Below are 53,869 nucleotides of genomic sequence, written 5' to 3' on the forward strand. Positions count from 1 at the left end.
GCATCCTCGGCGAAGCCTTCGTGCAGCGGTTTGCCGGCCGGCTGGTCAACATCCATCCGTCGCTGCTGCCGCTCTACAAGGGCCTGCACACCCACGCCCGCGCGCTGGAGGCCGGCGATGCCGAAGCCGGCTCCAGCGTGCACTTCGTGGTGCCCGAACTGGACGCCGGCACCGTGCTGGCCCAGGCGCGGGTGCCGGTGCTGCCCGGCGATACCGCCGAACAGCTGGCCCAGCGCGTGCTGGCGGTGGAGCACCCGTTACTGATCGCCAGCCTCCAGTGGCTGGTGGCCGGCCGCGTAACTGAACGCGACGGTCAGCTGGAGGTTGACGGCCACCCCCTGTTCAGTCCCCTGCGCCTAGATTGCGCCGGACAGCTGTCCCCCTGACTGCGGCGCACACGCGCCGCTGACCCGGCCGCTGGCATCCTCCCCTATCCCCCGCATCCGCGCGCGCATGAAAACCACTCTGTCCAAACCGCTGGTGCTGCTCGCCTCCCTGCTGTGCACGGTGGCGATCGCGCAGGCGCAGGAACCCACCCCGCCGGAACTGCCGGTGCTGCCGCCACCCAGTAGCTGGGAGGCACCCGCGCTGGAGCCGTTTACCGCCACCTACCAGGCCCTGTACAAGGGCAAGGAAGCCGGCGATGCGACCATGCGTGTCACCCACACCGGTGGCGACCAGTGGCGCGTGGACATGCAGGTGGTGGGCCGGCGCGGCTTTGCCAGCGTGCTGGGCCTGAACATTGAACAGAGCACCGTGTTCGAGAAGCACGGCGCCACCTATGTGCCGCTGAGCCAGGCGACCGTGCGCAAGGGCCTGTTCATGGGCAAGAAGGTCACCGGCACCTACGACTGGAAGGCCGGTACCGCACAGTGGGTGGGCGACCTGAAGAAGGAACGCACCCAGCCGGTTCCGCTGCAGCCGGGCGACCAGAGCGCGCTGCTGCTGAATCTTGCGATCATGCGCGATGCGCGCCCGGGTGGGCAGATGCATTACCGTTATGCGGACATGGGCAGGGTGCGCCAGCATGACTACCAGGCCGCACCGGACACCGAGAACGTCGAGGTCGGCGAGCTTTCCTACAACGCGCTGCGGGTGTATCGCACCAACGGCGGCAACGATGAAACCATCCTCTGGATCGCCAACGGGGTTCCCACCCCGGTGCGCATCCTGCAACGCGAAGACGGTCAGGATCGGATCGACCTGCGCCTGATCGAATACCAAGGAGTTTGAGCATGAGCATTCCGACCCGCCCGCTGACCTGGATCGCCGCTGGCGCACTGGCCGTCATCAGCCTGCCGGCGATGGCGATGGAGCCGTTCACCGCGCAGTACCAGGCCAACTACATGGGCGTGCAGGCCCCGGGCACCATGACGCTGGCGAAGGCCGACGGCAACACCTGGACGTACAGCCTGGACGTGCGCAGCCCGATGGCCACGCTCAGCCAGAACACCGTGTTCGAAGAAGCCAACGGCCGCCTGCGCCCGCTCAGCAGCAAGGACAGCTCGGTGCTGCTGGTGAAGAAGCGCAACGTGCAGGCCAACTACGACTGGACGAAGAACCAGGCCACCTGGACCGGCGACATCAAGCCCGACCGTGCCGGCCCGGTGGCGCTGAAGACCGGCGACATGGACGCACTGCTGATCAACCTGGCGATCGCCCGCGACCTGGCCGCCGGCAAGCCGCTGACCTACCGCATGGTCGACGAAGGCCGGGTCAAGCCGATGACCTACAAAGTGGTCGGCAAGGAACAGGTCAACGTGGGCGGCAAGGCCTACGACGCCACCAAGGTCTCGCGCGTGGACGGCAACAAGGAGCTGATTGCGTGGGTGGTCAAGGACTTCCCGGTTCCGGCGCGGCTGCTGCAGCGCGAAGGTGGCAAGGACGCGCTGGACCTGACCATCAAATCGTTCAAGTGATTCCACGGGTACCGACCAACGGTCGGTACCTACCGGTGGTACTGATACCTGCCGGTGGTCGATACAAAAAAACGCCCGCGACTGCGGGCGTTTTTTTATTTCGCGGGCGTTTCGGCCTGGAACACCGTCTTGCAGTCCACGCGGATCTGCTCGCCGGTCTTGCGCCAGTAGAACGAACGGCAATGGCGGTTGCCTTCCACGGTCGTGGCCACCCCGACCGCATAGAACGCCTGCAGCACCTCGGTGCGGCTGACCGTGCCATCGCCGTTCCAGTCCATGTCCTGCTGTTCCAGGCCCTGCGTGATAGCGATATCGGCATACCAGGCATAGCCCAGCCAGCCCAGCACCACCAGCACGAGGATCAGCAGCGCCTTGCGGCGGCGGGTGAACTGGCCGCGCAGGATCATGCGATGCGCCGGATGGTGGCGCCCAGCGACGACAGCTTCTCTTCGATGTTCTCGTAGCCGCGGTCCAGGTGGTAAATGCGGTCGATGGTGGTGTCACCGTCGGCCATCAGCCCGGCCAGGATCAGCGAGGCCGACGCGCGCAGGTCGGTGGCCATCACCGGCGCACCGCTGAGCTGTTCGGCACCGCGCACGATCGCGGTATGGCCTTCGACCTGGATGTCCGCGCCCAGGCGCAGCAGTTCGTTGACGTGCATGAAACGGTTTTCGAAGATCGTTTCGTTGATCACGCCCACGCCATCGGCCACGCAGTTGAGCGCCATGAACTGCGCCTGCATGTCGGTCGGGAACGCCGGGTACGGCGCGGTGGTCAGGTTGACCGCGCGCGGGCGCTTGCCCTGCATGTCCAGGGTGATGCTGTCGTCGGTGGTGTCGATCTTCGCACCGGCTTCGACCAGCTTGGCCAGCACCGCGTCCATCGTGTTCGGGCGGGCACGGTTGACCGTGACCTTGCCGCCGGTCATCGCCGCGGCCACCAGGAAGGTGCCGGTTTCGATGCGGTCGGGCAGCACTTCATGGCGGCCACCGGACAGGCGCTCGACGCCTTCGATCACCAGCCGGGCGGTGCCCAGGCCTTCGATCTTCGCGCCAAGCGCGATCAGGCAGTGCGCCAGGTCGGTGACTTCCGGCTCCATCGCCGCGTTGTCCAGCACCGTGGTGCCTTCGGCCAGCACGGCGGCCATCAGCACGTTCTCGGTGCCGGTCACGCTGACCATGTCGAAGGTGAAGTGCGCGCCCTTCAGGCGCTTGGCGTGCGCCTTGATGAAGCCGTTCTCGACCACGATCTCCGCACCCAGCGCCTGCAGGCCCTTGATGTGCTGGTCAACCGGGCGCGAGCCGATCGCGCAGCCGCCGGGCAGCGACACTTCGGCCGCGCCGAAGCGGGCCAGCAGCGGGCCCAGCACCAGGATCGAGGCGCGCATGGTGCGCACCAGCTCGTACGGGGCCACATGCTGGTTGACCGGGCGCGGGTCGACCACGATCGCGCTGCCGCGCGACAGCGTGCCCTGGTCGATGGTGACCTTGGCCCCCAGCTCACTGAGCAGCTTCACCGTGGTCACCACGTCGTGCAGGTGCGGCACGTTGGTGATTTCCACTGGCGCATCGGCCAGCAGGGTCGCGCACAGGATGGGGAGGACGGCGTTCTTGGCGCCGGAAATGTTTACTTCACCGTGCAGCGGCTTGCCGCCGGTCACTACGATCTTGGCCATGGAGTCTACTTGGGGTGTGGTAGCGCCGACCGTTGGTCGGCTGGATGGTCGAAGGCAACGGGTACTTCGGCGATCAACCGGCCACTTCGGCCGGGGTCACCGTCTTCAGCGCCAGGGCGTGGATCGCCCCGCCCATGAGATCGCCCAGGGTGGCATAGACCATCCGGTGGCGCGCCAGCGGCATTTTGCCGGCAAAGGCGTCGCACACCACGGTGGCCTCGAAATGCACGCCGTCATCGCCCTGCACGTCCGCGCGGGCGCCCGGCAGGCCGTCTTCGATCAATTTGCGGATGGTCTCGGCGTCCAACGGGCTTTCCTAATAAAATGTGCGCTCATTCTACTCTTCCGCGTGGCGCCCGCATGGCTGTATCGCCCCTGCCCCCCTCATCGGCCGACCCGGCCGCGCTGGTTGCCAGCGGCCGCCGCGTGTTCGAGATCGAGCGCGATGCCCTTGCCGCAGTAGCCGAACGCCTGGGCGAGGGGTTCAGCCAGGCCTGCCAGCTGGTGCTGCAAAGTCGCGGCCGGGTGGTCGCCACCGGCATGGGCAAGTCCGGCCATGTGGCACGCAAGATCGCCGCCACGCTGGCCTCCACCGGCACCCCGGCGTTCTACGTGCACCCCGGTGAGGCCGGCCACGGCGACCTGGGCATGATCACCGAGGCCGATGTGGTGCTGGCCCTGTCCTATTCGGGCGAATCGGACGAAGTGCTGATGCTGCTGCCGGTGCTCAAGCGCCAGGGCAACCGCCTGATCGCGATGACCGGCCGCCCCGGCTCCTCGCTGGCGCTGGCCGCCGACGTGCACCTGGACGTGAGCGTGCCGGCCGAAGCCTGCCCGCTGGCCTTGGCCCCGACCTCCAGCACCACCGCCTCGCTGGCGATGGGCGATGCGCTGGCGGTGGCCCTGCTGGACGCGCGCGGCTTCACCGCCGACGACTTCGCCCGCTCGCACCCGGCTGGCAGCCTGGGCCGGCGCCTGCTGCTGCACATCACGGATGTGATGCACAGCGGCGACGAGCTGCCCCAGGTGGGCGAGAACGCCAGCCTGAGCGAGGCGCTGGTGGAAATGAGCCGCAAGCGGCTGGGCATGACCGCCGTGGTCGATGCCGGCCAGCGCCTGGTGGGCCTGTTCACCGACGGCGACCTGCGCCGCGCCCTGGACAGCGACCTGGACGTGCGCAGCGCGCGCATCGTCGATGTGATGACCCGCACCCCGCGTACCATCGGCGCCGACCAGCTCGCCGTGGAAGCGGCCAGGATCATGGAAACCCAGCAGATCAACGGCCTGATCGTGGTCGATGGCGAGGGCCGCGCAGTTGGCGCCCTCAACATTCATGACCTGTTGCGGGCCCGGGTGGTTTAAACCACAGTGACACTCCTCCATTCAGCTGACCTGCGCTCCTGATGCCCTACTCCCCGCTGCCCGGTTTCCCGTCCCACCTGCATGCCGTTGCCGGCCGTATCCGGCTGGCCTGTTTCGACGTGGACGGCACACTCACCGACGGTCGGCTCTACTACGACCGTGACGGCAACGAGAGCAAGGCGTATTACGTGCAGGACGGACTTGGCCTGAAACTGCTGCAGCAGCACGGCATCCACCCCGTGTTGATCACCGCGCGCAACAGCCTGTCGGCGCAGAAGCGCGGCGCCGACCTGGGTATCGACACCCAGATCGCGGTCGGCGACAAGCTGGCCAGCGTGCGCGCCCTGTGCGACCAGCACGGCATCGGCCTGGACCAGGTGGCCTTCATGGGCGATGACCTGCCCGACCTGGCCCCGCTGTGCGCGGTCGGGCTGGCGGTGGCGCCGGCCAATGCCCATCCCTGGATTGCCGAACGCGTGCACTGGCAGACCCGTCTGGACGGGGGCCGCGGTGCCGCACGCGAGCTGTGCGACGTGCTGCTGGCCGCGCAGGGCCACGTGGATGCGGTCCTGGCGAGGTTCGGCGCATGAACTGGCGTACCGCACTGGGTGGCCTGCTGCTGGTGGCTGCGTTGTTCAGCGGCTGGTCCCTGCTGCGCAACCGCGACAAGGCCGAGATCGTCGCGGGTGACGACGCCAGCAAGGACTACGTGCTGCACGATTTCCAGATCATCGCGCTGGACGAGCAGGGCCGCGAATCGACCACGCTGCGCGCACCGCTGCTGGAACGCACCCGCAGCGACGAGACCATGACCATCCAGACCCCGCTGTTCCTGCTGCCCGACCGCGACGGCAACCACTGGGAACTGCGCAGCGACACCGGCTGGGTCAGCGCAACCGGCGACAAGCTGCGGCTGACCGGCAACGTCAGCGGCGACAGCCCGCGGGTGCCCAGCATTCCCCCGACCACGTTCCGCACCGAGCAGCTGGACGTGTTCCCGAAGGAAAACCGCGCCACCTCCGATGGACTGGTGACCTTGACCCGACCGGGCATGATCCAGTCCGGCGTCGGCTTCGCGCTGAACTCCAGCGACAAGACCTATCAGTTCCTGAGCCAGGTCAAGAGCCGTTACACGCCCCGTCAGTGATGCGCCACCACACTTCAACAACGGCCTTGGCCGTTTCCCCGAATCCGGCAGGAAAGCCCCACGTCATGAAAACCCTCCACGCTGTTGTCCTCGCCCTCAGCCTGATGGTGCCCGCCGTCGGCGTGCAGGCCAAGACCTCCGACCGCAACCAGGAAATGACCATCGACGCCGGGGCACAGTCCGGAACGCTGGTCGGCGATGGCGTCACCACCCTGTCGGGCGGCGTCACCATCACCCAGGGCACGCTCGACATCCGCTCCGCCCAGGCCGACATCCACATGAAGGACGGTGAGGCGGTGCGTGCGGTGTTCACCGGCAAGCAGGCCAAGATGAAACAGCAGCTCGATGACGGCACCTGGATGGAAGCCCAGGCCGACAAGATCGACTACGACATCAAGAAGGAAATCATCGTGCTCACCGGCAACTACACGGTCAAGAGCGCGCAGGGCACCAATTCGGGTGGCACGATGACCTACAACACCGCCACCGGCCAGATGAACAGCGGCGGCGATGGACAGCGCGTGCGCACGGTCATCCCGCCCAAGAACAAGGGTGCCGCCCCGGCCGCCAAGCCGGCGGCCGCCCCGGCCAAGGCCACCGTCCCCACCGCCGGGAGCAAGAAGTAATGCTCGTCGCCAAAGGTCTGCGCAAGCGCTACAAGCAGCGCGAAGTGGTGAAGGAATTCGGGCTGACCCTGGACGCCGGTGAAGTGGTCGGCCTGCTCGGCCCCAACGGTGCCGGCAAGACCACCTGCTTCTACATGATCGTGGGCCTGGTCGAGGCCGACGCCGGCAGCATCGTGCTGGACGGCAAGGACATCACCGCCGATCCCATGTACACCCGCGCCAAGCAGGGCGTGGGCTATCTGCCCCAGGAACCGTCGGTCTTCCGCAAGCTCACCGTGGCCGACAACCTGCGCCTGGTGCTGGAACTGCGCGAGGACCTGGACAAGGCCGGTCGCGAGAAGGAGCTGAATTCGCTGCTGGACGAGCTGCAGATCAACCACGTGGCCGACCAGCTGGGCGCCAGCCTGTCCGGCGGTGAGCGCCGCCGCTGCGAAATCGCCCGCGCGCTGGCCGCCAAGCCGCGCCTGATCCTGCTCGACGAGCCGTTCGCCGGCGTCGACCCGATCTCGGTCGGCGAGATCCAGCGCATCGTCCTGCACCTCAAACAGCGTGGCATCGGGGTACTGATCACCGACCACAATGTGCGCGAAACCTTGGGAATCTGCGACCGCGCGTATATCCTCAACGAAGGCAGCGTACTGGCGCAGGGGGCACCAGACGCGATCCTGGAAAACGCAGACGTCCGCCGCGTGTACCTTGGAGAGACCTTCAAGCTCTGACCGCCGGCCGCTGCAGCGCCTTCCCTCCGTTCGGCACAGGCATGAAAGCACGGCTGCAGACATCGCTGGGACAACAACTGGTCATGACGCCGCAGCTGCGTCAGGCCATCAAGCTGTTGCAGATGTCCAGCGCCGAACTGGAACTGGAAATCGCCGAGGCGGTGGAAACCAACCCGCTGCTGGACTGGGCCGAAAACGCCGAACCCACCCTGGATGCCGCGCCGGACAGCGATGAGCGACCGCCCGAAGTGGCCGAACGCGACAACGGCGGCGACGCCGATTCCGCCCCCTCCGGCGCCGATGACTGGGCCCCCGGCGAAGGCGACTGGAGCAGCGGCAGCAGCGGCGGCTCGTTCGACGATGACGACAACGGCAGCGCCGCCGAGCGCGTGGCCGAGACCGAAAGCCTGGCCGACCACCTGCTGTGGCAGCTGCACCTGTCGCACCTGTCCCGCCGCGACCGCAGCATCGGCGCCGCGCTGATCGACGCGTTCGAGGACGACGGTTACCTGCGCGAACCCCTGTCGGCCATCGCCGAAACCCTGCTCCCGGCCATTCATGCCGATGAAGCGGAAATCCTCACCGTGCTGCACCAGATCCAGCGCTTCGACCCGATCGGGGTCGGCGCGCGCAGCCTGGGCGAATGCCTGCAGCTGCAGCTGGACGTGCTGGACCCGCAGACCCCCGGCCTGGCCCTGGCCCGGCGCATTGCCGACGGCCCGCTGGAGCGCCTCCCGCGCAGCGGCGTGGCCGGGATTGCCCATGAACTGCGCGAACCGGTGGAGGCGGTGGACACCGCCGTGCAGCTGCTGCGCTCGCTGGACCCGCGCCCGGGCACCCAGATCGGCGAACTGGCCCACGACAGCTACGTGGTGCCCGACTGCGTGGTCTGGCGCCAGAACGGCAGCTGGCGGGCCGCCCTGGCCGGCCATGCCGGGCCCAAGGTGGTCATCCACCGGGGCTATGAACAGATGATCCGCCGCTGTGGCGAAAGCGACGCCGGCTACCTGCGCAGCCACCTGCAGGAGGCGCGCTGGCTGCTCAAGGGGCTGGAGGCCCGTGGCGAAACCCTGCTGCGGGTGATGCGCTGCCTGCTGCAGCAGCAGGCCGCCTTCCTCGAGTTCGGTGCCCAGGCCCTGCGCCCGCTGACCCTGCGCGAGGTGGCCGGCGAGCTCGGCCTGCACGAATCGACCATCTCCCGGGCCATTGCCCGCAAATACGTGCGCACCCCGCGCGGCACCCTGGCGCTGCGCGCCTTCTTCGCCTCCGGGATCGATACCGACAGCGGCGGCGAGGCCTCCAGCACCGCCATCCAGGCCATGATCCGGCGCCTCATCGACGACGAGAACCCGCGCAAGCCGCTTTCTGACGCCAAGCTGGCTGACCTGCTCAAGACCTCTGGAATACCGGTGGCGCGCCGCACCGTGGCGAAGTATCGTGAAGCCATGAACATTTCCGCCTCGCACGAACGAGTACGCATCGCCTGACGCTCACACGCCTGGCGGCAAGGTTCATTGGCTCATCCGAACAAAGGAGAAACCCGATGCGCATCGAAACGTTTGGCAAAGATGTCGAAGTCACCCCGGCCCTGCATTCCTACGTAGAGGAGAAGCTGGCACGGATCGGCAAGCACTTCGATCAGCATTGCGACGCGCGGGTCACACTGAAGCTTCAGAAGCCCGACCACCACGTCGACGCCAGCGTGAACATCCCCGGCCAGACCCTCCACGCCGAAGCCAACGGCCAGACCATGTATGCGGCCATCGATGTGCTCGCCGACAAGCTGGACCGGCTGGTGATCAAGCACAAGGAGAAAAAGCACCAGCACGCCCCGGTTCCGGCTCCCTTGGGCGACAATGACGCCTGACGCCCCCGCTCCCCCCTTTCCATGCCTTTGAATGATCTACTGGCGGCCGTGCGCACCCAGGTGCTGCCGGCCGCCGATCGTGACAGTGTGCTCAAGGCAGCCGCCCGGCTGCTGGCCTGCCGCGAAGCCAACGCCGAGCTGCTCTACACGAACCTGCGCGAGCGCGAGACGCTGGGCAGCACCGCCATCGGCCACGGCATCGCCATTCCCCACGGCCGCGCGCCGCTGCTGGAACGCCCCCGCGGGGCGCTGCTGCGGCTGGAGACCCCGGTGGACTTCGGCGGCGATGAACCGGTGGACCTGGTGTTCGCCATCGCTGTGCCCAGCCACTACACCCATCAACACCTGATGCTGCTGTCCGAGCTGGCCGAGCTGTTTTCCGAGCCGGCCATCCGCCAGGCGCTGCGCGAAGCGCGCGATGCGGCGGCACTGCGCCAGGTGATCGAATTTCCCTCGCCGGCGAGCGCCGCATGAATACCAGCATCACCGCGCGTGAACTGTTCGAACAGCAGCGTGACCGCCTGAGCCTGCGCTGGGTGGCCGGGCAGAAGGGCGAGCGGCGCGAGCTGGAGGCCGGCAACACCGTTTCGCGGCGCCCGTCGCTGGCCGGCTACCTCAACGCCATCTACCCCAACAAAGTGCAGATCCTGGGCACCGAAGAGCTGTCCTGGCTGGATTCGCTGGATTCGCGCCAGCGCTGGGAAACCATCGAGCGGATCATGCAGTCGCACCCGCTGGCGCTGGTGATCACCCGCAACCAGCCCTGCCCGGAAGACCTGCGCGCGGCGGCCGATGAATCGCAGACCCCGCTGTGGATCTCGCCCAAGCGCGGCCACGAGCTGCTCAACCACCTCTCCTACCACCTGGCCCGGACCCTGGCGCCGCGGGTGATCCTGCATGGCGTATTCATGGAGATCTACTCCATCGGCGTGCTGATCACCGGCGAAGCCGGTTCGGGCAAGAGCGAACTGGCGCTGGAACTGCTCAGCCGCGGCCACCGCCTGGTGGCCGACGATGCGCCCGAGTTCACCCAGATCGCCCCGGACGTGCTCGACGGCACCTGCCCCGAGCTGCTGCAGGACCTGCTGGAGGTGCGCGGGCTGGGCGTGCTCAACGTACGCGAGATGTTCGGTGACACGGCGGTAAAGAAGAACAAGTACCTTCGGCTCATCGTGCACCTGACCAAGCCCATGACCGAACCCACTCCCCATGGTTACGAGCGCCTGACCGGCGATTCCGGCACCCGCCACGTGCTGGACCTGGACGTGCCGCTGATCACCCTGCCGGTGATGCCCGGCCGCAACCTCTCGGTGCTGACCGAGGCGGCCACCCGACTGCACATCCTGCGCACCAAGGGCATCGACCCGGCCGCGATGTTCATCGCCCGCCACAGCAACCTGCTGGAACGCCGTACCCCATGACCGCCGCCGCCGAACCCACCGCCGCCACCCTGATCATCGTCAGCGGGCTGTCCGGCTCCGGCAAGACGGTGGCGCTGAAGACCTTCGAAGACCTCGACTACTACTGCTCGGACAACCTGCCGATCAACCTGCTGCCCGACTTCGTGCGCAGCCTGCTGGCCGGCCACGATGCCGACGCCCCGCGCCGCCTGGCCGTGGGCATCGACGTACGCGGCCAGAGCGACCTGAGCCAGCTGTCGCACTGGCGCGAAGACGCCCAGGCGGCCGGGCTGGACGCGCAGCTGCTGTTCTTCGATGCCACCGATGAAGCCCTGCTCAAGCGCTACGCCGACACCCGCCGCCGCCACCCGCTGAGCCAGCTGGGCCTGTCGCTGCCCGAAGCGATCGCGCGCGAGCGCGAACTGACCGCCCCGCTGCGCCGCGCCGCCGACGCAGTGATCGACACCACCACCCTCAACGTGCACCAGCTGCGCCGCAAGGTGGTGACCGAGTTCGCGCTCAGCCACGGCAACAAACTCTCGCTGCTGTTCGAATCGTTCGCCTACAAGCGCGGCGTCCCGGCCGAGGCCGACTTCGTGTTCGACGCCCGGGTACTGCCCAACCCGCACTGGAACCCGGAGCTGCGGCCGATGTCCGGGCGCGAAGCACCGGTGCGCGAGTACCTGGACACCCAGCCGGACGTGCAGAAGTACGTGGACCAGCTGATCGACTTCCTGGATACCTGGCTGCCCCGCCTGGGCAACGACACCCGCAGCTACGTCACCGTGGCCTTCGGCTGCACCGGCGGCAAGCACCGTTCGGTGTACCTGGCCGAACGCCTGGCCCGGCACGCGCGCGACCAGGGCTGGCCGGAAGTGGCTACGTTCCACCGCGAACTGGATTGATCAAAGCCAACGGACCAACGGTCCGTTGCTACCGTGGTGTATCCCCAATTCATGTTGGGATGTTAACGTTCGACAATGACCTGTGGCATTCTCCTTGTAACGCATCCCGGCGTCGGTACGTCCCTGCTGGACGTGGCGACCCGACTCCTGCGGCACCTGCCGCTGAAGACCGAAGCTTTCGAAGTACCGTTCGACGCAGACATGGATGCCCTGCTCCCGCTTGCCTCGGCCGCCCTGCGGCGCGTGGACAGCGGTGAGGGCGTTTTGATCCTGACCGATCTGTATGGCGCCAGCCCGAGCAATCTGGCAGCGCAGCTGGCCCGCCTGGGCACCCCGGCACGCCGGGTCTCGGCGCTGAGCCTGCCGATGTTGTTGCGAGTGATGAATTATCCGGAACAGGGACTGGATCAACTGCCCGCCACTGCGGCGGCGGGCACTCGCAATGGAGCGATTGTCGACGATGCTTGAACGTGAACTCACCGTATCCAACCGCCTGGGCCTGCATGCCCGCGCCACTGCAAAGCTGGTGCAGGTGCTGGCGCCCTTCCGCTGCAACGTGACCATGGCCGCCAAAGGCCGTGAGATCAACGCCAAGAGCATCATGGGCGTGATGCTGCTGGCCGCCGGCCAGGGCACCCCGGTCACCGTGCGCATCGACGGCGAAGACGAAGCGGCTGCCATGGACGAAGTGGTGGCCCTGTTCGAGCGACGCTTCGACGAGGACAGCTGAGCATGCCGGGGCCACCGTCGCGACCGGGTTCCAGCACACCGGCACGGACCGCGTCCGGTGCCCTGCTGCTGGCCGGGCACGGGGCCTCGCGTGGCAATGCCCTCGGCCGCGCCCGGGTGCGCCTGCCGCATGCCCTGGAAGTCGCCGAACAGCGCATCGCCCCGGCCCAGGTGGCGGCCGAACTGCAGCGCCTGCACCTGGCGGTGGACGCGGCCCGCGCCGAAATGCACGACCTGCGCCAGCGGCTGCAGGGTGCGCTGAACCAGGAAGTGGGCGAATTCCTTGACCTGCATGCGCTGCTGCTGGACGACCCCGAACTGCTGTTCGGCCTGGACGAGCTGATCCGCAGCGGCCCGTACAGCGCCGGGTATGCGCTGCGCGTCCAGCGCGACCGCCTGGCCAAGGTCTTCGATGGCATGGACGATGCCTACCTGAAGAGCCGCATGGACGACCTGGACCATGTGATCGGCCGCATCCATGCCTTCCTGCAGAAACGCCCGCCGGACGTGAAGGGGCTGGCCGGGGAAATCCTGGTCTGCGACAACATCGCGCCTTCCGAGCTGGCCCAGCTGCAGGCGCACGGCGTGGTCGGCATTGTCACCGCCGCCGGCAGCGCGCTCTCGCACAGCGCGATCCTGGCCCGCAGCCTGCACCTGCCGCTGATCGTCAACGTTCCCAACCTGCTGCAGAAGATTTCCGACGGCGACGTGCTGGGCATCGACGGCAGCACCGGCCAGATCACCGTCAACCCGCTGCCGCCGGACCTGCGCGATTACCGCGCCCGCCTGCGCGACCAGGCCCGCGAACAGCGCGAGCTGGGCCGCCTGCGCAGCAAGCCCAGCCGCACCCGCGACAAGGTGGAGATCGCGCTGCTGGCCAACGCCGAATCGCGCGAAGACGTCACCGAGGCGCATGCGCTGGGCGCGCACGGGCTGGGCCTGTACCGCACCGAATTCCTGTTCCTGCAGCGCGATGAGCTGCCCGACGAACAGGAGCAGTTCGAAACCTACCGCGATGCGGCGCTCGGCATGAGCGGGCGACCGGTGACCATCCGCACCCTGGACCTGGGCGCGGACAAGGCCGACCGCACCGGCCTGACCCTGAGCAACGAAGAAAACCCCGCACTGGGCCTGCGTGGCGTGCGCCTGTCGCTGGCCCGGCCGAAGGTGGCCGATACCCAGCTGCGCGCGATCCTGCGGGCGTCGGCCTACGGCAAGCTGCGCATCCTGCTGCCGATGGTCAGCACCCGCGAGGAGCTGCTGGCGGTGCGCCGGCGCTTGAACAAGCAGGCCGAGCTGCTGCGCGCCGAGGGCCACGAAGTGGCCGAGCACATCCCGTTCGGGGCGATGATCGAAGTACCGGCTGCGGCGATCGCGCTGGAAAGCTTCATCGACCTGGTCGACTTCCTGTCGATCGGCACCAACGACCTGGTGCAGTACCTGCTCGCCGCCGACCGCAACAATGAAGCGGTGGGCGAGCTGTACTCGCCGCTGCACCCGGCGGTGCTGCGCCTGCTGGCGCACATCCTGCGCACCGGCCGCGAACACGAGGTGCCGGTGGCGGTGTGCGGCGAGATCGCCGGCGACCCGCGCATGACCCGCATGCTGCTCGCGCTCGGCCTGACCGAGTTCAGCCTGCACCCCGGCACGCTGCTGGAGGTGCGGCGCGCGGTGCGCGACAGCGATCTGTCCGCACTGCAGGCCGCAGCACCGAAGCTGCTTGCCGCACGCGACCGGCGCAGCATCGAGCGCTGGATCGACACAAACCAATGAACAGCCCGGCAGGTCACGCCCGTTGGTCGTGACGCGCTGACCTACCGGTTTGTCATGCATCCAAGCGATAATGACGCGGTGACCACCCCCTCTGCCGCATCCTGTCCGGGATAGCGGCCTTTTTTCTTTTGCCGCGGGAGCTGTGCATGGCCGAAGCCGTACGCCACGACAAGACGGCGCGCCAGTTGCGACTGTTGTCCGATGCACTGGACAGCGGGCGGCTGGGTCCGGTGCGCCGGCTGGTCAATACGCTGGCGCCGGCCGAGATCGGCAACCTGCTGGAATCGCTGCCGCCGGGCAAGCGCGAAGTGGTGTGGGGGCTGGTCGACCCGGAAGACGATGGCGAGGTGCTGGTCCACGTCGGCGAGGAAGTGCGCGAAAGCCTGCTGGCCGACATGGACCCGGACGAAATCATCGCCGCGGTCGAAGACCTGGACATCGATGACCTGGCCGACCTGGTCGAAGACCTGCCCGACACGGTCATCGACGAAGTGCTCAAGTCGATGGACCGCGAGAACCGCGAGCGGCTCGAGCAGGTCCTGTCCTACCCCGAGGACAGCGCCGGCCGCCTGATGAACCCGGACGTGGTGACCGTGCGCGCCGACGTCAACGTGGACGTGGTGCTGCGCTACCTGCGCCTGCGCGGCGAACTGCCCGACCACACCGACCACCTGTTCGTGGTCAGCCGCCGCCACCAGTACCTGGGCCGGCTGTCGCTGGCCTCGCTGGTGACCCACGAGGACAGCACCCCGATCAACCGCCTGATCGACGACGAGCAGCCGGCCATCGACGTCGGCGAAAGCGCCGACGAAGTGGCCCGGCAGTTCTCCGACCATGACTGGGTGTCGGCGCCGGTGGTGGACGACAACAACATCCTGCTCGGCCGCATCACCATCGATGACGTGGTCGACATCATCCGTTCGCAGGCCGAGCACCAGGCCTTGGGCGCGGCCGGCCTGGACGAAGAAGAAGACCTGTTCTCCCCGATCAAGCGCGCCGTGCGCGGCCGCGTGGTGTGGCTGGGCATCAACCTCTGCACCGCCTTCCTGGCGGCGACGGTGATCGGCCAGTTCGAGCTGACCCTGCAGAAGGTAGTTGCGCTGGCGGTGCTGATGCCGATCGTGGCCGGCGTCGGCGGCAACGCGGCGGTGCAGGTGCTGACCCTGATGGTGCGCGGCATCGCGCTGGGCCAGGTGGGCCAGAGCAACGCGCGCATCCTGCTGTGGAAGGAATCGCGGGTGGCGCTGATCAACGGCACCCTGATCGGCACCGTGGTCGGCATCATTGCCTACCTGTGGTTCCACAGCTTCCTGCTGTCGCTGGTGATCACCCTGGCGCTGATCATCAACTTCTGTGCCGCGGCGCTGGCCGGGGTGCTGCTGCCGCTGCTGCTCAAGCGCATGAACGTGGACCCGGCCGTGGCCGGTACCGTGGTGGTCACCGCGGTCACTGACGTCATGGGCTTCTTCAGCTTCCTGGGCCTGGCCACCCTGATCCTGCTGCACTGACCGGTTCACCGACATGGCCCTGACCCTCGACAACTACTTCGCTGCCGGCTGGCGCGACCAGACCCACACCTGCCCCGCCTGCGAATGGCAGGGCACCTCGCGCGAGATGAGCATGGAACTGCACGAGGACGAGGCCGAGTTCGATTGCCCGCAGTGCGAGAACCCCATCCTGCTGGTGGTCCACCCCAGCCTGGCCCAGGTGCAGGCAGCTGCCGCCGAGGGCCACCCCGAGGCGATCGAACAGCTGGAGATCCTGGCTTCGGTGCCGCGCCCGGACTGATGCACTGCAAGATGCCTGCGCCGACGTCCGCGCCTAGACTGAAAACGATTTCAGCCGAGGAAAGACAATGGCACGACAGCGCGCGGCGTGGTGGATGTGGGTGGTGGCGGTGCTCGTCCTGAGCGGCTGTGCCACGACCCGCGTTGCGGACAAGGGGCACTTCGTGGAGCGCAGCGTCACCGTGGACGGGCGCGCGTCGCGCTACCAGGTATTCGTGCCGCGCGATGCCAAGGCGCAGCGCGGCGCATTGCCCGTGGTGTTGTTCCTGCATGGGTCGGGCGAGCGTGGCAGTGACGGCCATCGCCAGACCACCGCCGGGCTGGGCCCGCACCTGCGCGACCACGCGCGCGACTTCCCGGCACTGGTGGTGCTGCCACAGGCGCCGGAAGACCAGGAATGGTCGGGCATCAACAACCGCATCGCGCTGGCCGCGCTGGATGCCACCATCGTCGAGTTCGGCGCCGATCCTGCGCGGCAGTATCTCACCGGCATGTCGATGGGCGGCTACGGCAGCTGGAACATCGCGCTGGAACACCCCACCCGTTTCGCCGCGATCGTGCCGGTGTGCGGCGCGGTGCTGGCGCCGCGCGCGGTGCGGGCGTCATTGTTCGTGGAGTCCGTGGCGAACGAAGCCGATCCCTATGCCGCCATCGCCGAGCGCCTCAAGGCCACGCCGATCTGGATGTTCCATGGGGCACTGGACGATGTGGTGCTGCCCGCCGACGACAGAAAATTGAAGGCCGCGTTCGATGCCGCCGGCGCCGGCGACGTGCGCTACACCGAGTACCCGCAGGGCAACCACAACGCCTGGGATGCGACGTATGCGGATGCGGCGATGTGGGATTGGCTGTTCGCGCAGAAGCGGTAGCGCCGGCCGTTGGCCGGCTGCTTTTCGATCCGGGTCATGGACGTCTGGTGGGTGGCTTCGGATCGTGTAAACGCCGGATGGATGATCGGTGGCGGTGATGATGCCGCCTTCGGGTGCTTGGGCCGCGCTGCGCGCGGTTTCCGGCCAACGGCCGGGGCTACGAATTTTTACGGGCCCATTGGGATTGGGGTCAATCAAACGTGAGCTTCGGATCGTTTAAACGCCGGATGGATTATCGGTGGCGGTGATGATGCCGCCTTCGGATGCTTGGGCCGCGCTGCGCGCGGTCTCCGGCCAACGGCCGGGGCTACGAATTTTTACGGGCCCATTGGGATTGGGGTCAATCGACCGTGGGCTTCGGATCGTTTAAACGCCGGATGGATTATCGGTGGCGGTGATGATGCCGCCTTCGGATGCTTGGGCCGCGCTGCGCGCGGTGTCCGGCCAACGGCCGGGGCTACGAATTTTTACGGGCCCATCGGGATTGGGGTCAATCGACCAAAAGCCACAGTCCGGTAGCGCCGGCCGTTGGCCGGCCTTCGTATGGCTACCTACACTCCATGACGGTAACGGCCGATGTGTATGTCGGCATTTCCCTGAATCACCACTACGCCCCATCCGCCGAGGATGGGAGGATGAGCAGCCATCGTCTACGTCTTGGGCGCCGCAGCATTGTCGGGCAGGTTTACGTCATGACGACGCGTTGTGCCGGGCAGTCCCGTTGGTTTGATGATCCTGAAGCCGCAGAGATCGTGGTCAATCAGCTTCGACAGATGGACCGGAGCCGATGCGCCCACACCCTGGCATGGGTCGTCATGCCCGACCACATTCACTGGATGTTTGAACTGCGCTCGCATTCACTTGCGTACGTCGCGCGGCGCTTCAAATCTTCCAGCGCGCTGTCGCTTAACCGCCTGAAGGGTAGACAGGGCAAGGTGTGGCAACCCGGATTCTTCGATCATGCGGTGCGTGCCGACGAAGCCTTGTTACGCCACGCGCACTACATCGTTGGCAACCCGATACGCGCGGGAATCACCGCGAACATCGGCGACTACAAACATGCATGGTGTCGTTGGCCGCTATAGGCATCGTCCAGCATTGCGTTCCGGCCAACGGCCGGCGCTACCGACAAACGCGTCGATGGCGACGCCACATCCATCCGCAGCCCACGGTTGATTGATCCCAATCCCAATGGGTCCGTAAAAATTCGTAGCCCCGGCCGTTGGCCGGAAACCGCGCGCAGCGCGGCCCAAGCATCCGAAGCCGGAAACACACCGCCCCCGTATTCCGTCCAACGTTCACACGATCCGAAGCCCACGGTTGATTGATCCCAATCCCCATGGGCCCGTAAAAATTCGTAGCCCCGGCCGTTGGCCGGAAACCGCGCGCAGCGCGGCCCAAGCATCCGAAGCCGGAAATACCCCGCCCCCGTATTCCGTCCAACGTTCACACGATCCGACGCGGCCCCCATCACCCCAACAACGTTTCCAGCACCGCCATGCGCACCGCCACGCCGTTGGCCACCTGGCGCAGCACCCACGACTGCGGGCCGTCGGCCACTTCGTCGGTGACTTCCACGCCACGGTTGATCGGGCCCGGGTGCAGCACGGCCGCGTCCTGGCCGGCGCGCTTCAGGCGCGCGGCGTTCAACCCGTATTCGGCGTGGTACTGCTCGATCGACGGCACCAGGCCTTCTTCCATCCGCTCACGCTGCAGGCGCAGCATCATCAGCGCATCCACGCCTTCCAGCATCTGATCGAAATCCTGGCCGACGATGCAGCCCTTCAGCGTGTCATCGTCCGGCAGCAGCGACTGCGGGCCGCACACGCGGATCTCGCCCACGCCCAGCGTGCGCAGGGCATGCAGGTCGGTGCGGGCCACGCGCGAGTGCTTCACGTCGCCGACGATCACCACCTTCATCTTCGAGAAATCGCCGCCCTTGGCCTGGCGCAGGGTCAGCATGTCCAGCAGGCCCTGGGTCGGGTGCGCGCTGCGGCCGTCGCCGGCATTGATCAGCGCGGTGCCCTCGCCCGCCGCGGTGGCCAGCTCGGCCACGGCGCCGTCATCCGGGTGGCGCACCACGAAGCCACGCACGCCCATCGCTTCCAGGTTCTTCAATGTGTCGCAGGCGGTTTCGCCCTTGCGCGCGGACGAGGTGGAGGCGTCGAAATTCAGCACGTCCGCGCCCAGCCGCTGCGCGGCCAGCTGGAACGAGCTGCGGGTGCGGGTGGAGGGTTCAAAGAACAGCGTGCACACCGCCGAACCGCCCAGCACTTGGCGCTTGTTGCCGACCCGGCCGACCGCCGCATCGCGGATCTGGCCGGCGCGGTCGAGCAGCTGCAGCAGGGTTTCGCGGGGCAGACCTTCCAGGGTCAGCAGGTGGCGCAGGCGTCCGTCGGAATCGAGTTGCGAGGCGGTCATGGGCAGGGTCTGGGGGTCAGGAAACGGGGGTGGCATCGTCCGGCGAGGACAGCCAGCGTTCGATGATCACCGCGGCGGCCACCGCATCCAGCGTGGCCGCATCGCGGCGCCGCTTGCGGCCTTCGGCGCGCTCGACGGCGAACCGGCGGGCCGCTTCGACCGAGCTGGAGCGCTCGTCGATCAGCACCACCGGCAGCTTGAAACGTTCCCGCAGCTGGCGGGCAAAGCCCTGCGCACGCTTGCGGTTGGGTTGGTCCTGGCCATCCAGGGTGAGCGGGTCGCCCACCACCAGGCCATCGGGCCGCCATTCCTTGATCAGGCGTTCGACCGCGGTCCAGTCCGGGCCGTTGCCGTGCACGTCCACCACGGCGATGGCGCGGGCATGGGTGCCGAAGGAACTGCCGATCGCCACCCCGATCCGGCGCGAGCCGACATCGAAGCCGAGCACGGTGCCGTCGCGGCGGATGGTGGCCGGCTCAGACATTGCCGCTGTAGTCCGTCAACCGGAACAGGTCCACCCCGATCCGCGCGGCGGCGCCCTGCCAGCGCTGCTCCAGCGGCGTGGCGAACAGCAGTTCGGCATCAGCCGGCACGGTCAGCCAGCTGTTGTCGGCGATCTCGCCTTCCAGCTGGCCCTCGGTCCAGCCGGCACAGCCCAGCGTGACCAGCACATTGCGCGGGCCTTCGCCGCGGGCCATGGCTTCGAGGATGTCGCGCGAGGTGGTCAGGTACACGCCCTCGCCCACCTGCAGGCTCGATTCCCACGCACGTGCATCGTCATGGATGACGAAGCCACGCTCGGGATGCACCGGGCCGCCATTGAGCACCACCTGGTCGCGCAGGACGAGGTCGTCGGTCTGGATCTCCATCTGCGCCAGCACATCGCCCAGCGTGTACTCGGACGGCTGGTTGACCAGCACGCCCATGGCACCGTTCTCGTCGTGCTGGCAGATCAGGCTTACGGTGCGCGCGAAGGTCGGATCGGTCAGCGACGGCAGCGCAACCAGCAGGTGATCGGCAAGGGAGGTAGGCAACGTGGACATGGGCCCATTCTACCCGCTGCATCCTCACACGGGCGTGAGCCTCGGCTACGATGCGTGCAGTCATGGACGTGTGTACGCAATGGAGAGCACGATGAACCCGCAGCCCCCCCTTTCCCCTGCCTCGCGCGCCGCCATCGTGCTGATCGCGCTGTTGCAGGGCCTGATGCTGTACGCGGTGCAGGAAGCGGCCGACCACGGGCCGTTCCAGGCATTCGCCACGCGCCTGTGCTGGTACACCTGGGTGCTGAGCGTCCCCACCGCCGTTGCGCTGACCCTGGTGGACCTGCGCGACCGCCGCCTGTGGCTGCACGCGGCGCTGGCGTCGGCCGTGGTGCTGGCGATGGCCGGCTGGATCGGCTGGAACCTGGGCGGAACGCCCGACGACCTGCGCCAGGCACCGCTGCTGATGCCGTTCTCCGTCTGCGTGGCCGTCGCGGTGTTCGTCGCGCTGCCGTGGTGGCAGTTCCGGCTGCAGCACGGACGCTGGCGCGCCACCTACGCAGCCCTGTTCGAGCGCGCCTGGCAGAACGGGCTGACCCTTGCGCTGGCACTGGGCTTCACTGGGCTGACCTGGATGCTGCTGTGGCTGTGGGCGGCGCTGTTCGACCTGGTGGACATCCACTTCTTCCGCGACCTGTTCCGCGAAAAAGCCTTCATCGCGCTGGCTACCGGCATGCTGTTCGGGTTCGGCGTGCTGATCGGGCGCACCCAGGACCGGGCCATCCAGGTCATCCGCCAGGTGCTGTTTGCCGTGGCGCGCGGCCTGCTGCCGCTGCTGGCGTTCATCGCGGTGATCTTCGTGGTCTGCCTGCCCTTCACCGGGCTGGAGCCGCTGTGGCGCACGCGCTCGGCGGCCACGGTACTGCTGGCCCTGGTGCTGCTGCTGATCGTCTTCAGCAACGCGGTGTACCAGCACGAAAGCGAGCTGCCGCCCTACCCTGCGTGGCTGCGCCGGCTGGTCGAGGCCAGCCTGCTTACGCTGCCGGTGTATGCGGCACTGGCGCTGTATGCGATGGGCCTGCGCATCAGCCAGTACGGGGTCACCCTGGAGCGCTTCTGGGCGCTGCTGGCGGCGCTGCTGCTGTTCGGTTACGCGGTGGGTTATGCGCTGGCCGCGGTGCACAGGCGCGGGCGCTGGCTGCAGCGGATCGAACCGGTCAACCGCTGGATGTGCTGGGTGGTGCTGGGTGCGGCGGTGCTGGCCAATACACCGGTACTGGACCCGATCCGGATCAGCCTGGCCAGCCAGGTCGCCCGGCTGCAGGCAACCGCGCCGGCAATCAAGGGCGAAGACGCCACCGATCTGCGCTTCGGCTATGGCCGGCGCGGCGCCGAGGTGCTGAAGGAACTGCAGCAGGACCCGCGCTTCCGCGACGATCCGCGTGCAAGCACCCTGATCGCCAATGTCCTGAGCGTGGACGCGCGGCAAGTCCGTTATGGGAACTACAGCGACGCCATCAAAGACCTCAAGGTGCTGCAGCAGCAGCTGAAACTGGCCAAGAGCAGCCCGGCGCCAGACCCGGACTGGTGGCAGGCGTTGCTGGCCAGGACCGTGAACGTCAGCAGCTGCCTGGAAATGGACGAGGTCTGCGTGGCACTGCGCCGCGACCTGGATGGCGATGGCGTGGACGAGATGCTGTTGTGCCACGAGCCCTCGTGGGGTGGCGCGGTATGCCGCCTGCACGCGCGCGATGGCAAGGACTGGACCGATGCCGGCAAGATCGAGTTCCCGATGCCCTCCGAATACCGCGGCGACCCGGCGTACGACCCGCTGCTGCGGGGTAACCTGACGATCCATCCAGCACGCTGGCCGCAACTGTCGCTCGGCGATGGGCCTAGACTGGGCATCGAACAACCTCCCGTTGAAGACGACACCCCATGAGCGGCTACTGCCTCATCGCACCGGGCCATCCGGTGCACGGTCATTACCATGACCACGAATATGGCTTCCCGCAGCGCGACGAACGCGAGCTGTTCGAGCGCCTGCTGCTGGAAATCAACCAGGCCGGGCTGAGCTGGGAAACCATCCTGAAGAAGCGCGAAGGGTTCCGCGCGGCCTACAGCCAGTTCGATGTGGATACCGTGGCCGGCTACGGCGAGCGCGACGTGGAGCGCCTGCTCAACGACCCGGGGATCATCCGCAACCGGCTCAAGGTGCACGCGGCCATCCACAACGCCCAGGTGATCCAGCAGCTGCGGGCAAGCCACGGCAGCTTCGCGGCATGGCTGGATGCGCACCACCCGCGCGACAAGGCCGAGTGGGTGAAGCTGTTCAAGAAGACGTTCCGCTTCACCGGCGGCGAAATCACCGGCGAATTCCTGATGAGCCTGGGCTACCTGCCCGGCGCGCACAGCCCGGATTGCCCGGTGTACAAACGCCTGCAGAAACTCAAGAAAACCGGGTAAACCCTCAGACGCCCATGTAGCGGCCGGGCCGATGGTTGAACATCAGCACCAGGCTCAGCACCACCGCGCCGATCGCCGAATACATCACTTTGTCCGGCGAAAGCACGAAGAACGCCACGCCCATCAGCAGCGTGTCGAACGACATCTGCACCTTGCCCGCGCTCCAGCCGCGGGTGCGCTGCAGGTACACCGCCAGGATGCCGATGCCGCCCAGGCTGGCGCGGTGGCGGATGTAGAACAGGATGCCCAGCCCGGCCAGCGCGCCGCCCACCAGCGCCGAATACAGCGAGCTCATGTGGGCGAAATCGGCCCAGCGCGGCAGCAGGTCGGTAAGCACGCCGCAGGCGGTGACCGCCGCGAAGGTCTTCAGGGTGAATTCCCAGCCCATGCGCCGCACCGCCACCCAGTAGAACGGCAGGTTGACCAGCACGAACACCAGGCCGAAATTCCAGCCGAACGCGTAGTGAGCCAGGAACGCCAGGCCGGCCATGCCGCCGATCATCAGCCCGCCCTTGGCGAAGATCGCCAGGCCCAGCGAGGCCACCAGAGTGGCCAGGATCATGCCCTGCACGTCCTCGGCCACCGAATGGCGCAGGGCTTTGGCATCGGCCACGGTGCCGGCGCTGTCCGGCGGCGGGGTCAGCGGGCCGGCGGTGACCAGATGGCCGTCAGCGTCGTCGCACGGCGCGGGGCCATGGGATTCAAGGGACATGGGGGGTGGGGCCAGACACGTGGGGAGCGGTATTAGACACGATCCGCGTGACAGTTGCAGGTGAAATCGATTCATCCCGCAACGAATGACCGCTTCACCCGGTCCGGTCTTTCAAATGGTGGGCCACCAAGGCGTTGGCATGGCCATGGCCCAGGCCATGCTGGCTCTTGAGGAAGGTGACCAGGGCCATGTGCCTGAGCCCGCCCTGCGTGGCCAGCAGGGCAAGCCAGTGTCCCACTGGCTGCCCATAGGTCTTTTCGATGGACGGGAAGTACGACGCGGGACCTTTGACCGGGGCGGTGTCGCTCATGACCTGTTCCTTGCAGAGGGGTTCATCCACTACGACGCTGGCCAGGGCACGAAATCGACATCCGTCAGCGGGTGACCTGCTTCTGCCGTTCCGCGTTGTAGCGGTCGCCCACGATGGCGATGCCGTCCAGCGCCGCCGCGATCTGCTGCAGGTCGGCCTCGTGCAGAACCAGCTCGGCAGCGGCCAGGTTCTCTTCCAGCCGGTGCAGCTTGGTGGTGCCGGGAATCGGCACGATCCAGGGGTTGCGCGCCAGCAGCCAGGCCAGCGCCACCTGCGCCGGGGTGGCCTGGCGGGCGGCGGCAATGGCGCCGATGGCCTCGACCAGCGCCTGGTTGGCGCGGCGCGCCTCCACCGCAAAGCGCGGCAGCGAGCTGCGGAAATCGGTGGGCGCAAACTCGGTATCGGCGGTGATCGCCCCGGTCAGGAAGCCGCGCCCCAGCGGGCTGAACGGCACGAAGCCGATGCCCAGCTCTTCAAGCACCGGCAGCACGCTCTGCTCCGGCTCGCGCCACCACAGGGAGTACTCGCTCTGCAGCGCCGCCACCGGCTGCACCGCATGCGCGCGGCGGATGCTGGTTTCGCCGGCTTCGGACAGCCCGAAGTGCTTCACCTTGCCTTCCGCGATGAGGTTCTTCACCGTGCCGGCGACATCTTCGATGGGCACGTTCGGGTCGACCCGGTGCTGGTAGAACAGGTCGATGCGGTCGGTCCTGAGCCGCTGCAGGCTGGCCTCGCAGACGGCGCGGATGTTCTCCGGGCGGCTGTCCAGCCCCAGGTCGGCATTGGCCTCCTTGAACCCGAACTTGGTCGCAATGACCACCTGGTCGCGGTACGGCGCCAGTGCCTGGCCCAGCAGTTCCTCGTTGCGGAACGGGCCGTAGACCTCGGCGGTGTCGAAGAAGGTCACCCCGCGTTCCACCGCTGCGTGCAGCAACGCAACGCCATCGCTCACCTGCGGCGCGGTGCCATAGGCATGGCTCAGGCCCATGCAGCCCAGCCCGAGCGCGGAAACGCGCAGGCCGCTGTTGCCAAGGATTCGTGTCTGCATGGGGTGCTCCTTCGAGTAGGGACCCAAACGATACGCCCGCTCACGCCGGCGATTGCACTGCCGGAACCACTGGTGGTCATGAGCAGAGCTCATCAATGGCGCCTGCGGGTGCAGGCGCCATCTACCTGCCTCAGCGTTCGGCCACGGTCCCGATCAGGGCCAGCAGGAGCAGCAGGCCACCGGCGATGATCACCAGGATGTGCCAGACGTTGAGCCGGTCCATGCGCTCCATGTCGATCCGTTCATCCTGGTGGTAACGGCGCAGCAGGCTGTTGACCGGCAGCAGCGGTACGAATGTGAACAGCGCCAGCAGCCAACCGGCGTTGGGCAGCCGGCTGGCGAAGTTGAGCAGGAAGTAGGTCACCGCCAACAGTCCTGGCGCGAAGGCCAGTTCGCGACGCCGGCTGCTGGCCGCGTCACTCAGCTCGCGGAAGCAGAAGAACGACCAGATCGGTGAGAACAGCGCGCGCGCCCAGGGCCACTGGTCGCCGCCGGTCTCTCGCTTGATCGCCTGCCAGTTCCGCCAGAACCAGTACATCGGGTACAGCCCGAGCGTAGTGGGTGAAAGCAGCACCATTTTCAGCGTGGAAGGCGAGTAGTACTCGGCCGCATCGGAAATCGCCCGTGCCTGGGACTGGGATTCCGGCAGCGTGCCGGGCAAAGCAGGTGGCATCGGAATGGTCGCCGGTGCGCGGTAGGGATCATGCAATTCCATGTGCATTCTCATCATTGGCAGTGTCACCGGCGCGGTGCCGGCCCCTTGAAACACCACTTGCAACAAAGGCGCGCCGGCATTGCACCGTACGCGCCCGGTTTCCCCGCCCGCAGCTTCAGCGGACTTCGGAAATCTCCACGCCGTCCAGGCCCTGCGACAGCGTGCGTGCGTCGCCGCCCTGCGAGAGCTTGATGCGCAGGCGCACCTCGTTCTGCGAATCGGCGTAGCGCAGCGCGTCTTCGTAGCTGATCTCGCCGGCCTGGTAGAGCTCGAACAGGCTCTGGTCGAAGGTGCGCATGCCCAGCTGCACCGATTCCTTCATCACTTCCTTGAGCTTGTGGATCTCGCCGTCGCGGATGTAATCCTGCACCAGCGGCGTGCCCAGCATGATTTCCATCGCCACCTTGCGCGACTTGCCATCCGGCGAAGGCACGAGCTGCTGGGCGACCACGCCCTTGAGGTTCAGCGACAAATCCATCAGCAGCTGGCTGCGGCGGTCTTCCGGGAAGAAGTTGATGATGCGGTCCATCGCCTGGTTGGCGTTGTTGGCATGCAGGGTACACAGCACCAGGTGGCCGGTTTCGGCGAACGCGATGGCATGGTCCATGCCTTCGCGGGTACGCACTTCGCCGATCATGATCACGTCCGGCGCCTGGCGCAGGGTGTTCTTCAGCGCCGCTTCCCAGCTGTCGGTATCGATGCCCACTTCGCGCTGGGTGATGATGCAGCCTTCGTGCTTGTGCACGAATTCGATCGGGTCTTCGATGGTGATGATGTGCCCGGTGGAATTCAGGTTGCGGTAACCGATCATCGCCGCCAGCGAGGTGGACTTGCCGGTACCGGTCGCACCCACGAACAGGATGATGCCGCGCTTGGTCATCGCCAGCGTCTTGATGATCGGCGGCAGGCTCAGCTCTTCCACGGTGGGAATGCGGGTTTCGATGCGGCGCAGGACCATGCCGACCTGGTTGCGCTGGTAGAAGCAGCTCACGCGGAACCGGCCCACGCCGGACAGGCCGATGGCGAAGTTGCACTCGTGGGTTTTTTCGAACTCTTCGCGCTGCGCCGGCGTCATCACGTTCAGCACCAGGTCGCGGCTCTGCTGCGGCGTGAGCGGGGTCTGGGTGATGGGCGAGATCTTGCCGTTGACCTTGATCGCCGGCGGCATGCCCGCGGTGATGAAAAGGTCCGACGCCTTCTGGTGCGCCATCAGCTTGAGGAACGAGGTGAAGTCGATGGTGGTGCTGGTGGTGTTCATTGCGGTGGACTCCGGATGCCTTGCCGAGGGCCGGCCAACGTTATGCCCGGCATCCTGCCGGGCACCCTACGGGCCGTCGCTTCGCGACCTTGAGAACGGCTCCTGCCGTTCTCTTCGGCGCTGTCTTTATTCGAAGATGCGCTTGTCCTTGGCGTATTCCTTGGCCTGGTTGCGCGTGATCAGGCTGCGCTTGACCAGGTCCTGCAGGTGCTGGTCGAGCGTCATCATGCCCATCTGCTGGCCGGTCTGGATCGCCGAGTACATCTGCGCCACCTTGTCTTCGCGGATCAGGTTGCGGATGGCAGGGGTGCCCACCATGATTTCCCACGCGGCGGTGCGCCCGCCGCCCACCTTCTTGAGCAGTGCCTGCGAAATCACCGCGCGCAGCGATTCGGACAGCATCGAGCGCACCATCGGCTTTTCGCCGGCGGGGAACACGTCGATGATGCGGTCGATGGTCTTGGCCGCCGAGCTGGTGTGCAGCGTGCCGAACACCAGGTGGCCGGTTTCGGCGGCGGTCAGCGCCAGCCGGATGGTTTCCAGGTCGCGGAGTTCGCCGACCAGGATGATGTCCGGGTCTTCACGCAGTGCCGAACGCAGTGCTTCGTTGAAGCCGTGCGTATCGCGGTGCACTTCGCGCTGGTTGATCAGGCACTTCTGCGAGGTGTGCACGAATTCGATCGGATCCTCGACGGTGAGGATGTGGCCGTATTCGTTCTTGTTGATGTAGTCGATCATCGCCGCCAGCGTGGTCGACTTGCCCGAACCGGTCGGGCCGGTCACCAGGATCAGGCCCTGCGGCTGGTCGATCAGCTCGCGGAAGATCGGCGGCGTGTTCAGGTCTTCCAGGGTCAGCACTTCGGACGGAATGGTACGGAAGACCGCACCGGCGCCACGGTTCTGGTTGAACGCGTTGACGCGGAAGCGCGCCAGGCTGGGAATCTCGAACGAGAAGTCGACTTCGAGGAATTCCTCGTAATCGCGGCGCTGCTTGTCCGACATGATGTCGTAAACGAGCGCGTGGACCTGCTTGTGGTCCAAGGCCGGAATGTTGATGCGACGGACATCGCCGTCCACGCGGATCATCGGCGGCAGGCCTGCCGACAGATGAAGGTCCGACGCTTTGTTCTTAACGGAAAACGCCAACAGCTCGGCGATATCCATACGCTGCTACTCCCCATAGACTGCTGCGACTGGAAGGATCTTTCCCCGGTCGGCAGTATAGCCTCCCTGATCCACCGCGAAATCTCTTTGTGTCCTGCCCCGTGAGCGCCCACCCGTGACCGCCCTGCCCCTGCCCACCCTGCTGCTGAACCTGCACAACGCGGCCACGGCCGCCGGGCGGCCACCGCCGCGCCTGCTGGCGGTGTCCAAGACCCAGCCGGCCGAGGCCGTGGCGGCGCTGGCGGCGCAGGGCCAGCGCGCGTTCGGCGAGAACTACGTGCAGGAAGCAGTGGCAAAGATCGATGCGCTGGCGGCCCTGGGGCTGGAGTGGCACCTGATCGGCCACCTGCAGTCCAACAAGGCCGACCTGGCCGCGCAGCGCTTCGACTGGGTGCAGAGCGTGGACCGGGCCAAGCTGGTCACCGCCCTGGCCGCGCACCGCCCGGCCGCGTTGCCGCCGTTGAACGTGCTGGTGCAGGTCAATATCGACGATGAAGGCAGCAAGCACGGCTGCACGCCTGACGCCGTGCCGGCGCTGGCCGCCGCCATCGCCGCCGAACCACGCCTTTGCCTGCGCGGGCTGATGGCCATCCCTGCGCCGTGGCCGGACCCACACCGCCGCGCCCAGGCCTTTGAACGCATGCACGCGCTGTTTGCCGATCTGGCCACCCGCTACCCGCAGGCCGATACCCTCTCGATGGGCATGAGCGGCGACTACCCCGACGCCATTGCCCACGGCGCGACCATGGTCCGCGTCGGCACCGCCTTGTTCGGCGCACGGCATTGAGGGGCCCACCCACCCGTAGCGCGGGCCCCTGCCCCGCGGCCCAGATCACCTACAAGGATGCCCAATGAGCACTTCGATCACCTTCATCGGCGGCGGCAACATGGCGCGCAGCCTGATCGCCGGCCTGGTCCGCCAGGGCACTGCCCCGGGCAACATCCACGTGGCCGAACCGGTGGCCGGGCTGCGCAGCCAGCTCAGCACCGACTTCGGCGTGAAGACCTACGCCAGCGCCAGCGAAGCGGCCGCGCAGGGCGCGGTATGGGTGCTGGCGGTGAAGCCGCAGGTGCTGCGCGATGTCTGTGCGTCACTGGCGGAGATCGCCCAGGCCCAGGCCCCGCTGGTGGTGTCCATCGCCGCCGGCATCACCAGTGCGCAGCTGCTGCGCTGGCTGGGCGGTACCGGCGCGGTGGTACGCGCCATGCCCAATACCCCGGCGCTGCTGGGTGCAGGCGTGACCGGTCTGTTTGCCACCGCAGAGGTCAGCGCCGAACAGCGTGGCCAGGCCGACACCGTGCTGGCCAGCGCCGGGCGCACGGTGTGGATCGAGGATGAAGCACGCATGGATGCGGTCACCGCCGTCTCCGGCAGTGGCCCGGCCTATGTGTTCCTGTTGGCCGAGGCGATGGAAGCGGCCGGCATCGCGCAGGGCCTGCCGGCCGACGCCGCGCGCACGCTGGTGGTGCAGACCCTGCTGGGCGCCAGCCGCATGCTGGACGAATCCGGCGAAGCCCCGGCCGAGCTGCGTCGGCGCGTCACCTCGCCGAACGGCACCACGCAGGCCGCGATCGAGAGCTTCCAGGGCGCCGACTTCGAGGCCATCGTGGCGCGCGCGATCGACGCGGCGACGCGACGGGGACAGGCGTTGTCGGCGGCCAACGACTGATCCGGGTCAGCCCCAGCGCTGCGCGCCATCCCCCTGCTCGCCCAACGCGTCGCCGGGATTGGCCAACCGGCAGCGCTTCAGTGAAAGACACCCACAGCCGATGCAGTCGGTGAGCTGGTCGCGCAGCAGCAGCAGTTCCTCGATGCGTTGATCCAGCTCGCCGCGCCACAGCGCCGACATCTTCGCCCACTCGGCGCGGGTCGGCGTCTTGTTTTCCGGCAGCGCTGCAAATGCATTGGCCACCGCTTCCAACGGCATGCCCACCCGCTGTGCGACGCGGATCACCGCCAGCCGACGCAGTACGTCGCGGCTGAAGCGACGCTGGTTGCCGGCCGTGCGCAGGCTGCGGATCAGCCCCTTGCGCTCATAGAAGTGCAGCGCCGATACCGCCACGCCGCTGCGACGTGCCACGTCGCCTACACTCAGCTCCTGCGCGATCACTGCTTGACCTCAACCATCGTTAAGGTGTCATCGTGCGGCACCTCGCGGTGTGCCGCAAGCACCGCGCTTCTTCGTTGTCTGGAATCCGCATGTCTTCCGATGTCGCTGCACTGCCCGCCGACGGCTCCACGTCGATCCTCTCGCCGCGCTACCGCGCCACCACCATCGGCATGGTCGCGCTGGTGTCGCTGCACGCGTTCGAAGCGCTGGCCGTGGCTGCGGCCATGCCTACCGTGGCGCATGAGCTGGATGGCCTGCGCCTGTACGCGCTGGCGTTCGGCGGCACGCTGGCCACCAGCGTGATCGGCATGACACTGGCGGGCCGCTGGAGCGACCGGCTTGGCCCGGCCCGGCCGTTGTGGCTGGGCCTGTGCTGCTTCATCGCCGGCCTGCTGGTGGCCGGGCTGGCCCAGCACATGCCGGTGCTTGTGATCGGCCGGCTGCTGCAGGGGCTGGGCGCCGGTGCCATTTCCGTTTCGCTGTACGTGCTGGTCGGGCGCACGTTTCCCGAATCGCTGCGGCCACGCGTCTTTGCCGCGTTTTCGGCAGGTTGGGTGGTGCCCTCGCTGATCGGGCCGGCCATCAGCGGCCTGATCGTGCAGCACGCCGGCTGGCGCTGGGTGTTCCTGGGTGTGCCGTTGCTGGCCATCCCGGCCGCGCTGCTGCTGCGGCCCGCCCTGCGCGCGGTGCCGCCGCTGGCTGCCGCGCCGCGTTCGGAGGGCAGCGTGGTGCGCTGGGCGATCGGTGCGTCGGTCGGCGCGCTGCTGCTGTACGTGGGCGGCCAGCAGGTAGGCTGGCCGGCCCTGGCCGTGCTGCTGCCGGCGGTGGCGCTGTTGGCGCTGTGCAGCTGGAAGCTGCTGCCGCGCGGCACCCTGCGCCTGCGCCGTGGCCTGCCCAGCGTGATCGCCCTGCGCGGTATTGCGGCGTCGGCGTTCTTTGGCTGCGAAGCGTTCCTGCCGCTGCTGCTGCAGCGTGAGCGTGGCCTGAGCCCCCTGCTGGCCGGGGTGGCGTTGAGCCTGGGCGCGTTGGGCTGGTTCAGCGGGTCGTGGTTCCAGGGCCATGGCGGCCAGGGGCTGTCGCGTCGCCAGCTGCTCACCGCCGGCGCGCTGCTGATGTGTACCGGCATCATCGGCACCGCGCTGGCGATCCAGCCCGGCGTACCGTTGGCCCTGGCGCTGGCCGGGTGGACCTTGACCGGACTCGGCATGGGGCTGATCTACCCGAGCCTGTCGGTGCTGACGTCGTCGTTGTCGCCGCCGGCGCAGCAGGGCGCGAACACCTCTGCGCTGCAGTTGAGCGAGGCGCTGGGCGTGGCCACCACGCTGGCCGTTTCCGGCTCGCTGTTCGCGCTGATGCTCTCGGTGGATGTCACCCTGGGCTATCTGCAGACGTTCGCGATCATGTTGCTGCTGGCCGCTGCGAGCGTGCTGGTGGCGCGGCGGGTCTGACCGCTACGGCGCCACCTCTTCCAGGTCTTCGCGCAGGATCCGCCGGATCTCCAGCACCGCCTGCGGGGTTTCCTGCACGCTGTGGCCGGAGATGATCACCTTCTCCGACACCGCGCCGGGCAGGTGCGCACTCCAGTAGGGCACCAGGCCGTCGTCGGACTGCTCCAGCGGCACCTCGGGTCTGCGCTGGGCGATGATCGAGTGGTACTTCAGGCCCGGCATGATCGGCAGGGCGGCGGCCGCCTTCACGAACGGATCGGTGGCCTTGAGGTTGTCGATGCTGTTGGGAATCTGCAGCTTGGTGGCCTGCGCCGACTGCACTTCGGATTGCTGCAGGGCCTGGAACACATCCTCGAACTTGCCGAGGATGGTGATCGGCAGGCGCACCAGGCGCCCGATGAAGCGTCCGACCCGGTTGCCGGCGATATCGGTGCCCTGGTGGGGTGCGGCGATGAAGATGGCGCGCTCCACGTTCGGTTCGGCATCGAAGTGCAGCAGCGGGCCCAGTTTGGCCTGGACGCGCTTGAGCCGTTCACCCTTCAGGTCGTAGTTGGCCAGCAGCTGGTTCCACAACGTGTCGCCGGAACTGGTGACCAGCAACCGGGCCAGCACGCCCCCCATGCTGTGGCCGATGAACACCATGTCCTTCGACGCACGCGAAGTGCCCTTGGGGTCGAAATGCCGGAGCGTGTTGTCGAACGCCTGGTCGATCTCGAAACGGTTCAGTGCAATCGGCGCATTGGTCGGGTAGTACACCTGCCACACCTGGAAGTGTCTGCGCAGCTCGGGATCGCCCAGGATCTCGTTGGCCACGTTCACCCAGGCCTCCGGGCTGCTGCCCAGCCCATGCAGCATGAAGATGATGCGGCGGTTGGGATCCCACGGCTGCATCAGGTACATGTGCGGTTCGGCAATGCCTTCGCTCAGGCCGAACAGCGTGCGCAGCGACTGGGTGGCAAAGCCGGACTGGGCCAGCCACATGCCGTAAGCGGCGGTGAAGTTGCCGGCCAGCGGCACCTTCTCGCCATGCAGGTCCACGCTTTCGGTGGATTCAGGCGAATACACGTCGAACAGCACCTGGGTGGTGTCCAGCACCTGCTGCAGCGTATCGCCCTTGAAGCGCAGCAACGCGGTGGCATTGATTGCCGACATCTCGCTGTACTGCGGAATCTCGGCCTTCTCACCGTCCACCGGCGCGATCAGCTTGGGCGGGTCCATCACCACCACCAGCTCGGCACCAAAGCCGTCGCGGCGATAGGTACTGCGCAGGCCGGCGAAACTCACCGAAGATGCCGACACCATCGTGGTGGGAATGCTGGCCAGGCGCAGCTCGTCGAAGTCCGAGGTCAGCGTCCAGCGCTCGCCCGCCACCGCGGCGTTGTAGTCCTCCCCTTCCAGCGCGCTTTCGCGGCTGCGCTTGAACACCACCGTGGCGGTCTGTTCGGCGGCATAGTTGTAGTAGTCGCGCACCTGGGTCTGGCGGTCTTCGAACGCGCGGTCCGACGGCGTGCGCCCGCTGAAGAACAGGTAGGCATACGCGTACCGCGCTGCTTCCAGCCACGCATCCAGCGCCGCATCGGACATCGGGGTCTTGTCGCGGTCCTTCGGCTTGGGCGTGAGTGCCAGCGCGTTCTTCACCCACAGCTCGGACAGCGTTGACAGCCGCTGTTCCTCGGGCAGGTCGCGGGTGTCCTTCAGGGTCTTCTCGCAGGCGGCAACATCCTTCTCGCACAGCGCCACGTCCAGACCGATCACGCTCAGCGTTTCCTGCGAGGCCATGCTGAACTTGCCGGAGGTGAGCACATCGCCGCGCTTGTTGGCCAGGTAATCGGTGGGCGAGACCTGCTTCATGGTGACCATGGCGCAGCCGCTGGACAGCAGCAGCGACAGCAGCACCGCCAGCAGGGGCGCACCACGGCGAAGGAGCCGGCTCATGGCTGCACCTCCGGGTCGATGCCCGGCACACCGACGCGGATCAGCTGCGAGAAGCGCGGATCATCGCCAGCGGCACGCGCGCGATCGGTGATGCGCCCGCGCGCCTTCAGCGTGGCGAAGTCCACGCCGGGCGTGAGCACGCCCAGGTCACGCGCGTATTCGGCGAAATAGCCGGAGGCGAGCAGCCGGTAATCCAGCGGCAACCCCGGCGCGATCTGCTTGGCAAGTTCGTACACGATGGTGGTGCAGTTGCTGGTCAGCGTGTTGTAGAACGCCGGTGCGGCATCCAGTCTGCGCGCTTCGCCCAGGTAGGACACGAACAGGCCCTTGAGCTGGTCGCGGGTCATGCCCTTCAGGCGATACAGGTACACATCCTCGCCGCGCACGTTGCTGCGCACCCGCACGATGTCGGTTTCCTCGGCCGCCACCAGGGTCATCTCGAACTTGCGGAAGAACCCGCCCAGCGCCGAGAACGATTCGCCGCGCTCTTTACGGATCTCCAGCGAGAACACCAGCTGGCGGCCATCGGCGAAGCCGAACGAGACCAGTGTGTGCGCGATCATCGGCCCCATCCAGTACGACAGCACCAGGTCGGCCGAACGCAGCTGGTCCAGGTCGTACTCGCGGCGCTCCCAGCGCACGTCGTGGTCGTCATCGGTGCGCCAGGTGAAGTTGCGCACGTTGTCGAGCACCACCCGGGAGCCGTCGAATTCCACCACCTTCAGCCGCTGGGCGACATCATCGGCCCAGACCCGGTCCTGGCGTGGGCTGAGCAGCAGCCACCACACGCCGCAGAGGACCAGCGCGGCCACGAACAGCGGGCCCGGCCAGCGCCCGGCGCGGGCGCGGCCAACGGCAACAGCGGTGGCAAGCGCAAAGGCGCCCCACCCCGCCAACAGCACACCCTTCAGCCAACCCGGCCCGGAAAGCTGGTACGCCAGCAGCCCGGCTACCCACAGCGCTGCGACCAGCATCAATACGGCCAGCCCCCATCGTCCTGCTGTCTTCACACATCGTTCCGTCGGTTGGTCGGGGCGCTAGTTAGCCATAACCGCGGTGTGGGGGACATGTTCCCCTGTTCAGGTTCGCTCAGCGACGCGGGGCGCCCACCTTCTGCCACGGCGCCATGCCCTTGCGGGCGCGCGGCAGCGCGCGGCGCAGCGGCAGTCGGCGTGGCATCGGAATACCCACGCCCGGCGCGGCGGTATCGTCACGGCGCAGGTCCTCGGCACGCTCGCCCACCAACAGGGCCGCCATCTCCTCCAGGCCGTTGCGCATCGCCCGGGCGGCCGTCTGCAGGGTATTCATGGCGTGTCTCCAATGACGAAACGGGGACGGACTACGTTAAGACCGGCAACGCGTAGGGCTCGTGCAGGGGATGTGGCAGACGGATGAAAACCGCGCCCCATAGGCTTGTATCTGAGATTCATTTGCGTTCGCATCCTCACCTCCCGATAATCCGGGCCCTTACTCCCCCGGGATCCCCGTCATGCCTGCCCTGTCCCGCCGCTCGTCCTTGCTCCTGCTGGTCCCCACCCTGCTGGCGTCCGCGATGGCCCATGCCCAGGACAGCAGCGCCGCCCGTACCCTCGACGCGGTCAGCGTGGTCGCCGACCGCGCGAGTACTGCCACCAAGACCGATACCCCGCTCACCCAGACCCCGCAGGCGATCAGCGTGGTGACCCGCGAGCTGTTCACCGACCGTGGCGCCCGCAACCTGCAGGAAACCCTGCGTTACAGCGCCGGCGTGACCGCCGATGCCTACGGCCTGGATACCCGCAGCGACGGCAGCACCGTGCGCGGCCTCGACCCGGTGCAATACCTGGACGGCCTGCGCCGCAGCTACGGCTTCAATCCGCTGGCACGCACCGAGGTGTACGGCCTGGAGCGGGTGGAAGTGCTGCGCGGCCCCTCGTCGGTGCTGTACGGCGCCGGCGCCACCGGCGGCATCATCAATGCCATCACCAAGCGCCCGACCTTCGGCGACCTCGGCGGCGAAGTGGCCCTGCAGCTGGGCAACTTCGACCGCAGACAGTTCCAGGGCGACGTGGCCGGCACCCTGAACGACGCCGGCACCCTGGCCGGTCGCTTCGTCGGCCTGGTGCGCGAATCCGGCATGCAGACTGACACCATCGACGATGACCGCGTGTACCTGGCGCCGTCGATCAGCTGGCAGGGCGAGCGCAGCACCCTCACCGTGCTGGCCAGCTACCAGCACGACAAGACCGCCTCCAGCCAGCAGTTCCTGCCGGTGGTGGCGACCCTGAATGCACCGGCCGGTTCACCGCGCCTGGATCCATCGACGTTCCTGGGCGACCGCGATTTCGACAAACTCGATTCGCGCGTGTACAGCGTGACCGCCCTGTTCGACCACAGCTTCAGCGACAGCATCAGCCTGCGCTCGGCCGTGCGCTACCTGGATGGCAAGACCGAATTCCGCGAACTGTACCCGGACACCTACTCCAATCCGCTGGACCCGTTCATCGATGCCGACAAGCGCGTGCTCAACCGCAATGCCTACGGCGTGCGCCCGGACGTGCGTTCGCTGACCAGCGACAACGCGGTGCAGTTCGACTTCGCCACCGGCGCCTTCCAGCACCTGCTGCTGGCCGGCGTGGACTATAGCGATTACCGCGAGAAGTCCTGGAACCTGGATGCCACCCCGACCCCGATCGACATCTACAACCCGATCTCCACCGGCGTGACCATCAACGGCTGGGACCGCCTGCCCGACCAGCAGACCACCCAGCTGGGCGTGTACCTGCAGGACCAGATCCGCTGGGCCGACCGCGTCTCGCTGGTGCTGGGCGCACGCCGCGACCACGCGCGCAGCAAGACCGAAGGCCTGCCCAGCCAGACCGACAACGCCACCACCTACCGCGCCGGCCTGATCGGCGAGATCGGCGCGGGCGTCTCGCCGTACATCAGCTACAGCGAGTCGTTCCTGCCGGTAACCGGCCAGGATCTGTACGGCCGTGCGTTCAAGCCGATGCAGGGCGACCAGTGGGAAGGCGGCATCAAGTGGCAGCCGGCGTCGAACATGCTGGTCACCCTGGCCGCCTATCGCATCACCGAAACCAACCGCCAGACCAACGATCCGGACAACGTCTTGAACGTGATCCAGACCGGTGAGATCGAATCGAAGGGCGTGGAAGTCGAGGGCCAGTTCCAGTTCGCGCACGACATCACCCTCACCGCGGCGTACTCGCGCAACAAGGCCGAAGTGACCAAGAGCAACTTCGCCATGGAAGTGAACCAGCGCCTCAACGACACCCCGCAGGAGCTGGCCTCGGTATGGCTGGGCAAGGCCTTCCAGCTGGTCGACGACGCGCGCCTGCGCCTGGGCATCGGTGGCCGCTACGTGGGCAACACCCAGTCGCTGGGCTACGGTGGTTTCATCCGCACGCCCAGCTACACGCTGGTGGACGCGCTGGCCGAAGTGCAGGTGACCGACTGGACGATGGCGCTGAACATCACCAACCTGGGCGACAAGAAGTACTTCGCCCCGTGCCGTAATTTCGGTGACTGCTTCACCGGCAACCCGCGCACGGTGACCGGAACGATTTCGTACCGGTTCTGACGGTGTGCCGGGCGTGGCCCGGCACTACCGTGTCCGTACCCTCTCCAGCCGCCGCCAGAGAATTCAATGCAACGTTCCGCCATCAAAGCCTGGTTCCTGGTCCACAAGTGGACCAGCCTGGTCTGCACCCTGTTCCTGCTGCTGTTGTGCGTGACCGGCCTGCCGCTGGTGTTCGGCGAGGAAATCGCCCACCTCAGCGAACCGCACGTGGACAACCCGCAGCCGCAGGCCGCGCATCGCAACCTGGATGAACAGGTGCGCACCGCCGTGGCGCAGTACCCGGGCAACGTGCCGCTGTTCGTGGGTTGGGACTGGGACGGCCACACGGTGTACGTCAACACCGGCACCGAGCCGGCCACGCCGCCGCCGCAGATGAAGACCGCACTGCTCGATGCCAGCAGCGGTGAGGTGTTGCCCGCGCCGCAGTTCAACGAAGGGGTGATGTACTTCCTGTACCGGCTGCACACCGACCTGTTCCTCGGCCTGCCCGGGATGCTGTTCATGGGCGCGATGGGCCTGCTGTTCGCCGTGGCGATCATCTCCGGCCTGGTGCTGTACGGCCCCTTCATGCGCCGCCAGCGTTTCGGCACCCTGCGCACCGGGCGCAGCCGCCGGCTGGCCTGGCTGGACCTGCACAACGTGATCGGCGTGGTCACCCTGGGCTGGGCGCTGGTGGTGGGTATCACCGGCGCCATCAACACGATTGCGAAGCCACTGGAAACCGCCTGGCAGAGCCAGCAGCTGGGCGAGTTCGCCGCGCGTTACGCCGGCCAGCCGCGTCCGACCACGCTGGCCTCGCTGCAGGCCGCGGTGGACACCGCACGCGCTGCCGAGCCCGGCATGCGCCCGGCGTTCGTCAGCTTCCCCGGCACCGGCTACAGCGGCGACCACCACTATGGCGTGTTCATGCAGGGCAACACCCCGCTCACCGAACGCCTGTACCGCCCGGTGCTGATCGATGCGGGCACCGGCGAACTCACGGCCCAGCCGCAGCTGCCCACCTACATGAGCGTGCTGCTGCTCAGCCAGCCGCTGCACTTCGGCGACTACGGCAAGCTGCCGTTGAAGATCCTGTGGGCGCTGCTGGACCTGCTCACCATCGCGGTACTGGTCAGCGGCCTGTACCTGTGGTTCAAGCGCGGCAGCACCGAAGCGCGGGTAACCGAGATCGAGCGCGCTGAAAAAACCGGGGGTGCGGCATGAGCCGGACGCCTGCGCCCAATGGCAGCCCGTTCACGGCGCCAGCGTGGATCGCCGCGGCAAGCCTGCTGGGGCTGGTCAGCGCGCTGGTTGGCGATGGCGTGTTCGACGTCGTGTCGTGGGTCGTCTTCGCCGCATTGATCGGCCTGGTAGTGCGCGCCTGGGTGAAACGCACCCGGTGACGGGGTGATCCGGGCTCGCGGTGCCGACCAACGGTCGGCACTACCGGTCGGCATTGCCCGGTCGGCCCCCGGCCCCGTGGCGGGCGAAGTTGAGTGCCGCCGGCGATGCTTCATCTGCGCGCAGGCACAGCTGCAGCTCGAACGTGGCCTCGCCCCCCGCCAACGGGTGATAGGCGACTTCCGCACTGCGGAACCCGGCCATGCTGGCGGGTACCACCGAGATGCCCGCCTCCACCGCGACCAGTGACAGCACCGCGTGCATGCCGTGCGCTTCCTGCACCACCCGCGGTGTGAATCCTGCGGCCGCGCACAGGCGCACGACCTGCGAATGGAAGCCCCTGCCCTCGCGCGCCGGCCACAGCACGAACGGTTCGTCGGCCAACATCGCGACCGTGAGATGCGCCTGCTCTGCGAGCGGGTGCGCGCGCGGCAGCGCGATCGCCAGGCGGTCGCTGTCGAATGCCTGCAGCCGCATGTCGTCGGCCTCGAACACCGGTGGAATCACCACGCCCACGTCGATCCGCTGTTCGCGCAGCATCTGGATCTGGCGTGCGGAGGTGGCTTCGATCAACTCCAGGCGAACGTCCGGGCTGCTCTGGCGGAAGCTGCGGATCACCCCGGGCAGGCGCCCGTACAGCGCGCTGCCCACATAGCCCAGCCGCACGGTACCGGTGCGCCCTTCAGCTGCATCGCGAGTGGCGACCAGCGCATGGTCGGCCTGCTGCAGCAGCAGGCGTGCCTCGGCCAGCAGCACTGCCCCGGCGGCGGTGAGCCCAAGGGTACGGTTGCCGCGCTGGATGAGCTCGCTGCCGATCTCGTCTTCCAGCTTGCGGATGGCCGCTGTCAGCGGTGGCTGCGACATGTGCAGGCGCGCGGCCGCGCGGTGGAAGTGCAGTTCTTCAGCAACAGCAACGAACTGGCGAAGCAGGCGGAGATCAACCATGGGCATGCATGCGCTGGACGGAAACCCCGCCAGTATGCCGTGCCGTTGACTACCTGCGTGGTTCCACCGCGGGCTGCGCGATGCGCGACCATTGCGCAGCAATGTCTTCGATGCTGTCGGCGGACGTGGCGCGCAGGTCGCGCGGGTAGGCCACATCGTCGGCCTCCACGCTGCGGGTTGCGTGGAACTGGCCGTTGCTGGCACGCAGGATCTAGCCGCCATCGCGGCAGGCCGTTGATGCCAGGAAGGCAACGCCCGGCGCGACCGCATCCGGGTGCAGCTCATCGGGCTCGCCCTCCACGCCCCACATGCGGGTCTTGGCCACCGGCGAGATGGCATTGACCACGATGTTGTGCGGTGCGCCTTCAGCGGCCAGCACGTTGACGATACCCACCGCTGCCATCTTCGCGGCCGCATACGCAGCCAGGCCCTTCTGCACGTACTGCGGATACAGCGCGCGGTCGGAGGTGGTCAGCACGATGCGGCCATGGTGGCGTGCCTGCATCGACGGCCACGCCGCCTCGGCCAGCCACAGCGGCGCCTTGGCCGCGATGGTCATCATGTGGTCGAAGCGGTCTTCCTCCAGCGCATCGATCTGCTGGTACTCCACCCACCCCGCGTTGTGGATGATGAAATCGATCCGGCCATGGCGGGCGACGATGTCGGCGATCAGCGCGCGGCAGCCGTCGCGCTGGTCGATCGCCGCGTGCGCGGCATGCACTTGCAGCCCGGTACCGCGCAGCAGGGCCACCGTCGCATCGATCCGCGCCGGGTCCTGCCCGCTTCCATCCAGCCCGGCGCCCACGTCATGCATGACAACCCGCGCACCGCGCGAGGCCAGCAGCCTGCTGTAGGCCAGGCCCAGTCCACTGGCTGCACCGGTAACCAGCCCAACCTGCCCTTCAAATGAAACATCGTCGTGCGTCTGCATCCGCACAGGATCGTGCCGACAGCATGCTCAGCGCCAATACCACCTGCAGCAGTCCACGATACAAACCGCGTATCGCCCTTGAACGAATCACCGCAACGGCTCCACCACCACCGCCGTGCCATAGCACAGCACCTCGGTCAGCCCGGTCATGATGTCGGTCGCGTCGTAGCGCATGCCGATGATCGCGTTGGCCCCCAGCATCCGTGCATGCTTGGCCATGTCGCGATAGGTCTCCTCGCGCGCCTGCTCGCACAGCTCGGTATAGATGGTGATGTTGCCGCCGAACAGCGTCTGGATACCGCCCAGGAAATTGCCGACGATGGAGCGCGAGCGCACGGTGATGCCGCGCACCACCCCCAGGTTGCGCGTGATCCGGAACCCGGGCAACTCGAAGGCGGTGGTCACCATCGAATCATCAAGGCGCGGCCCGGTCGGCGGGCGTGCGGCGCTGTTGTAAGGATCTGCCATGGTTGCCTCGTTGCCCGGGGGGTCTGCCCGGATGGTGGGAAGGTCAATGCGCCTGTGGTCGTCGCGGCCTGAGTATCCAGAGTAAGCATGTCTGAACCAATACCGCCAACCAAAGTGCGCAATACACCGCAACTGTAAGAAGCCGCCGCGATCAGGCACCTCGCAACTGTATGGCGCTGTGTGCTCACGCCCGCACCCTGTAACGACCCGTGGTCGCCGGCTTCTCCACCCGCGCGTCGGTGTCGAGTTCCTGGAAACCGGCTGCCAGCAGCCCTGGCATCATTTCCGCCAGCCAGTCGATGAACACCCGCAGGCGGTGGGTCACGTGCCGGTTATGCGGATACACCACGTGGAACGGATACAGCGCCGGCCGCCAGGCCCGCAGCACTTCCACCAGTGCACCGCTGGCCAGTGCAGGCGCGGCGGCATAGCTGAAGGTCTGGACCAGCCCCAAGCCCGCAATCGCCGCGGCCAGGTGGGCGTTGCTTTCATTGATGCCAAGGCGGTGCCCGCCCTTGATCTCCACACTTCCCGCATCACCCCGGAAGCGGAACGGCACGGCGCGCCCGGTGGAGCTGAGCACGTAGCTCACCAGCCGGTGCCCGTTGCGAAGTTCTTCGGGGTAGGCGGGCACGCCATGCGCTTTCAGGTAGCCCGGGCTGGCGCAGGTGATCAAGGTGGCATCGCCAACATGGCGCGCAACCAGCGATGAATCGTCCAATGGCCCGCCGCGGATCACGCAGTCGGCGTTCTCACCAATCAGGTTCACCGGCCGGTCGGAGACGCCCAGCTCGATGCGGATATCCGGGTACCGCGCCATGAACGCCGGCAGCGCGGGCACCAGCACGTCGCGTGCGGTCGACCCGCCAACGTCCACGCGCAACAGTCCCCGCGGCGTGCCTCGCGCGGCACTGAACGACGCATCGATATCCTCCAGGTCACGCAGCAGACGACCTGCCTTCTCGTAGTAGTCCTGGCCCTCGGCCGTGACCGATACCCGCCGCGTGGTCCGCTGCAGCAGGCGTACGCCCAGATGCGCTTCCAGCTCGCGCACCAGCTTGCTGAGCGTAGCGGTGGGCATGTCCAGGGACTCGGCGGCGCGGATGAAGCTGCCCGCTTCGACGACCCGGGCAAAGGCACGGATGGCGGAAAGTTGGTTCATGCGCCCATTATGCACACACATGCATAGTGATTATCATTAATCCATCTTTATCCACCAATCGGCCAAGCCTATCGTTCTCCCAACAGCGGCGGGAATCCTCCCGCTCGTCCAACGGAGAACATCATGAGCACCCCCCTCCTTACCGGTAAGATCGCCCTCGTCACCGGCGGCACCTCGGGCATCGGCCTGGCCAGCGCCCGCCACCTCGCGTCGCTGGGCGCCACTGTCTTCATCACCGGCCGGCGCCAGGCCGAACTGGACGCGGCCGTCGCCGCGATCGGTCCGGCCGCCACCGGGATTCGCGCTGATGCGGCGCTTCCCACCGACCTGGACACGGTCTACGCCCGGATCGCCACGCAGGCTGGCAGACTGGATATCCTGCACGCCAACGCCGGTGGCGGCGACATGCTGCCGCTGGGCGCGATTACCGAAGAGCACTTCGACCGCATCTTCGCCACCAATGTCCGTGGCGTCCTGTTCACCGTGCAGAAGGCGCTGCCACTGCTGGTCGATGGGGCATCGATCATCCTCACCGGCTCTACCGTGTCCATCCAGGGCACGGCCAACTTCAGCGTGTACAGCGCCAGCAAGGCAGCAGTGCGCAACTTCGCCCGTTCCTGGGCGCTGGACCTGAAGGAGCGCGGCATCCGGGTCAACGTAGTCAGCCCCGGGCCAATCCGCACCCCCGGCCTCGGCGATCTGGTGCCCGACGACGCCCGTCAGGGTCTGTTCGACCACCTGGCAGCGCAGGTGCCCCTGGGACGACTGGGCGAACCGCAGGAAGTGGCCAACGCCGTGGCATTCCTGGCCTCTGACCAGGCGAGCTTCGTCAACGGCATCGAGCTGTTCGTGGACGGCGGCATGGCGCAGGTCTGATCCTGTGCGGCTGCAAGCTCGGCATCGCGCGCGGTCGGGTCAGCGCTCGCGCAGCGATTCAGTGGTGTGCTGCTGCAACGGGCTGAGCAGGTAATCCCGGCACCCCGGGCACGGATTCGAAACGAAGCGGTTGGCCGCTGCCTATCGCCTCGGCCAGTGCGCGTTGGCCAGCGCCTCGGTGGCTCTACTCCGGTGTCCCACGTTCGACCGCTTCCATTGCATCGGCGAATTTCGCCATCAGCCGCACCAGGTCCGATACCTCCTGCGGCTCCCATGATTCGAAGATGACCCTACCCATCCGCTCGCGCGCGGCGTCCAAGCGGTCAGTCATCTCCTTGCCTTTGGGCGCAATGGTGGCCTCGCGGATCCGGCGGTCCTGCGGATTGCCCTGGCGGGTGATCAGTTCCATGGTTGCCAGCTTGGCCACCTGCCGGCTGATGGTCGTGTAGTCGCGACCCAACCGGTCAGCCAATTCGACCACCCCGATCGGCCCGACCCGCTCGATCACCACCAGCAGCCGGAACAGAGCCTGGTCCAGCTTCACCCCCGCTTCCTGCAGGAGTCGCTCGTCGTTGCGCGGGCGGTTCATCACGCTGACAAGGCTGACCATGGACAGGTGCAGCGACTTCAGCTCGGTCGAAATATGTGTATCTTGCACTCTCTTTTTCGCAGGCATAGCATCCCCTCCAGATACGTGCATATTACACATACTTGGAGAGAACGATGGGTAACGCCCCTGATGTTGTGATCTGTGGCGCCGGTGCCGCTGGTTTGACCCTGGCCATTGAACTGGCCCGGCGTGGCGTGTCCTTCAGGCTGCTGGAGCAGCGCGACCAGCCGTTCCATGGCTCGCGCGGCAAGGGCATCCAGCCCCGCAGCCAGGAGGTGTTCGAGGACATGGGGATCCTCAACCGGTTGTTCGCTACCGGCGGGCCGTACCCCCTTTCGCGTACCCACAATGCCGATGGCAGCAGCACCGACGGCGCGGTGCTGGAAGCTGCGCTGGCTACCCCCGCCGAGCCTTATCGCCAGCCGCTCATGGTGCCGCAGTTCCTTACCGAAGCCGTGATGCGTGAGCGCTTGGCCGAACTGGGCCATGCCGTGCAATTCAGCCACACGTTGCTCGGCGTCGATCAGGATGGCGAAGGTGTCCACGTCCGCATCGCCACGCCCAGCGGCGAGCAGACGATCAGAACCCGTTACCTGATCGGCGCCGACGGCGGCCGCAGCTTCGTGCGCCAGTCATTGGCGATTCCTTTCCCGGGCCAGACCCTGGGCGTTCGCGCCGTCGTCGCCGATATCGTGCTGCAGGGTCTGTCCCGCGATGCGTGGCACAACTTCAACGAGCACGACATGGCACGCCGCATCTCGCTGTGCCCGCTCATGGGCACGGACATGTTCCAGTTGCAGGCACCGGTGCCGCTGGAGGTCGAGGTGGACCTGTCCGTTGAGGGCTTGGCCGCGATGGTGCACGCGCGGACAGGGCGCGATGACATCACGGTCGAAGGCGTCTCGTGGGCTTCCGCGTACCAGATGAACGCACGCCTGGCAGATCGGTATCGCGTGGGCCGGGTGTTCCTGGTGGGCGATGCGGCGCATACCCATCCCCCTACCGGCGGCCAGGGACTGAACACCAGCGCGCAGGATGCATACAACCTGGGCTGGAAGCTGGCGTCCGTATTGGAAGGCGCGCCGGAGGTACTGCTCGATACTTACGAAGAAGAACGCAGGCCCGTTGCGGCGGCAATGCTCGGTCTTGCTACCAGGCTTCTCGAGCACGCCCAGCGCGGCGACAACCGGCGTGGTCGTGAGGTGCAGCAGCTCGACCTGGGGTATCGGGCGTCTTCGATTACGCTGCCGGCCGAATCGCGCGAGGGGCGCATCGAGCCCGGCGACCGCGCGCCTGATGCACCGCTGCAGGGCGCGGGCGGGCAACCCATCCGATTGTTCGAGGTACTCCGCGGTATCCATTGGACGCTGCTGGGCCATGCGGCCGACCGAATCGCTGCGCCGCCGCGCGCCGGCCTGCACGTACACCTCATTGGGCCGAAGGGCGACCTGCGCGACGGCGATGGGCATTTCCAGCGCGCGTACGGACTTGGGCCGGACGAGTGGGTGCTGGTGCGCCCCGACGGCTATGTTGCCGCTGTTGCGGACGGCGGGCGACTTGCCGATCTGGTGTCACATCACGCGGCCTGTTCGCCCTGATTACTTCGCCGCCGGTGCCGTGGAGGCCGCTCTGGGCTTGGAGTACCAGAGCGCATTGACGATGATCCAGCGCTCTCCGAAACGGCCCATGTGGAAGTAGTCCACGAACCAGGGCGTCTCCAGCCGCACCGAGGCCGCGTTGCCGGTAACGTCCAGCACGCGGCAGGTACGGTCCCACTCCGCCTTGGGCGTCTTCAGCGCGCCCTGGCGGGTCAGGCCCACCAGCTCTTCCTTGCTCATGCGGCGCAGGCCAAGCCGCTCGTCCGGGGTTTCGCCGAGCACCATCCGCTTGGCCAGGTCTGGATGCAATGACCGCGCTACCCGCTGGGGATCGGCTTCCAGCTGGCCATCCACATAGTCAAAGCAGGTCGCCTCGATAGCGGCTACGGTGGCGGCATCAGGTGCCGCCGGGGTATTTGCGGTGGCGGCAGCGGCAAACAGCAGGGCAAGTGCGGACATGGAATCCCCAAGAGAGTGACAAGGTAGTCAACAGGTGACGCATCCAACGATTGGATCGATGCCGCTACGGCGCGCCAGGTCGGACCACCTTGCAGTGATAACACCCGCAGGTTGTGCCGTCGACGTTGTACCAGGAATGCGCGCCACCATGTGCCTCGCAATCCCTGCCTTTACCCGCGAAACCCAGGTTGATCTAGAACCAGGGCAGGTGCTGCCTGATGGCAGTCCTCCAACGGTAGGGCGAAGGCCTAGCAGCCAGGACCAGTCGCCGGAATACTTCCAACATGACGAGGGGCAACAGCCAGCTTGCCCACAGCAGGCACGAGATGAGCGTTCCGCTTGGCGCCAGGCCTGAAGCAATGGCTACCGGCAACATCAAACGGAACAGGACGGGCGCCAGGGTCACCGCATAGTTGCGGATCATCCACGTCCTGTGCCGCTCCACTCGGCCACGGTGGATCGCGATCATGGCCAACAGCGCCGTGGTCAACCACGCCAGGGCGGTACCGGCAAAACCAATCTTGATGGAAAGCGGTGCCGGGGTGGTGGCGATCAATCCGGCCGCCGCTGCGCTGGCCGTGAGGACTCCACCGAAGTAGAGATACCCAACCCGCCGATGCAGTGCGGGACGCTCCCACCACCAGCGTGCCAACAGCTGGATCGGCCCGGTCACGATGGCCACCACGCCGCCAGCCAGGTGCAGCCACAGCCAGCCATGGCGATCCACGAAGCGGCCGTACGCGGGGCTGTCCAGAAGCCCGTACTTTGCATACGCCGCCATCAGGAATTCGGCCGATACCACCACGATGATCAGCCAGGTGACGACCACGAATGCGGCTTTCAACACTGTGTCCCGGCGCGATGGCATCAGCGTCTCTTCCGGTTGAGCTACTGTCGAGCCGCCAATCTAGCCAACTCCGACAACCCGTTCAATCCATGCAAGGCGATGGGCATCGGCGGTGTCCCTTCGCACCGCTGCCAGCCCGTCGGCCCGGCCAAAGGCATGCAGCAGCAGCGGTCCAAGGTCGACCAGGGGCGATTTCGCCAGCCCCATCTCGTGCAGCAGGGCGAACGAACGCCCCTCGAACTCGCCGAGCAGCTCGGAGCCGTAGCGCGCCGCGTGGCTGATACCGGACAGATACAGGGCCTTGAACACTTCCTGCTCCGGCCACTGCAGTGCCATCCGCAGCGGCCATTCGATCAGGTTGCGCTCGCCCCACAGATCCTGCTTCCGCGTGACCTCGTTGGCGACCAGGGACAGCGTCAGTGACTGCGCCAGCGCGCCCAGATACGGCTGCATCTGTTCCGCCGTGGGCCGCGTGTAGATCGCATCGTGCGGCGCGCTCTGTACGCCGCCCAGGCGTGCAAGCACCCTGCCTTCCAGCTCCAGTATCGCGGCCTCCAACCCTGCCCTGTCCGACGACACCGCTTCGCGCCCGATCAATGCCACGCGGGCGGTATCCCAGATGCCTAGATCGACCGTCCAGCAGTTCCCTGCCTCACCAATGGAACCGAGTACCAGCAGATCCGTACTGGACGCGAACCCCGCCGCGGTTTCGCGTTCGCCGGCCTCGTCCTGCGCACCGAACAGCACCGGCCCGCCACCCCTGACCACTGCGGCCAGGCAGTGGGCGTGCAGGGATGTCCACTCGTAGGCGCTTTCCGCCAGGTACAGCGGAATGGCGCGACTCAGGCGCCCCAGTTCATCTTCCCGTTGTTGTTCCGCGCGCTCTTCGCCGCTCATGACCTTGCCCAGCATCAGGAACGTCACCTTGCGCGCACTGTCGGGCTTGTTCGCAAACAGCCACTGCGGCTCGCGCAGGCCGTAACGCCAGATCGGAAGTTCGAACGGCATGTTCGCGATCTGCAGTTCTTCCGTGTCGATCGGCCGCGATGATGCACCCGCTTCCCGGCGCGCCTCGTACTGGCTGGCCATTGCATCCAGATGCTGCTTGAACGGCGGAATGTTGAGCGCGTACAGGCGATGCAGCAGCGCCTCGCCCTCGTCCAGGCGATCAAGATGGAGATAGGCCTGGACCAGGTTCATCCCGACCTGCGGCCCATGCGTTTCCGGGTCGTAGGACGGACCGATGAGGTCCACCAGTTCGACGATCCTGCCGGCATTGCCGAGGTCGCCTGAAATGACCAGCAACACATCGGTGCTGTGCGCTGCCTGGGCGAGAACGCTGCGGAACTGGTCCAGCGCTGCCGGGACATCCTGCTTCGCAAGGCTTTCCCGCCCCAGATAGAGGCTGGCGCGCCAGCTGCCCGGCAGGGCCGCTGCCTGTTCCAGTGCTGCCCGGTAGGCGGGCTCACCACCGCGCTCGCGCTGCCGTGCAAGCCACCAGCCCAGGCCGTTGTCCTGGTTCGGGTCCAGTTGCAGCGCCTTCCACAACGTTGCATCAGCCTGATGCTCGTCGCCACGGCCTGCCTGCACCTTCGCGAGGTTGGCAAGGAGCGTTGCGGTCTCACCGATCCTGCCGATTGCATCGCGCAGCACCTGCCCGGCCTGCTCGAAGCGTTCCTGCTGCATCAGCACGATCGCGCGGATGACGTGCGCCCGTTCCACGATGGGGTCGATCTCCAGCATCCGCTGGGACGCAGGATCAACCTCGGCGGCGAACCCGTCGTCCAGCGCATTGAGGATGAGTTGGTAAAGCTCGTTGGGCTGGTCCCACATCGCCTTGATCTGGGGCAACAGCATGTTGTCGCGCCAGTCGGCCCGGGTGACCTGCAGTTCCCGGCCGTGGGCGTCGTACACGGTGATGAGCTGGGCTTGCGCTGCCTCCGCCGGAGGCGCTGCAGGCTGGGACACGGCTAGCGGTGGTTTGGCGCTGGCGGGCTTGCCGGTCAGGCTCTGCATCAAACGCTTGAACATCGTTCCTCCATGGGCTGGGCGCAGGCCATTCTGCACCAATCCTGCGGCGGCTGAACCGTTAAGCATCTCCCCTGGTCGCGCGGTGTGCGGCTCTGGATGGATCCCAACACGGCACGATTCGTGTGACCATTACTGGCCTGAAGACCTGCTTGAACCCCATGCGCCAACTGTCCGATCCCGCCCTGCTCCGCGATATCGCCGAGATCGGCCGCATCGCGGCCGTGCCACGCATCCTGGAAACGGTGGCCCACATCACCGGCTGCCGGTTCACGGCCATTGCCCGGGTGACCGATACCACCTGGACGGCGTGCGCCACCCACGACACCCTGGGCTTCGGCCTGGTGGCGGGCGGCCAGCTGGTGCTGGAGACCACCATCTGCGATGAGATCCGGCAGTCGCCCAAGCCGGTGGTGTTCGCCCATGCGAGCCTGCACCCGGTCTACTCCACCCACCATACCCCGCGCATCTATGGGCTGGAGAGCTACGCCTCGGTGCCGATCCACCGTCCGGATGGCAGCTTCTTCGGCACCCTGTGTGCGATCGATTCGGCGCCTGCCACGTTCGATGAGCTGCATATCCAGCGCTCGATGGAACTGCTGGCCGAGCTGGTCGGCAATTACCTCGATACCGAAGAACGCCTTGAACTGGCGTCAGTGGCGCTTTCCGATGCGCAGCAGGTGGCTGAGCTGCGCGACCAGTTCATCGCAGTACTGGGCCACGACCTTCGCAATCCGCTGCAGTCGATCAGCATCGTGACCGAAACACTCGAAGCTGCGCCGCATACGGATTACCAGCAGCGCATGTTCGACCACATCACGGCCAGCGTGAATCGCATGGAGGGGTTGGTAAGCGATGTGCTCGACTTCGCGCGTGGCCGCCTGGGTGGCGGCATTCCCGTGGCATTGCGCAGCGCCGACGGCTTGGCGGCCGACCTGCAGCACGTGGTGGACGAGGTGGCGAACGCTACCGGGCGTTCGGATATCGCGGTGCGGATGGAGATCAATGGAGCGGTGGTGTGCGATTCCAACCGCCTGGGCCAATTGCTGGCCAACCTGCTGACCAATGCCGTGCAGCATGGCGATGCCGCTGCGCCGATCGCGCTGGAGGTACAGGCCGCTTCAAGCGGACTGGTATTGACCGTGCGCAACGGCGGGCATATTCCCGCCGAGCGACTGGCGACCATTTTCAGGCCGTTCTCGCGCGAGCAGGCGGAGCTGCCGCGGCCTGGCCTGGGGCTGGGGCTCTACATCGCCGCGGAGATTGCGCGGTCGCATGGGGGCACCCTGGTGGTGGCCTCGGATGAGGCCACCGGTACAGCGTTTACGTTCCGGATGCCGGGTGGCAGCGCCTGATCAGGATTTGATGAAGGCCAGCAGGTCCGGATTGATCACGTCGGCGTGCGTGGTCAGCATGCCGTGCGGGTAGCCCTTGTAGACCTTCAGGGTGCCGTTCTTGACCAGCTTCACCGACAGCAGCGCTGCGTCCGCGATCGGCACCACCTGGTCGTCATCGCCGTGCATGACCAGCGTGGGCACGGTGATCGCCTTCAGGTCTTCGGTCTGGTCGGTTTCGGAGAAGGCCTTGATGCCTTCGTAGTGGGCCTTGGCGCTGCCCATCATGCCCTGGCGCCACCAGTTCTGGATCACGCCCTGCGAGATGGTCGCGCCGGGGCGGTTGAAGCCATAGAACGGGCCGGTCGGGAAGTCCACGAACAGCTGCGCACGGTTGGCCGCAACACCGGCACGGATGCCGTCGAACACTTCGATCGGCAGGCCACCGGGGTTGGCCGCCGTCTTCAGCATCAGCGGCGGCACGGCGCTGACCAGCACCGCCTTGGCAACGCGCCCCTGTGGCTGGCCATGCCTGGCCACGTAGCGCGCCACTTCGCCACCCCCGGTGGAATGGCCGATATGTACGGCATTGCGCAGGTCCAGGTGCTCGAACACAGCGGAGGCATCGGCTGCGTAGTGGTCCATGTCATGCCCGTCGCTGACCTGTGCCGAGCGGCCGTGGCCACGGCGGTCATGGGCGATCACGCGGTAGCCCTTCTGCAGGAAGTACAGCATCTGGGTGTCCCAGTCGTCCGACGACAGCGGCCAACCGTGGTGGAAGACGATGGGCTGCGCATCGCGCGGGCCCCAGTCCTTGTAGAAGATGCGGACGCCGTCTTTGGTGGTGACGAAATTCTCGGACATGAAAGTGTTCTCCGGAGCGGGGGAAGGGGTGCGCGCCATCGCAAAACCCGGCAGCGCCATGACGGCCAGCGCCGAGGCACCGGCCTGGAGTGCCTGGCGGCGGGTGAGCATCAGCGTTTCCAACACGTTGGGGGGCATCGGTGAATCCTGCGCAGGGGCGGCACCTCACATGGAGCCAGATACCGGCAGGTTCACGCTTGTACGCCGTTGCTCTTCATGCCGATGCCGGGACTACCGGCGCCGGGGTTCCCACGCGAAGGACGCCGGTATCTGCAGGTCGATCTCCGTTCCGCGCCCGGAGCGTCCGCTCAGGATCGTCAAGGTGCCACCGGCGCGCGCAGCGCGCTCGCGCATGCCTTCCAGGCCCCAATGCCCGGCGACCGCCTCGGCCCCGTGGGGCATTCCAATCCCATCGTCGCTGATGCGCAGGTGGAAACCCTGGCGCCCATAGCTGACCAGGATCTGCACCTGCGCGGCGCGCGAATGACGGAATGCATTGAGCAGGGCTTCGCGGCCGATCATGTACGCCTCTTCGGCCGCGCAGGTCTGCATGGCGCGCGGCGTGCCTTCCACCACCAGGCGAACGGCCGGGGTCTCAAGGCCATGCGCCTCCTCCGCCACGCCCATCAGCGCAGCGCCAAGATCGCGCGCACGTTCCACATCGCCACGCAGGCCGCGCACGCGCTCACGGCCATCGGCCGCCACCTGCTCGGCCATGGTCATCGCCGCTTCCAGCTCCGCGCGGACCGGATCGGTGGGCGGCAGCTTGCGGCTGGACGCATGCAACCGCAGGATCAGTCCCTGCGTGCTCTGCAGCAGGGTGTCGTGCAGCTCGCGTGCGATCCGCTCGCGCTCGCGGTGACGCTCATCCAGGCGTGTACGGATGCGTGCCGCCAGCTGCCGCAGCCGGCCCAGGTACAGCAGCCACAGCAGGGCCGCACCCGCGATCACGCACAGCACGCGGAACCAGGCGGTTTCCCAGTAATGCGGTGCGACGTTGACCACCAGGCGGGCGCCCTGCTCGTTCCAGACCCCATCGTTGTTGCTGGCCGCTACCCGGAACACATACTGCCCCGAGGCAGGCGCGTTGTAGAACGCCGAGCGCGCGGTCGAGGCCTCGAACCATTGCGGATCGAAGCCCTCCAGCTGATAACGGAAGCGGACCCGCTCGGGAATTGAAAGACTCAGTGCGGTGAAGCGGATGCGCAGGTTCTTCGTTCCTGCCGGCAGCTCCACGGCGCCTGCATTGATCGGCACGTCGGCCCCATCCACCGCCACCGACAGGATCTCCACCGGCGGTGCTACGGGGTTGCGCACGATCTGCGCCGGATCCATCGACACCAGGCCGCTGGTCGTGGAAAACCACAGCCGCCCATCCTGGGTCCGCGCAGCGGTGGGCAGTGGCCGGAACTGGGCGGCGATGCCGGGCAACGCATCCAGCGCGTCGAAGCGCTCGTAACGCGGGGTGCCCTGCGCGTTGAACAGGCCGGCGATGTCGCCGTCGCGCACGTGCACCACGCCACGTGCACCGTTGAACCACAGGCCGCCTGCAGCATCGGCCACGATGCCGCTGATGCCACGCAGGTCTTCGCGCACCGCCGGCAGCACGTTGTGCAACCGGCCTTCGGCCACCCGCGCCAAGCCGCGCTCGCCGCCCATCCACATGCCCTGCGCGTCCTCGAACAACGCCGTGACGTTGCCCACGTCCAGCGGTTCGCCCGTCCATGGCGTGGAGAACACCCCGTGGTCGAGCACTGCCACCGCGTTGCGGGCAAAGCCCAGCCACAGCCGCCCGCTGGCATCGGTCTGCATCACCAGGGGCGAACCACCCGTGGGTAATCCAGGCCGGTCCTGGAAGTGTGCCCACTGCCCGTCCTTGAACCGGTACACACCCGGCGTGTTCAAGGACACCCACAGCGCGCCGTCCGGGGTGGTCGCGATGGCCTGCACGCCCGAGCGCGTCGCCACCGGAAGCCCGGAAACCTTCGAGAAGCGCTCGCCGTCACGGCGCCACACCCCGTCCGGCCCGGCCAACCACGTGGTGCCGGCGGCATCGCGGTGCATGGCGGTGATTCCCGCCGGCAGCGCCAGCGTCTGGCGTGTGGCCATGTCCACGCGCTGCAACGGGTGGTTGCGGGTGCCCACCAGCAGCGCGTTGCCGTCCGCGACCATGGCGAACTCCTGCGCACCTTCCGGCATCGGCACCTGCACCAGGTTGGCATGGCGGAAGCGATCCAGCCCGCGACTGCCGCCCACCCATACATTGCCCTCGCGATCCTCCAGCAACGGCTGCGCGTAATCGGAGCTGAGCCCGTCCACCCGGCGGAAGCGTTCCACCTCCGCCTGGTTGCGTTGCGGTGAGCGGCGAACCAGCCCGGTCCCCAGCGTGGTCGCCCACAGCACGCCGTCGCGGTCGAACAGCAGCCCGGCCGATTCCACGGCATCGCCCTGGCCGGACAGCGGGCGCACACCGCCGTCCGCTTCGGCCACCCAGATGGCTCCGTCCGGCGCCTGGGCAATCTGGCTTACCCGGCCCACGCGCGCCGGCACCCGTTCGAATGCGCTTGCCCCGCGCCTCAACACCACCATGCCGGCCTCGGTGGCGATCCACAGCGTGCCCTCGCGATCGGTGAACAACGTCCGCGCCTGTCGTCCCGGGTAGCCCATCGCCTGCGTGGGCCGTACCCAGCGCTGGCCCTGCAGGAAGAGCGGGCCGGTAAAGGTGGCGGCCCACAAGCGGCCCTCGCCGTCTTCGGCGAAACGGAACACGGTGCTGGTCGGCAGCCCCGCCGCTGAACCGTAGTGGCGCAGGCCCGTGCGCTCGGCCCGGCTCACCCCGCCATAGCGGAAGCCCACCCACAACCCGCCATCATGGGCGGCGTACAGGGTCGACACACTGGTCGCGGGAAACGCGTCATCGCCGGGCGGCACGAAGCGCGTGAAGCGCACGCCATCGAAGCGGTACAGGCCTATCTCCGTACCCAGCCAGAGATAGCCATCCGCCGTCTGCGCCAGCGCGGTCACCTGCCCCGGTGCGCCCTGGTTGACCGTCCACGCGGTGTGGTGGAACTGCCCCACCGCCCGCGCGGGGTCCAACGCCGCAGCATGGCCGCCCAGCAGCAGCAGGCACGCGCAGGCGATGGCCCGGAATGTGATCGTCATGGTCAGCCCCTGCGCGTCGGGGCCATCATACAAAAACACCTACCGGCAAGGCGCACCGTCGCACGGCTGGCACCCCGACGGGACGGCAGCGCGCGCGTAGGCCGTGGGCGTGCAGCCCAGGCTGCGGCGGAACCAGCGCACGAAGTGGCTCTGGTCGTAGAAACCCAGCGCACTGGCAACCTGGCAGACGCGCTGCCCCTCGGTACGCAGCAGGTGCCGGGCGCGCTCGATGCGCCGCATGCGCAGGTATTCCATCGGGCTCAGCCCGGTCTGCTC

The 53,869-nt window shown here is 67.2% G+C and carries 58 protein-coding genes (2 of these 58 cut by a window edge); 31 read left to right on the top strand and 27 right to left on the bottom strand.

Annotation, left to right across the window (positions count from 1 at the left end):
• The 3 genes from purN to QE395_RS13565 form a co-directional block, all read left to right on the top strand.
• Positions 1-386 carry the 3' portion of a phosphoribosylglycinamide formyltransferase gene (gene purN, locus QE395_RS13555; RefSeq protein ID WP_306989589.1) on the top strand. 274 nt of this gene lie to the left of the window's left edge, so the window shows 386 of its 660 coding nt (coding positions 275-660); its start codon lies beyond the left edge, outside the window; its stop codon occupies positions 384-386.
• 67 nt (positions 387-453) lie between these two features.
• On the top strand, positions 454-1,233 hold the full coding sequence (locus tag QE395_RS13560; RefSeq protein ID WP_095363734.1) for a DUF3108 domain-containing protein: 780 nt from the start codon (positions 454-456) through the stop codon (positions 1,231-1,233).
• Positions 1,234-1,235: 2 nt separating this feature from the next.
• Complete coding sequence (locus tag QE395_RS13565; protein ID WP_093533332.1) at positions 1,236-1,919, top strand: DUF3108 domain-containing protein; 684 nt, start codon at positions 1,236-1,238, stop codon at positions 1,917-1,919.
• A 95-nt stretch (positions 1,920-2,014) separates the two neighbouring features.
• Here the strand turns inward: QE395_RS13565 and QE395_RS13570 are convergent, their stop codons facing one another.
• The 3 genes from QE395_RS13570 to QE395_RS13580 form a co-directional block, all read right to left on the bottom strand.
• Positions 2,015-2,326 (bottom strand): EF-hand domain-containing protein, encoded by a 312-nt coding sequence (locus tag QE395_RS13570; protein ID WP_306989592.1) that lies wholly within the window; start codon positions 2,324-2,326, stop codon positions 2,015-2,017.
• On the bottom strand, positions 2,323-3,594 hold the full coding sequence (gene murA / locus QE395_RS13575; protein WP_095363733.1) for a UDP-N-acetylglucosamine 1-carboxyvinyltransferase: 1,272 nt from the start codon (positions 3,592-3,594) through the stop codon (positions 2,323-2,325). The genes QE395_RS13570 and murA overlap by 4 nt, the downstream gene beginning before the upstream one ends.
• Positions 3,595-3,667: 73 nt before the next feature.
• Positions 3,668-3,901, bottom strand: coding sequence for a BolA family protein (locus tag QE395_RS13580; protein ID WP_068849819.1), 234 nt, complete (start codon positions 3,899-3,901; stop codon positions 3,668-3,670).
• Positions 3,902-3,954: 53 nt separating this feature from the next.
• Between QE395_RS13580 and QE395_RS13585 the strand changes: the two genes are divergently transcribed.
• From QE395_RS13585 to QE395_RS13665, 17 genes are all read left to right on the top strand, one after another.
• The gene (locus tag QE395_RS13585) at positions 3,955-4,956 is read left to right on the top strand and encodes a KpsF/GutQ family sugar-phosphate isomerase (RefSeq protein ID WP_095363732.1); all 1,002 of its coding nucleotides are present in this window, start codon (positions 3,955-3,957) and stop codon (positions 4,954-4,956) included.
• A gap of 41 nt (positions 4,957-4,997) precedes the next feature.
• Complete coding sequence (locus QE395_RS13590; protein ID WP_093533331.1) at positions 4,998-5,546, top strand: HAD hydrolase family protein; 549 nt, start codon at positions 4,998-5,000, stop codon at positions 5,544-5,546.
• Positions 5,543-6,103: an LPS export ABC transporter periplasmic protein LptC gene (gene lptC / locus QE395_RS13595; protein ID WP_095363731.1), complete on the top strand. Its 561-nt coding sequence runs from the start codon at positions 5,543-5,545 to the stop codon at positions 6,101-6,103. The genes QE395_RS13590 and lptC overlap by 4 nt, the downstream gene beginning before the upstream one ends.
• 65 nt (positions 6,104-6,168) lie before the next feature.
• Positions 6,169-6,729, top strand: a complete 561-nt coding sequence (lptA, locus tag QE395_RS13600; protein ID WP_095363730.1) for a lipopolysaccharide transport periplasmic protein LptA — start codon at positions 6,169-6,171, stop codon at positions 6,727-6,729.
• The gene (gene lptB / locus QE395_RS13605) at positions 6,729-7,448 is read left to right on the top strand and encodes an LPS export ABC transporter ATP-binding protein (protein WP_068849805.1); all 720 of its coding nucleotides are present in this window, start codon (positions 6,729-6,731) and stop codon (positions 7,446-7,448) included. Before lptA ends, lptB begins: the two co-directional genes overlap by 1 nt.
• A gap of 41 nt (positions 7,449-7,489) precedes the next feature.
• Positions 7,490-8,935, top strand: a complete 1,446-nt coding sequence (locus QE395_RS13610; protein ID WP_184125073.1) for an RNA polymerase factor sigma-54 — start codon at positions 7,490-7,492, stop codon at positions 8,933-8,935.
• A gap of 56 nt (positions 8,936-8,991) precedes the next feature.
• A complete protein-coding gene (gene raiA, locus QE395_RS13615; RefSeq protein ID WP_068849799.1) occupies positions 8,992-9,315 on the top strand; it encodes a ribosome-associated translation inhibitor RaiA in 324 nt (107 codons plus the stop codon).
• Between the two features lie 21 nt (positions 9,316-9,336).
• Positions 9,337-9,789: a PTS sugar transporter subunit IIA gene (locus tag QE395_RS13620; RefSeq protein ID WP_095363728.1), complete on the top strand. Its 453-nt coding sequence runs from the start codon at positions 9,337-9,339 to the stop codon at positions 9,787-9,789.
• Positions 9,786-10,736, top strand: a complete 951-nt coding sequence (hprK, locus tag QE395_RS13625) for an HPr(Ser) kinase/phosphatase (RefSeq protein ID WP_068849794.1) — start codon at positions 9,786-9,788, stop codon at positions 10,734-10,736. Before QE395_RS13620 ends, hprK begins: the two co-directional genes overlap by 4 nt.
• On the top strand, positions 10,733-11,620 hold the full coding sequence (gene rapZ / locus QE395_RS13630) for an RNase adapter RapZ (RefSeq protein WP_249833861.1): 888 nt from the start codon (positions 10,733-10,735) through the stop codon (positions 11,618-11,620). The genes hprK and rapZ overlap by 4 nt, the downstream gene beginning before the upstream one ends.
• Positions 11,621-11,695: 75 nt before the next feature.
• On the top strand, positions 11,696-12,088 hold the full coding sequence (locus tag QE395_RS13635) for a PTS fructose IIA subunit family protein (RefSeq protein ID WP_068849788.1): 393 nt from the start codon (positions 11,696-11,698) through the stop codon (positions 12,086-12,088).
• Positions 12,081-12,350 (top strand): HPr family phosphocarrier protein, encoded by a 270-nt coding sequence (locus QE395_RS13640; RefSeq protein ID WP_068849785.1) that lies wholly within the window; start codon positions 12,081-12,083, stop codon positions 12,348-12,350. The genes QE395_RS13635 and QE395_RS13640 overlap by 8 nt, the downstream gene beginning before the upstream one ends.
• A 2-nt stretch (positions 12,351-12,352) precedes the next feature.
• Positions 12,353-14,122, top strand: a complete 1,770-nt coding sequence (gene ptsP / locus QE395_RS13645; protein ID WP_249833860.1) for a phosphoenolpyruvate--protein phosphotransferase — start codon at positions 12,353-12,355, stop codon at positions 14,120-14,122.
• 146 nt (positions 14,123-14,268) lie between these two features.
• A complete protein-coding gene (mgtE, locus tag QE395_RS13650; RefSeq protein ID WP_068849782.1) occupies positions 14,269-15,630 on the top strand; it encodes a magnesium transporter in 1,362 nt (453 codons plus the stop codon).
• A 13-nt stretch (positions 15,631-15,643) separates the two neighbouring features.
• On the top strand, positions 15,644-15,910 hold the full coding sequence (locus QE395_RS13655) for a hypothetical protein (protein ID WP_249833859.1): 267 nt from the start codon (positions 15,644-15,646) through the stop codon (positions 15,908-15,910).
• Positions 15,911-15,977: 67 nt separating this feature from the next.
• On the top strand, positions 15,978-16,778 hold the full coding sequence (locus QE395_RS13660) for an alpha/beta hydrolase-fold protein (RefSeq protein ID WP_306989601.1): 801 nt from the start codon (positions 15,978-15,980) through the stop codon (positions 16,776-16,778).
• Positions 16,779-17,413: 635 nt separating this feature from the next.
• Positions 17,414-17,863 carry a transposase gene (locus QE395_RS13665; RefSeq protein ID WP_306989603.1) on the top strand — a complete coding sequence of 150 codons (450 nt, stop codon included), beginning with the start codon at positions 17,414-17,416 and terminating at the stop codon, positions 17,861-17,863.
• 385 nt (positions 17,864-18,248) lie between these two features.
• Here QE395_RS13665 and QE395_RS13670 read toward each other — a convergent pair whose 3' ends face one another.
• The 3 genes from QE395_RS13670 to QE395_RS13680 are packed head-to-tail and all read right to left on the bottom strand — an operon-like array spanning position 18,249 to position 20,242.
• A complete protein-coding gene (locus tag QE395_RS13670) occupies positions 18,249-19,199 on the bottom strand; it encodes an aspartate carbamoyltransferase catalytic subunit (protein WP_306989604.1) in 951 nt (316 codons plus the stop codon).
• 16 nt (positions 19,200-19,215) lie between these two features.
• Positions 19,216-19,683, bottom strand: coding sequence for a Holliday junction resolvase RuvX (ruvX, locus tag QE395_RS13675; RefSeq protein ID WP_068849771.1), 468 nt, complete (start codon positions 19,681-19,683; stop codon positions 19,216-19,218).
• Positions 19,676-20,242 (bottom strand): YqgE/AlgH family protein, encoded by a 567-nt coding sequence (locus tag QE395_RS13680; RefSeq protein ID WP_068849768.1) that lies wholly within the window; start codon positions 20,240-20,242, stop codon positions 19,676-19,678. The genes ruvX and QE395_RS13680 overlap by 8 nt, the downstream gene beginning before the upstream one ends.
• Positions 20,243-20,333: 91 nt before the next feature.
• Between QE395_RS13680 and QE395_RS13685 the strand changes: the two genes are divergently transcribed.
• Complete coding sequence (locus QE395_RS13685) at positions 20,334-22,124, top strand: DUF4153 domain-containing protein (RefSeq protein WP_306989608.1); 1,791 nt, start codon at positions 20,334-20,336, stop codon at positions 22,122-22,124.
• Complete coding sequence (locus QE395_RS13690; RefSeq protein WP_093533322.1) at positions 22,121-22,648, top strand: DNA-3-methyladenine glycosylase I; 528 nt, start codon at positions 22,121-22,123, stop codon at positions 22,646-22,648. Before QE395_RS13685 ends, QE395_RS13690 begins: the two co-directional genes overlap by 4 nt.
• Positions 22,649-22,652: 4 nt before the next feature.
• Here the strand turns inward: QE395_RS13690 and QE395_RS13695 are convergent, their stop codons facing one another.
• The 6 genes from QE395_RS13695 to QE395_RS13720 all read right to left on the bottom strand — a co-directional run bounded on the left by QE395_RS13695 (position 22,653) and on the right by QE395_RS13720 (position 27,855).
• Positions 22,653-23,360 carry a YitT family protein gene (locus tag QE395_RS13695; RefSeq protein ID WP_184125063.1) on the bottom strand — a complete coding sequence of 236 codons (708 nt, stop codon included), beginning with the start codon at positions 23,358-23,360 and terminating at the stop codon, positions 22,653-22,655.
• 94 nt (positions 23,361-23,454) lie between these two features.
• The gene (locus QE395_RS13700) at positions 23,455-23,670 is read right to left on the bottom strand and encodes a DUF4287 domain-containing protein (protein ID WP_068854565.1); all 216 of its coding nucleotides are present in this window, start codon (positions 23,668-23,670) and stop codon (positions 23,455-23,457) included.
• 64 nt (positions 23,671-23,734) lie between these two features.
• Complete coding sequence (locus QE395_RS13705) at positions 23,735-24,718, bottom strand: aldo/keto reductase (RefSeq protein ID WP_306989610.1); 984 nt, start codon at positions 24,716-24,718, stop codon at positions 23,735-23,737.
• 130 nt (positions 24,719-24,848) lie between these two features.
• On the bottom strand, positions 24,849-25,433 hold the full coding sequence (locus QE395_RS13710; protein ID WP_210131823.1) for a hypothetical protein: 585 nt from the start codon (positions 25,431-25,433) through the stop codon (positions 24,849-24,851).
• A gap of 115 nt (positions 25,434-25,548) precedes the next feature.
• Positions 25,549-26,691, bottom strand: a complete 1,143-nt coding sequence (locus QE395_RS13715) for a PilT/PilU family type 4a pilus ATPase (protein WP_068849744.1) — start codon at positions 26,689-26,691, stop codon at positions 25,549-25,551.
• Between the two features lie 126 nt (positions 26,692-26,817).
• On the bottom strand, positions 26,818-27,855 hold the full coding sequence (locus tag QE395_RS13720; RefSeq protein WP_068849741.1) for a type IV pilus twitching motility protein PilT: 1,038 nt from the start codon (positions 27,853-27,855) through the stop codon (positions 26,818-26,820).
• A 115-nt stretch (positions 27,856-27,970) separates the two neighbouring features.
• Between QE395_RS13720 and QE395_RS13725 the strand changes: the two genes are divergently transcribed.
• Together QE395_RS13725 and proC are read left to right on the top strand one after the other, a co-directional pair.
• Positions 27,971-28,642, top strand: a complete 672-nt coding sequence (locus QE395_RS13725; RefSeq protein ID WP_306989613.1) for a YggS family pyridoxal phosphate-dependent enzyme — start codon at positions 27,971-27,973, stop codon at positions 28,640-28,642.
• A 64-nt stretch (positions 28,643-28,706) separates the two neighbouring features.
• Positions 28,707-29,525, top strand: a complete 819-nt coding sequence (gene proC / locus QE395_RS13730) for a pyrroline-5-carboxylate reductase (RefSeq protein ID WP_095363720.1) — start codon at positions 28,707-28,709, stop codon at positions 29,523-29,525.
• A gap of 6 nt (positions 29,526-29,531) precedes the next feature.
• On the opposite strand, the gene soxR is transcribed toward proC, so the two are convergent.
• The gene (gene soxR, locus QE395_RS13735; protein ID WP_176472643.1) at positions 29,532-29,966 is read right to left on the bottom strand and encodes a redox-sensitive transcriptional activator SoxR; all 435 of its coding nucleotides are present in this window, start codon (positions 29,964-29,966) and stop codon (positions 29,532-29,534) included.
• 89 nt (positions 29,967-30,055) lie between these two features.
• Between soxR and QE395_RS13740 the strand changes: the two genes are divergently transcribed.
• Complete coding sequence (locus tag QE395_RS13740; RefSeq protein WP_306989615.1) at positions 30,056-31,414, top strand: MFS transporter; 1,359 nt, start codon at positions 30,056-30,058, stop codon at positions 31,412-31,414.
• Between the two features lie 3 nt (positions 31,415-31,417).
• Here the strand turns inward: QE395_RS13740 and QE395_RS13745 are convergent, their stop codons facing one another.
• From QE395_RS13745 to QE395_RS13755, 3 genes are all read right to left on the bottom strand, one after another.
• Positions 31,418-33,349, bottom strand: a complete 1,932-nt coding sequence (locus QE395_RS13745) for an alpha/beta fold hydrolase (RefSeq protein ID WP_249833852.1) — start codon at positions 33,347-33,349, stop codon at positions 31,418-31,420.
• Positions 33,346-34,323 (bottom strand): DUF4105 domain-containing protein, encoded by a 978-nt coding sequence (locus QE395_RS13750; protein WP_249834331.1) that lies wholly within the window; start codon positions 34,321-34,323, stop codon positions 33,346-33,348. The genes QE395_RS13745 and QE395_RS13750 overlap by 4 nt, the downstream gene beginning before the upstream one ends.
• Positions 34,324-34,438: 115 nt before the next feature.
• Positions 34,439-34,657, bottom strand: coding sequence for a hypothetical protein (locus QE395_RS13755; protein ID WP_249833851.1), 219 nt, complete (start codon positions 34,655-34,657; stop codon positions 34,439-34,441).
• 181 nt (positions 34,658-34,838) lie between these two features.
• Between QE395_RS13755 and QE395_RS13760 the strand changes: the two genes are divergently transcribed.
• The 3 genes from QE395_RS13760 to QE395_RS13770 all read left to right on the top strand — a co-directional run bounded on the left by QE395_RS13760 (position 34,839) and on the right by QE395_RS13770 (position 38,311).
• Positions 34,839-36,929 (top strand): TonB-dependent siderophore receptor, encoded by a 2,091-nt coding sequence (locus QE395_RS13760; RefSeq protein ID WP_249833850.1) that lies wholly within the window; start codon positions 34,839-34,841, stop codon positions 36,927-36,929.
• Positions 36,930-36,995: 66 nt separating this feature from the next.
• Positions 36,996-38,132 carry a PepSY-associated TM helix domain-containing protein gene (locus tag QE395_RS13765; protein WP_095363715.1) on the top strand — a complete coding sequence of 379 codons (1,137 nt, stop codon included), beginning with the start codon at positions 36,996-36,998 and terminating at the stop codon, positions 38,130-38,132.
• Entirely contained in the window at positions 38,129-38,311 is a 183-nt protein-coding gene (locus tag QE395_RS13770; protein ID WP_068849717.1) for a hypothetical protein, read from the top strand. The genes QE395_RS13765 and QE395_RS13770 overlap by 4 nt, the downstream gene beginning before the upstream one ends.
• Positions 38,312-38,351: 40 nt before the next feature.
• Here the strand turns inward: QE395_RS13770 and QE395_RS13775 are convergent, their stop codons facing one another.
• The 4 genes from QE395_RS13775 to QE395_RS13790 form a co-directional block, all read right to left on the bottom strand.
• Positions 38,352-39,254, bottom strand: a complete 903-nt coding sequence (locus QE395_RS13775) for a LysR family transcriptional regulator (RefSeq protein WP_095363714.1) — start codon at positions 39,252-39,254, stop codon at positions 38,352-38,354.
• A 211-nt stretch (positions 39,255-39,465) separates the two neighbouring features.
• Positions 39,466-40,185, bottom strand: coding sequence for an SDR family NAD(P)-dependent oxidoreductase (locus QE395_RS13780; protein ID WP_306989618.1), 720 nt, complete (start codon positions 40,183-40,185; stop codon positions 39,466-39,468).
• Between the two features lie 87 nt (positions 40,186-40,272).
• Positions 40,273-40,653 carry a YbjQ family protein gene (locus QE395_RS13785; RefSeq protein ID WP_095363712.1) on the bottom strand — a complete coding sequence of 127 codons (381 nt, stop codon included), beginning with the start codon at positions 40,651-40,653 and terminating at the stop codon, positions 40,273-40,275.
• Positions 40,654-40,837: 184 nt separating this feature from the next.
• On the bottom strand, positions 40,838-41,815 hold the full coding sequence (locus QE395_RS13790; RefSeq protein ID WP_083214073.1) for a LysR family transcriptional regulator: 978 nt from the start codon (positions 41,813-41,815) through the stop codon (positions 40,838-40,840).
• A 123-nt stretch (positions 41,816-41,938) separates the two neighbouring features.
• Here QE395_RS13790 and QE395_RS13795 point away from each other — a divergent pair, with 123 nt between their 5' ends.
• Positions 41,939-42,691, top strand: coding sequence for an SDR family oxidoreductase (locus QE395_RS13795; RefSeq protein WP_095363711.1), 753 nt, complete (start codon positions 41,939-41,941; stop codon positions 42,689-42,691).
• Positions 42,692-42,875: 184 nt separating this feature from the next.
• Here the strand turns inward: QE395_RS13795 and QE395_RS13800 are convergent, their stop codons facing one another.
• The gene (locus QE395_RS13800) at positions 42,876-43,367 is read right to left on the bottom strand and encodes a MarR family winged helix-turn-helix transcriptional regulator (protein WP_068849701.1); all 492 of its coding nucleotides are present in this window, start codon (positions 43,365-43,367) and stop codon (positions 42,876-42,878) included.
• A gap of 47 nt (positions 43,368-43,414) precedes the next feature.
• Between QE395_RS13800 and QE395_RS13805 the strand changes: the two genes are divergently transcribed.
• Entirely contained in the window at positions 43,415-44,899 is a 1,485-nt protein-coding gene (locus QE395_RS13805; RefSeq protein WP_306989621.1) for an FAD-dependent oxidoreductase, read from the top strand.
• On the opposite strand, the gene QE395_RS13810 is transcribed toward QE395_RS13805, so the two are convergent.
• From QE395_RS13810 to QE395_RS13820, 3 genes are all read right to left on the bottom strand, one after another.
• Positions 44,900-45,358, bottom strand: a complete 459-nt coding sequence (locus QE395_RS13810) for a nuclear transport factor 2 family protein (protein ID WP_095363708.1) — start codon at positions 45,356-45,358, stop codon at positions 44,900-44,902.
• Positions 45,359-45,551: 193 nt separating this feature from the next.
• Entirely contained in the window at positions 45,552-46,187 is a 636-nt protein-coding gene (locus tag QE395_RS13815) for a DUF2306 domain-containing protein (RefSeq protein WP_306989624.1), read from the bottom strand.
• Between the two features lie 78 nt (positions 46,188-46,265).
• Positions 46,266-48,236 carry a hypothetical protein gene (locus QE395_RS13820; RefSeq protein ID WP_095363707.1) on the bottom strand — a complete coding sequence of 657 codons (1,971 nt, stop codon included), beginning with the start codon at positions 48,234-48,236 and terminating at the stop codon, positions 46,266-46,268.
• A gap of 158 nt (positions 48,237-48,394) precedes the next feature.
• Between QE395_RS13820 and QE395_RS13825 the strand changes: the two genes are divergently transcribed.
• On the top strand, positions 48,395-49,588 hold the full coding sequence (locus QE395_RS13825; RefSeq protein ID WP_306989626.1) for a GAF domain-containing sensor histidine kinase: 1,194 nt from the start codon (positions 48,395-48,397) through the stop codon (positions 49,586-49,588).
• On the opposite strand, the gene QE395_RS13830 is transcribed toward QE395_RS13825, so the two are convergent.
• The 3 genes from QE395_RS13830 to QE395_RS13840 all read right to left on the bottom strand — a co-directional run.
• Positions 49,589-50,431 (bottom strand): alpha/beta hydrolase, encoded by an 843-nt coding sequence (locus tag QE395_RS13830; RefSeq protein ID WP_237334343.1) that lies wholly within the window; start codon positions 50,429-50,431, stop codon positions 49,589-49,591.
• Positions 50,432-50,662: 231 nt separating this feature from the next.
• Complete coding sequence (locus QE395_RS13835; RefSeq protein ID WP_306989628.1) at positions 50,663-53,593, bottom strand: sensor histidine kinase; 2,931 nt, start codon at positions 53,591-53,593, stop codon at positions 50,663-50,665.
• A 39-nt stretch (positions 53,594-53,632) separates the two neighbouring features.
• A protein-coding gene (locus QE395_RS13840; protein WP_306989630.1) for an AraC family transcriptional regulator crosses the window boundary here: on the bottom strand, positions 53,633-53,869 show its 3' portion. The gene runs 144 nt beyond the window's last position; the window shows 237 of its 381 coding nt (coding positions 145-381); its start codon lies off the right edge, out of view — the gene reads right to left on this strand; it ends in the stop codon at positions 53,633-53,635.

Source organism: Stenotrophomonas sp. SORGH_AS_0282 (assembly GCF_030818125.1).
Lineage (GTDB): Bacteria > Pseudomonadota > Gammaproteobacteria > Xanthomonadales > Xanthomonadaceae > Stenotrophomonas > Stenotrophomonas rhizophila_A.

Excerpts from the sequence above, each read along its gene's own strand:
- QE395_RS13560 (WP_095363734.1), top strand. The coding sequence starts at position 454 with ATGAAAACCACTCTGTCCAAACCGCTGGTGCTGCTCGCCTCCCTGCTG.
- QE395_RS13565 (WP_093533332.1), top strand. The coding sequence starts at position 1,236 with ATGAGCATTCCGACCCGCCCGCTGACCTGGATCGCCGCTGGCGCACTG.
- QE395_RS13570 (WP_306989592.1), bottom strand. The coding sequence starts at position 2,326 with ATGATCCTGCGCGGCCAGTTCACCCGCCGCCGCAAGGCGCTGCTGATC.
- murA (WP_095363733.1), bottom strand. The coding sequence starts at position 3,594 with ATGGCCAAGATCGTAGTGACCGGCGGCAAGCCGCTGCACGGTGAAGTA.
- QE395_RS13585 (WP_095363732.1), top strand. The coding sequence starts at position 3,955 with ATGGCTGTATCGCCCCTGCCCCCCTCATCGGCCGACCCGGCCGCGCTG.
- QE395_RS13590 (WP_093533331.1), top strand. The coding sequence starts at position 4,998 with ATGCCCTACTCCCCGCTGCCCGGTTTCCCGTCCCACCTGCATGCCGTT.
- lptC (WP_095363731.1), top strand. The coding sequence starts at position 5,543 with ATGAACTGGCGTACCGCACTGGGTGGCCTGCTGCTGGTGGCTGCGTTG.
- lptA (WP_095363730.1), top strand. The coding sequence starts at position 6,169 with ATGAAAACCCTCCACGCTGTTGTCCTCGCCCTCAGCCTGATGGTGCCC.
- lptB (WP_068849805.1), top strand. The coding sequence starts at position 6,729 with ATGCTCGTCGCCAAAGGTCTGCGCAAGCGCTACAAGCAGCGCGAAGTG.
- QE395_RS13610 (WP_184125073.1), top strand. The coding sequence starts at position 7,490 with ATGAAAGCACGGCTGCAGACATCGCTGGGACAACAACTGGTCATGACG.
- raiA (WP_068849799.1), top strand. The coding sequence starts at position 8,992 with ATGCGCATCGAAACGTTTGGCAAAGATGTCGAAGTCACCCCGGCCCTG.
- QE395_RS13620 (WP_095363728.1), top strand. The coding sequence starts at position 9,337 with ATGCCTTTGAATGATCTACTGGCGGCCGTGCGCACCCAGGTGCTGCCG.
- hprK (WP_068849794.1), top strand. The coding sequence starts at position 9,786 with ATGAATACCAGCATCACCGCGCGTGAACTGTTCGAACAGCAGCGTGAC.
- rapZ (WP_249833861.1), top strand. The coding sequence starts at position 10,733 with ATGACCGCCGCCGCCGAACCCACCGCCGCCACCCTGATCATCGTCAGC.
- QE395_RS13635 (WP_068849788.1), top strand. The coding sequence starts at position 11,696 with ATGACCTGTGGCATTCTCCTTGTAACGCATCCCGGCGTCGGTACGTCC.
- QE395_RS13640 (WP_068849785.1), top strand. The coding sequence starts at position 12,081 with ATGCTTGAACGTGAACTCACCGTATCCAACCGCCTGGGCCTGCATGCC.
- ptsP (WP_249833860.1), top strand. The coding sequence starts at position 12,353 with ATGCCGGGGCCACCGTCGCGACCGGGTTCCAGCACACCGGCACGGACC.
- mgtE (WP_068849782.1), top strand. The coding sequence starts at position 14,269 with ATGGCCGAAGCCGTACGCCACGACAAGACGGCGCGCCAGTTGCGACTG.
- QE395_RS13655 (WP_249833859.1), top strand. The coding sequence starts at position 15,644 with ATGGCCCTGACCCTCGACAACTACTTCGCTGCCGGCTGGCGCGACCAG.
- QE395_RS13660 (WP_306989601.1), top strand. The coding sequence starts at position 15,978 with ATGGCACGACAGCGCGCGGCGTGGTGGATGTGGGTGGTGGCGGTGCTC.
- QE395_RS13665 (WP_306989603.1), top strand. The coding sequence starts at position 17,414 with ATGAGCAGCCATCGTCTACGTCTTGGGCGCCGCAGCATTGTCGGGCAG.
- QE395_RS13670 (WP_306989604.1), bottom strand. The coding sequence starts at position 19,199 with ATGACCGCCTCGCAACTCGATTCCGACGGACGCCTGCGCCACCTGCTG.
- ruvX (WP_068849771.1), bottom strand. The coding sequence starts at position 19,683 with ATGTCTGAGCCGGCCACCATCCGCCGCGACGGCACCGTGCTCGGCTTC.
- QE395_RS13680 (WP_068849768.1), bottom strand. The coding sequence starts at position 20,242 with ATGTCCACGTTGCCTACCTCCCTTGCCGATCACCTGCTGGTTGCGCTG.
- QE395_RS13685 (WP_306989608.1), top strand. The coding sequence starts at position 20,334 with ATGAACCCGCAGCCCCCCCTTTCCCCTGCCTCGCGCGCCGCCATCGTG.
- QE395_RS13690 (WP_093533322.1), top strand. The coding sequence starts at position 22,121 with ATGAGCGGCTACTGCCTCATCGCACCGGGCCATCCGGTGCACGGTCAT.
- QE395_RS13695 (WP_184125063.1), bottom strand. The coding sequence starts at position 23,360 with ATGTCCCTTGAATCCCATGGCCCCGCGCCGTGCGACGACGCTGACGGC.
- QE395_RS13700 (WP_068854565.1), bottom strand. The coding sequence starts at position 23,670 with ATGAGCGACACCGCCCCGGTCAAAGGTCCCGCGTCGTACTTCCCGTCC.
- QE395_RS13705 (WP_306989610.1), bottom strand. The coding sequence starts at position 24,718 with ATGCAGACACGAATCCTTGGCAACAGCGGCCTGCGCGTTTCCGCGCTC.
- QE395_RS13710 (WP_210131823.1), bottom strand. The coding sequence starts at position 25,433 with ATGGAATTGCATGATCCCTACCGCGCACCGGCGACCATTCCGATGCCA.
- QE395_RS13715 (WP_068849744.1), bottom strand. The coding sequence starts at position 26,691 with ATGAACACCACCAGCACCACCATCGACTTCACCTCGTTCCTCAAGCTG.
- QE395_RS13720 (WP_068849741.1), bottom strand. The coding sequence starts at position 27,855 with ATGGATATCGCCGAGCTGTTGGCGTTTTCCGTTAAGAACAAAGCGTCG.
- proC (WP_095363720.1), top strand. The coding sequence starts at position 28,707 with ATGAGCACTTCGATCACCTTCATCGGCGGCGGCAACATGGCGCGCAGC.
- QE395_RS13740 (WP_306989615.1), top strand. The coding sequence starts at position 30,056 with ATGTCTTCCGATGTCGCTGCACTGCCCGCCGACGGCTCCACGTCGATC.
- QE395_RS13745 (WP_249833852.1), bottom strand. The coding sequence starts at position 33,349 with ATGAGCCGGCTCCTTCGCCGTGGTGCGCCCCTGCTGGCGGTGCTGCTG.
- QE395_RS13750 (WP_249834331.1), bottom strand. The coding sequence starts at position 34,323 with ATGCTGGTCGCAGCGCTGTGGGTAGCCGGGCTGCTGGCGTACCAGCTT.
- QE395_RS13755 (WP_249833851.1), bottom strand. The coding sequence starts at position 34,657 with ATGAATACCCTGCAGACGGCCGCCCGGGCGATGCGCAACGGCCTGGAG.
- QE395_RS13760 (WP_249833850.1), top strand. The coding sequence starts at position 34,839 with ATGCCTGCCCTGTCCCGCCGCTCGTCCTTGCTCCTGCTGGTCCCCACC.
- QE395_RS13765 (WP_095363715.1), top strand. The coding sequence starts at position 36,996 with ATGCAACGTTCCGCCATCAAAGCCTGGTTCCTGGTCCACAAGTGGACC.
- QE395_RS13770 (WP_068849717.1), top strand. The coding sequence starts at position 38,129 with ATGAGCCGGACGCCTGCGCCCAATGGCAGCCCGTTCACGGCGCCAGCG.
- QE395_RS13775 (WP_095363714.1), bottom strand. The coding sequence starts at position 39,254 with ATGGTTGATCTCCGCCTGCTTCGCCAGTTCGTTGCTGTTGCTGAAGAA.
- QE395_RS13780 (WP_306989618.1), bottom strand. The coding sequence starts at position 40,185 with ATGCAGACGCACGACGATGTTTCATTTGAAGGGCAGGTTGGGCTGGTT.
- QE395_RS13785 (WP_095363712.1), bottom strand. The coding sequence starts at position 40,653 with ATGGCAGATCCTTACAACAGCGCCGCACGCCCGCCGACCGGGCCGCGC.
- QE395_RS13790 (WP_083214073.1), bottom strand. The coding sequence starts at position 41,815 with ATGAACCAACTTTCCGCCATCCGTGCCTTTGCCCGGGTCGTCGAAGCG.
- QE395_RS13795 (WP_095363711.1), top strand. The coding sequence starts at position 41,939 with ATGAGCACCCCCCTCCTTACCGGTAAGATCGCCCTCGTCACCGGCGGC.
- QE395_RS13800 (WP_068849701.1), bottom strand. The coding sequence starts at position 43,367 with ATGCCTGCGAAAAAGAGAGTGCAAGATACACATATTTCGACCGAGCTG.
- QE395_RS13805 (WP_306989621.1), top strand. The coding sequence starts at position 43,415 with ATGGGTAACGCCCCTGATGTTGTGATCTGTGGCGCCGGTGCCGCTGGT.
- QE395_RS13810 (WP_095363708.1), bottom strand. The coding sequence starts at position 45,358 with ATGTCCGCACTTGCCCTGCTGTTTGCCGCTGCCGCCACCGCAAATACC.
- QE395_RS13820 (WP_095363707.1), bottom strand. The coding sequence starts at position 48,236 with ATGTTCAAGCGTTTGATGCAGAGCCTGACCGGCAAGCCCGCCAGCGCC.
- QE395_RS13825 (WP_306989626.1), top strand. The coding sequence starts at position 48,395 with ATGCGCCAACTGTCCGATCCCGCCCTGCTCCGCGATATCGCCGAGATC.
- QE395_RS13830 (WP_237334343.1), bottom strand. The coding sequence starts at position 50,431 with ATGTCCGAGAATTTCGTCACCACCAAAGACGGCGTCCGCATCTTCTAC.
- QE395_RS13835 (WP_306989628.1), bottom strand. The coding sequence starts at position 53,593 with ATGACGATCACATTCCGGGCCATCGCCTGCGCGTGCCTGCTGCTGCTG.